Origin of the sequence: Alloalcanivorax profundimaris (genome assembly GCF_015265435.1) — a bacterium.
Taxonomy (GTDB): Bacteria; Pseudomonadota; Gammaproteobacteria; order Pseudomonadales; family Alcanivoracaceae; genus Alloalcanivorax; species Alloalcanivorax profundimaris.
On the sequence record NZ_JABJWH010000006.1, the window covers coordinates 278361 to 331187 of the forward strand.

The window sequence follows — 52827 nt, forward strand, 5'->3', positions numbered from 1 at the left end:
ATACCATGCCCGACCTGACCGCCCGCTACGAGAACACGTCGTCACGGTTCCAGTACGGTGGCAGTCTGGTATTGCGCCGCCTCACCGTGGACGACGGCACTAACTCCGACTCCACTTTCGCCTACGGTCTGGCCGGTGCCTGGCGTGTGACGATTACCGACCGCACCTCCATCCAGGGCGGTGTCAACTACGGTGATGGCCTCGGTGCCTATCTGTATCGCTCCGGCGCCCCCGGCGCGTACCTGGATGGGCTGGGTGACGTGAACAGTATCGCCGGTTACGGGGGCGCCGTTGGCCTGAGCCATCAGTTGACGCCGGAGGTGGCATTCAACGCGAGCCATGGTTTCGCCAAGGTGGACTACGACGATGCTCGGGACGATCTTGGCGCCGCCACCGTGGCGGACATGGACGAGTATCGCTCCACCACCTTCATCAACGTACTTTGGACGCCAGTGCCGCGGATAATGTTCGGCGCCGAACTGGGCGTGGTCTCCATCGAAAAGGTCGATGGTGACGACGCCACCGCGAATCGCCTGATGCTGGCGGCCCAATACTCCTTTTAACCCGAGGCGGGGTGGCGGGTGGCCCGGTCCCGGCCCCCGCTTTTTTTACTTCGATCGCCCGGCTAGCGGCGCGCCGCACCGGTTGCATGGATTGGCAATCAGATTGCACGAATCCTCAATTCGGCGGCCACCAGCTGCTGCTAGGCTTGATGGAGCTCCCCCTGCCGGGCAGAACGCAACAGAAAAAGGATGATGAGATGTCGACTAAACAACCGGATCCCGGCCCTCTCCATGAAGACATGTGGATCGATGGCACTTGGTGCCGCGCCGCAGGAGACCAGCGCTTCGCGGTGTTCAACCCGGCCACCGGTGAACCCATCGCGAATGTCAGCCGGGGTGGATCGGAGGATGTGGACCGGGCCGTGCGGGCCGCCCGTGCTGCCCTGGGAAAGGCGGACTGGCGGGGTCTGACGCCCTATCAGCGTGAACGTCTGCTCCATCGCCTGGCGGATCTGGTGGAGGCCGATGGCGAGCGCCTGGCGGCGCTGGAATCCCTCAACCAGGGCAAGTTGCTGAAGTGGTCCCGGGCCATTGAGGTGGGTGGTGGCGTGCAATGGCTGCGGTACATGGCCGGTTGGGCCACGCGCATCCAGGGCAGTACCTTCGACCTGTCGGTGCCTGCTCCGGCGGGCGTGCGGTTCCGGGGGACGACCCTCCGCGAGCCGGTGGGCGTGGTTGGCGCCATCGTACCCTGGAATTTTCCGCTCGCCATGGCGATCTGGAAAATCGCACCGGCATTGGCCTGCGGCTGCACGGTAGTGCTTAAGCCGGCGGAGGAGACACCACTGACCGCCCTGCGGCTCGCTCACCTTGCCCGCGAGGCGGGAATTCCCGACGGCGTGCTGAATGTGGTCACCGGGGACGGCGCCACCGGCGCGGCTCTGGTCCGGCATCCCGACGTGGATAAGATCACCTTTACCGGTTCCACCGAGGTAGGTCGGGAAATCGGAGCGCAATGCGGGCGGGACATTCGCCGCGTGGCGTTGGAGCTCGGTGGTAAAAGCCCGGTGGTGATCATGGAGGATATGGACGTGAACGCCGCCGTGGAGGCCGCCGCCGGCGCGATTTTCTTTAACCATGGACAGGTGTGCACGGCCGGTTCCCGGCTGTATGTAGCCCGTTCTCTGTACCAGCCAGTGGTGGAGGGCCTGGCGGCGCTCGCCGAGGGCCTGTCGCTGGGCGCGGGCCTGGACGACAGCGCCGATATGGGTCCGATGGTGTCCGCGGGCCACCGTGACCGGGTCCGCGAACTGATCGACACAGGCCGCGAGGAAGGCGGCGAGGTACTGGCCGGCGGGGAGCGTTATGACGGGAAAGGCTACTATGTGCGCCCGACGGTTGTGGCCAACCCGCACAACAAGCCGTTGACCCTGGTGGAAAAGGAGGTATTCGGCCCGGTGGTGGTGGCCATGCCGTTCGAGGACCTCGACCAGGCCATCGACCAGGCCAACGATTCGATCTACGGACTGGGCGCGAGCATCTGGACGCGGCGCCTGGATTACGCGCAGCGAGCCGTGGAAGGCTTTCGCGCCGGCACCGTATGGGTCAATGCCCACAATCTGGTGGATCCGGCCATGCCGTTCGGCGGTGTCAAGAGCTCGGGGATAGGGCGCGAACACGGCGAAGCCGCCATTGAGGCCTACACCGAACTGAAAAGCGTATGCATGGGCTTTTGAGCCGATTTGGAGGATGCAATCAATGTCCAAAGATGAGTATGACGCCGGGCTGGCGGTCCGCTATCGGATGTTCGGCCGCTCGGTGACCGATGAGCAGATTCAGGCGGCGGGCATGATCACACGGCCGATTCAGGACCTGGTCACCGAGCAGTGCTTCGGTGGTACCTGGAGCCGGCCGGGCCTGGATCTGAAAACGCGCAGTTTGCTGACGGTAGCGATTCTGATCGCCATGGGGCGCAGCCATGAATTGAAAATTCATCTTAAGGGCGCGGTCGCCAATGGCGCCGACGCCACGGAAATTCGCGAGTTGATTCGCCACGCGGCGATATATTGCGGCCTGCCGCCGGCGGCGGAAGCCGCCTACGTCAGCGAAGCGGTGCTGGCCGAGCTGGGCGTGGAGATGGAGGAGCCGAGCCATGACTGAATCAATCACGGTGGCCTTTATCGGCCTGGGCAATATGGGTGCTCCGATGGTGGCGAACTTGGCGCGGGCCGGCTTCGATTTGAAGCTTTTTGACGTGGATGGCGAACGTGCTCGCCGACTGGCCGAGGAACATGGTGCCGCCGTGGCCGAGGGTTGGGCGAACCTGGCTGATGGCGCGCGGGTAGTGATCACGATGTTGCCTACCGGCGCCCTGGTTCGGGAGGTTCTGCTGGACACCGACGGCGGCTTGGCGCGGCATCTGGCGCCGGGCACCCGGGTGGTGGACATGAGTTCCTCGGAACCTTTGGGTACCCGCGCGCTGGGTGAACAACTGGCGCACGCCGGCGTCGCGCTCGTCGATGCACCGGTGTCGGGCGGCGTGCCCGGCGCGCAAGCCGGCACCCTGTCGATCATGGCGGGCGGCGATGACAACGATATCGAGGCGGTAATGCCCGTGTTCGAGGCACTTGGCCAGCGGGTTTTCCGGGTTGGCCCGCGGGGCGCCGGGCACGCCTGCAAGGCGCTGAATAATTACGTGGCGGCGGCCGCCTACACCGCCACCGCCGAGGCGCTGGCCATCGGCACGGCCACCGGGCTGGACGACGCCACCCTGGTCGACGTGATCAATCACTCCACCGGTCGCAGCTTCAACAGCGAAGTGGTATTCGCCAAGCAAGTGGTGCCTGGTACCTACCAAACCGGCTTCGCCTTGGGGCTACTGGCCAAGGATGTGGGGATCGCCGCGGACCTGGGCCGGGCACTGGGCGTTGACGCGCCGGTGAGCACCTGTGTACAGACGCGTTGGCGTCAGGCGGTGGAGAGCCTTGGCGCCGACTGTGATCAGTCCCGGGCACTGATGGCCTGGCACGAAGAATAGGCGTACGCGCTTTCCTTTTTCCGATAATAAGAATGCTTAGGAGAACAACATGAAACCCTTCATCAAACCGCTTCTTATCTTGATGCTTTGTCTGGCCGGTACCCTGAGTAGGGCGAGTGAAACCCTGTTCGTCTCCCAATGGCTGCCAAAGAGTCACCCTCTCTACCAGGTCATGGAGCAATGGCAACGGGATGTCTCCGCGGCCACCGAGGGCGAGCTGTCGTTCAACGTGCTGCCTCAGGCCGTGGCCGCGCCGGCCGATCATTACAACGCGATTCGCGACGGCCTGGCCGACATTTCCATCGCGGTGCTGGGCTACACGCCGGGCCGCTTTCCGCTCACCAAGCTGGTGGAAATGCCGTTCATGACGCACACCGCCGAATCCAACTCGGTGGCGTTCTACCGCCTGGCGGCGCGCACGCCGGCGATGATGAAGGAGTTTCGGGACGTCAAGGTGCTGGCGCTGTTTACCCACGGTCCCGGCGTGGTGTTCAACACCCGCAAGCCGGTGCGCACGGTGGCTGACCTGAAGGGCCTGAAGTTCCGCGTTGGCGGTGGCGTGGTCAATCAGGTGGCTCAGGCGCTCGGCGCCAACGCCTCGCTAAAGCCCGCCACCGAGTCCTATGAGCTGCTCGCCAATGGTGTCATGGACGGGGTCTGGTTGCCCTTCGAGTCCCTGTACACCTATAACCTGCAGGGCCTGATCAAGCACGCCACCAGCTTCCCCGGCGGTCTCTATACCTCCACCTTCATCATCATGATGAACAAGAGTCGCTGGCGGGAGCTCAACGAGGCGCAACAGCAAGCGGTGCAGGAGCTCTCTGGTGAAACCTACTCCCGGGAGCTTGGTCAGGCTTTTGATCGCATGGACCGCGATGCACGGATCAAGGCGGAGAAAGCGGGGATCAAGATTATCGACGCCCCGGAGCCGCTGGTGAAGTCGGTGCGCGACGGCGTCAAGCCATTGTTGGACGAATGGAAGGAGGTGGCCGTCGATAAGGGCATTGAGGACCCGGACGCGGTGATTGAACGCTATCGCGAGGACATCGCGCAATGAAGCGATTGCGTCATCTGGTCGGTCAGCTGAATCGTCTGCTGTTGATGATTGGCGGGCTGGCGCTGTTCGCGCTGATGGTGCTGACCTTCGCGGACGTGACGGGGCGCAAGTTTTTTCATGCTATCCCCGGCGCTCTGGAGGTCAGCGAAATGCTGATGGTTTTGGTGCTGTTCTCCGGTCTCCCGGTGGTGTCCTGGCGAGGGGAACATGTTGGTCTGGACGTGATGAATCACTTCTACCGCGGCCGGCTGGATCGAATCAGCCGGTTTTTCGCCGACATCGTCTGCACGGCGGCGCTCGGCTTCCTAGGCGTGGCCTGCGCCGGCATGGCCGCGCGCACCTTGCAGGATGGGGACGTGAGCACGCACCTCCGGCTGCCGATCGGCTGGTTCATCTCCTTGATGGCGGTAATGCTGCTTATCGCGGCGCTGGTGTCGCTAATCCGTGGTGTATTGTCGCTTCTGGATGCCGCGCCGGGCCCTGGCGAGGAGGCCTCATGACCGCTTCCTTGCTGGGCTTTCTGGCGGTGTTCGCGATGATGGCGCTGCGTGTGCCCATCGCGATGGCCATGGGGGTGGTGGGCTTCGCCGGCCTGGCGCTGCTGAGAAACTGGGATGTATCGGTGGTCAGCACCTTGCTGGTGATCAAGAGCACGGGCTTTTCCTACACATTGTCGGTGATCCCGTTGTTCCTGTTGATGGGCAACATCGCTGCTCGCGCTGGCATGGCCACCGAATTGTTCGAGCTGGCGCGGGCGTTTCTAGGCCACCGTCGTGGTGGCATCGCCATGGCGACGGTGGGCGCAAGCGGTGGGTTTGGCGCGATTTGCGGTTCGTCAATCGCCACTACCGCCACCATCACCAAGGTGGCTTATCCGGAGATGCGCCGGCTGGACTATTCGCCGGCGCTGATCGCTGGCACCGTGGCGGCCGGCGGTACTCTGGGAATTTTGATTCCTCCATCCACGCTGTTGATCATCTACGGCATCCTGACCGAAACCAATATTGGCAAGTTGTTCGCCGCCGGCTTTCTGCCCGGTTTGCTCACGGTTTTCTGCCTGTGCCTGATGGTGGGCTGGCGGTGCCGTCGTGATCCGTCGGCGGCGCCGACTTCCGAGCGCTATGACTGGCGGCGTCGCTGGCGAGCCTTCGGCAAGGTGTGGGGCGTGGTGGCGCTCTTCGTACTGGTGATCGGTGGCATCTACGGGGGGCTGTTCACCGCTACCGAGGGGGCCGGCTTTGGCGCTTTCGGTACCCTGGTGCTGGCCTTGGCCCGGCGTCGCATTGGCTGGTCCGGGGTGAGTGGCGCGGTGGCGGACGCCACGCGCACAACCGCCATGCTGTTCGCGATCCTAATGGGCGCGCTGATATTCGGTAATTTCATCAATTTTACCGGCATGCCCGGCCAGTTGCAGAGCTTTGTTTCCGGTTTGGCTGTCAGTCCCACGGTGGTGGTCCTGGCCATCTGCGCGATCTATATCCTGCTGGGCAGCGTGATGGAGGAACTCTCCATGGTGATGCTGACCGTGCCCTTGTTCTTTCCGGTGATCGTTGGCCTGGGTCTGGATCCGTACTGGTTTGGCATCGTTATCGTGATGGTGGTGATGATCGGCATGATCAGTCCACCGGTGGGCATGAACCTGTTCGTGCTGAGTTCACTGGTGCCGGAATTGCCGGTATCCACCGTCTACCGGGGGGTGCTGCCGTTCATGGGCGCGCTGGTACTGGCCCTGCTGCTGGTGATTCTGTTTCCGGACATCGCCACTTTCCTGCCTCAATGGACAAAATGATAAGGAGTCTCCGTGTCTGAAAAAGCTGTATCCGAATCCAGCCGTATCGGCTTTGTCGGTTTGGGCGTGATGGGTGCGCCCATGGCCGCGGCACTGTCCCGGGCCGGTTTTCCGCTGGCGCTCTACGACGCCGATCCGAAGCGCGCGCCGTCGCTGTCCTTACAGGGCGCCCTGTGTTGCGACAGTCCCGCCGAGCTGGCGAGCGCCAGCGACATCGTGGTCACCATGTTGCCCAACGGCGGCGTGGTCAGCGAGGTGGTGACCATGGATCAGGGGTTGCTGGAGGGCCTGCGCCCCGGCAGCTTGCTGCTGGATACTTCCTCATCGGAACCCTGGCTGACTCAGCAAACCGCCGCCATCCTGACCGACGCCGGAGTCCGCATGGTGGATGCTCCGGTCTCCGGCGCGGAGTGGGGCGCCAAGGCGGCCGAACTGGTGTTCATGGTGGGCGGCGGTGACGCCGACGTGGCTCGCGTGCGGCCTTTGCTTGATGCCATGGGACGTCGTACTTTTCATCTCGGCGCGCTCGGTTGCGGCCATATCATGAAGTGCATCAACAACCTGATCACGGCGATGAATCTCACCGCCACCGCCGAGGGCCTGGTGATCGGAAAGCGATACGGGCTTGATCCGGCGGTCATGACTGATGTACTTAATGAAGCTACCGGGATGTCCTGGATCACCCGGACCCATATTCAGCAGCGGGTGGTGTCGCGTACTTTTGACGACCCTTTTAAACTGGCACTGATGTTCAAAGATGTAGGCATTGCCCTGAACATGGCCCGTGACAGCGGCGTCGAACTGCCGGCCGCTTCCCTGAACCATAAGCTCTGGCAGCGGGCCTGCGACGCCAACGAGGCCGGCGCCAGCGTCAGTCGTTTCGTGGCTTGGCTGGAGACCATGACCGACACGCCGCTGACGTCGGAACGCGACGATGACGCCCGCCCGGCTCGCTGAGGAGTCGGGCGCCACCGATCCCAGGACAGAATAATAAAATGCAATTGGAGGTCGGCAATGAACGAACTGACCGCACAGGTGAGTGTGGATGGACTGGACAGCTGGCGACGCACCATGCAGTCGCACTTCCTGCGGCTTGATTACGAGTCACCTAGGCCGCGGGAATTCCGAGCCCGGGGCGTGATCGGTCGTTTCGCCAATAGCGCGGTGGCTCGGTTGGACACCAATGCCAACCGGGTGGTGCGTCGGCCTCAGTACGTTAAGGATGCGCCGGCCGCCTATTACAAGATCTTCTGGCAGATGCGGGGGGTCAGCCGTATCCAGCAGGCCTATCGCAGCTCCACGCTGAAGGCGGGAATGTGGTCGGTCTACGACACCACCCGGGAATACAGCATTGAATCCACCGACGGCTCCAGTTTCATGGTGCTGATGGTGCCGCAACTGGAATGCGACGGCTGGATGAGCAGTGTCGACGCGGTTTGCGGCCGTGCCCTGGATGGCCGTGGCGCTCCCAATATCGTGTTGTCCTCGCTCACCGGCTTGCTGTGCGACGGCGGCCTGCAACCCTCGGCGCAGGGCGCCTTGCAGGACGCCACGGTAAAGCTGATTGAAAGCGCCCTGGATGGCGAGGCCGCTGGTGCCGGCAACAATCACAAGCCGGCGGTGGGTTCGCGTTTTCAGGAAGTGAAAGCCTTCATTATCCATCACCTGGCGGATCCACGGCTCAGCCCGGATACCGTTGCGGCGACGTTCTCCATGTCGCGACGCAGTCTTTATAACCTCTTCCTGCTGGGGCAAAGCACGCCCAGCGCCTTCATCCATCAGGAACGCATGAACCGCGCCCGGGTGCTGTTGCGCGATCCCGATCGCCGCGATCAACCAGTCTCGTCGATCGCGGTGGAGTGTGGTTTCTCGGACCCGGCGCATTTCAGCCGCGCGTTTCGCGCCCGTTTTGGTCTGCCCCCGGGCGGCTGGCGGGACCAGTTCGCCAAACTTCAAGCTCCATAGGAATCCGTATGCATAAATTTATGGTGTTGTACCCGAGGCCTGACGATGAAGCGCATTTCCGGCGCTATTACGCGGACAAGCATCTGCCGCTGGCCAGCACATTACCGGGCCTTAAACGCTACGAATGCGTCTACCCCGAAGCCATGGGGCCCCATCCGTCGCCGCATTTCTGCATTTTCGAGGGCTGGTTTGAATCCGAGCGGGCAATGCGGGATGCGCTGGATAGCGAAGTGGGCCGGGCGCTTGCCGAGGACGTATCCAATTACTCCCCCAAGGGCGCGCTATTGTTGTCCGCGCCGGTGGAGCCCGCGTCCGCCTAAGCCAACGACCATGAGGGGCATCGCCCTTCGGGAGGCTTCATGACCACGGTGACCAGAATATCGGAGTCCGCGGGCGGTGACCCGCTTTCCACCCTGGCGGCGTCCATGGGCAGTGATAATTTCAGCCAGGTATTCATGGACCGGCTTGGTCATTGGGTGCTATCGCAGCATTTCAGTCTGATGCGCATGGACCAGCCGCTGCCGAGCATGCTGATGGCCGGAAGTTGTTACCATGATCGCAATCTGGTGTGGCGTTGCTGGCGGGACTACAGCCACTTCGGCTATCAGAATCACGATCCCATCCTTACTTCCGTGCAGCGTGCCGGGCTGCGAGCCAACCGATTCTATATCGGTCGGGCTTGTGCCCGGGACATTCGTTTCCGCCCCTATCGGCAAGGCATTTATGAGAATACCGGGATCGAGGAAAAGCTTTCCGGCCTGCATAGGATCGATGGAGGTGCCACGGTCCTGTTCAATCTCTACCGCCACGGCAGCGAAGGGCCATTTTCCGACCGGGAGCTGACTGCCTTCGAGGCGCTCTGCCCGGCGCTGATGAAGATTCTGCAGGGCCACCTGGCGCTGCGGGAGGCCCGCGACGTGCTGCGGGGCGACGACCGTGAGAAGCTGCGCGCCCGCTTTCCCGAGCTCACAGGCCAGGAGCTTAATGTCTGTGTGCTGATCGCCCAGGGCATGACCTACGCGGGGGTCGCCGCCACCCTTGGAATCAAGGAATCCACGGTAAAGACCCTGCGTAATCGTGCCTTCGCCCGCATGGGTATCAATTTTCGCAATCAGATCCACGGCTTTCTACGGTGAGTCCGTCGTGCCGAGACCGGGCCGGCGAACGCCGCCACTCCGGCGGCTTCCACAGGTGCTTGAGGCGCTGGCCCGGCGGGCCGCGCCGGGCCATGTCGCGGAACATATCCCGGTACTCGTGGCACCAGTTGACGATCAGGCTGCGGCTGTACACCGGCCGGGTGATGCCGTACTCCACCGGCTGGTCGTCCCGCTCCTCGGTGAAGGTGCCGAACAGGCGGTCAAAGACGATGAAGACGCCGCCGTAGTTGCGGTCGATGTAGTCCGGGTTGCGGCCGTGGTGCACGCGGTGATGGCTGGGGGTGTTGAACAGCCACTCGACCCACGGATGCAGCCGGCCCACCAGGGTGGTGTGAATGAAGAACTGGTAGACCAGGGACAGGGCGTAGCAGACGCCGATCCATACCGGGTTGAAGCCGATCAGCGCCAGCGGCACGTAGACCAGCCAGCCGCCGTTGAAAATGTTGGTGGCGTTCTGGCGCATGGCGGTGGAGAAGTTCATGCGCTCGGAGGAGTGGTGGGTGACGTGGGCGGCCCACAGCCAGCGCACCCGGTGGGAGCCCCGATGGAACCAGTAGAAGCAGAAATCGGTGAGCACCCAGAGCAGGGCGGCGGTGGCCCAGTTCAGGGGGATGTCGAACAGCCGGTGATGGTAGGCCAGGGCGAACACCGGGAAGGAGATGATCCCGGCGAACAGCAATTCCGTGGTCTGGTAGCCGGCGCCGAGCAGGAAGTTGCGCAGCGACTCCCGGGCGTCGACGCGCACCGGATCATGGCGGATGCGCAGGTATTCCCACAGGAACACGCCAATGAACACCGGCGTGGCCACCACGAAGATCATCTGCCGCTCATCCAGCGCCAGCCACGGCGAGAGCGCCTGCCACAGGGCGTCCAGGCCGCTGTCGCGCCACACGTCCTGGAACATCTCGATCAGGGTCATAACCGGTGCCTCCGTATTGAGCGCCCATTATTGAGCCTCCATTGTGGGTCGCCCCGGCCTGGCTGTATTGACGGAAGACGCCGTATTTTTGACAATTCATGCCATCGTCGTCGGTTTCACCGTGAGGAGGCACGCGCCATGGCCACGCCCATGCGGGTCACCGGAGCCTGGGTTCAGCTGCTCAGTGACTGGCTGGACCAGGAGAACCTGCCGGCGCCGGAATTGCGCGCCCTTCTCGACAGCCGCGGGCCGGCGGACATCGTGGCGCTGCCGCTCTGGCGCGAGCTGCTGGAGCGGGCGGTGTCGCTGCGGCCCGGATCGCCGGCGCCGGGGCTGGCCATCGGCGCCCTGGTGCAGCCCCGCCATGTGGGCGTGCTCGGCTACCTGACCCTGACCTGCCAGACCCTGGGCGAGGTGATGCTGGCCTACCAGCGTTACGAGAGCCTGTTCTATGGGCGGGATCTGGTGGAAGTACGCGCCGAGCCGGAGCACATGATCCTGCGCTGGCCGGCGGCGGTGTCCATCGGCGAACTGGCGGACAGCGTTTCCATCGCCGCCATGGTGACCTTCATGCGGCGCCTGCTGGAACAGCGGCTGGCGCCGGCCCGGGTGAGTTTCGTGTTCCCGGCGCCGGACGTGGAGACGCGCCGGGCCCATGAGGCTTTCTTCGGCTGCCCGGTGGACTTCGGCGCGTCCCACACCAGCGTGAGTTTCCCGCTGTCGTTCCTGGGCCTGAGCCTGCCACGCAACGACGCCGGATCCCGGGCCCTGCTGGATCGCCAGGCCCGGGCCCTGCTGCGGGCGCTGCCGGAGTCCGACGGTTTCGACCGCGCCCTGCAGCGGACCCTGGTGGCGCTGCTGCCGGAGGGGCAGGTGAGCCTGGAGCGGGTGGCGGCGCGCCTGCATGTCTCGCCGCGCACGCTGCAACGCCGGCTGGCGCGGCGGCGGCTCACCGGCGGACCCTGCTGGAGCGCACCCGGGAGCAGCTGGCCGGGCACTATCTGGCCGATCCGTCCCTGACCCTGGGGGAGATCGCGCTGCTGCTGGGCTACTCCGAGCACAGCGCTTTCAGCCGGGCCTACCGCCAGTGGACCGGGCATACGCCGGCGCGGGCCCGGCGCTCCGTTCAGGGGCGGTGATTGGCGGCGGTTATCGCGACTGAAGTCGCTCCTACATACCGACCTTGTAGGAGCGACTTCAGTCGCGATGCGCTTTAGCCGCCGAGCAGCTGTTCCTCCGCCGCCTCCACCGCGTCCAGGGGACCGTAGAGAATCAGGATGTCGCCGTCGCGCAGCACGGTGTCGCCGTCCGGGTAATCCAGGGTGCGGTCCTCGCGGCGCAGGGACTGTACCTCCACCTTGTCTTCCTTGAGGTCGAGCTGGTCCAGGCGCTTGCCGATGCAGGCCGCCTGGCCGCTCACCGTCACCGCGTGCAGCAGACGGTAGGGGTTGCCGGCGCTGTCGGTGGTGGGCAGGGATTCGCCGTGGTAATAGCCGCGCAGCAGTTTGTAGCGCTCCCGGCGGCTCTGGCGCAGCATGGCCAGCACCTTGCCGAACGGCGTATCCAGCATCATCAGCGCGTGGGCCACCAGCATCAGGGAAGCTTCCAGCACCTCCGGCACCACCTCGGCGGCGCCGGCGCCGAGCAGGTCGTCCAGGTGGGTGTCGTCGCGGGTGCGCACCAGCACGCGCAGGTCCGGGCACAGCTGGTGGGCGGTGTGCAGGATGCGCTCCGCCTGGCGCGGATCGTCGAAGGTGACCACCAGCAGGCTGGCCCGGTGAATGCCGGCGCGCTCCAGGATTTCCTTGCGGGTGGCGTCGCCGAACAGGATCCGCTCGCCGGCCTGGCTGGCTTCCTGGATGCGCACCAGGTCGGTGTCGATGGCCACCCCCTGATGATGGAAGCGGTGCAGGTAGCGCATCAGGTTCTGGCCCACCCGGCCATAGCCGCACAGCAGCACATGGCCGCGGGTGTCCTCGTCCACGGAGGGGGTGTCCGGTTCCTGCTCCCACTGGCGCAGCAGGCGGCGGGTGAGGGCGCCGCTGTGCTCCAGCAGGGCCGGGGTGGCGGCCATGGTGAGCACGGTGATCGACACCAGCACGCCGGCCTGCTCGTTGGTGATCAGGTCGTGGGTCACCGCCAGGGCCACCAGCACGAAGCCGAACTCGCCGCCCTGGGCGAGCAGGATGCCGGTGCGCAGGGCGGTTTCCTTGCGCTCGCCGAGTACCCGCAGCAGCCCGGCGATCAGCACCAGCTTGCAGACCATCAGCAGCAACGCGCCGATCAGGATCCAGTGCCAGTACTGGGCGAACAGGGCCGGCGAGATCAGCATGCCCACGCCCATGAAGAACAGCCCCAGCAGCAGGTCCCGGAACGGCCGGATGTCCGCCTCGATCTGATGGCGGAAGTGGCTCTCGCCGAGCATCATGCCGGCCAGGAAGGCGCCCAGGGCCATGGACAGGCCCAGCGCGTGGGTTACCCAGGCGGCCAGCAGCGCCAGCAGCAGGGCGGTCATCACGAACACTTCGTCGGAGCGGGCGCGGCCGGTTTCCTCCAGGGCCCGGGGCAGCACCCACTTGCCGATCACGTAGATGCCGGCGAACAGCAGCACCGCCTTGCCCAGGGTGGCGCTGGCGGCGATCAGCGGGTCGCCGGCGCTGGGGTCGGCGAGCACCGGCAGCAGCACCAGCATGATCACCGCCGCCAGGTCCTGGAACAGCAGCACGCCGGTGGTGGCGCGGCCATAGCCGGTGTTCACCGCGCCCCGGGCGATCAGGTCGCGGATCACGATGGCGGTGGAGGACAACGCGAAGGCGCCGCCGCCGATCAACGCCACCGCCGGCGACAGCCCCACCAGCCACAGCACCGTCGCCACCGGCACGGCGGTGAGCAGCAGTTGCAGCGGGCCGGCGCCGAACACGATGCGGCGCAGGGCCAGCAGCCGGGGAATGGAGAATTCCAGGCCCAGGGAGAACAGCAGGAAGACGATGCCGAACTCCGCCAGGTGGCGCATGCCGGAGGTGTCGCCCACCCAGCCGAAGCCGCCCGGCCCGGCGAGCACGCCGGCGCCCAGGTAGGCGAGGATGGGGGGCAGATGCAGGCGGCGGAACACCACCACGGCGAACACCGCCGTGGCGAGCAGGATCACCACCAGGGTGAGGGTATCGGTCATGGTTGAACGTCGTCGGGCATGAAGATCGGATCCGTGGTCGCCGTTATCTTGATGGGCCTACTGTAATGTAATGCAACGGCATGCGGAAACGAACGCCGACCACGGGCGCAGCGGATAGCGACTCCGCACCATAAAAAAGGGCGCCTGGAGGCGCCCGTGAGGTGGGTCTTGGTTATTGTTCTTCTGCTGGGCCGGGATCGTCGGTCAGGGCAGCACGGTGTCGGCGCGGTCGGCCAGGTTCTGAATGCGGCCGTCCTGGTCGGTGTCGGTTTCCGCTTCGGCGTAGGGCGAGGCGGCGTCGAAGTGGGCGATCAGGTATTCCGCCAGGGCGTCCTGCTCGGTGCCGGGGGCGGCGAAGGTGGCCTGGTCGGGGCCGCTGACCGCCTCTTCTTCCAGGTCGAGGCGGTTTTCCACCGGGAAGTCGAACGGGTAGCCGTCGCCGCCCAGGCCGTTTTCCGCGTTCTCGGTGGCCAGGAAGCCCAGGGTCACCAGACGGAACACGCGGTTGGCGTCGCCTTGCAGCACGCCGTTCTGAACCACGGTGTCGATGATCGCGCCGCTGTCGTCCACCACCGCCAGGTTGCGCACCCGCTCACCGGCCTGGTCGATGTCGTCGCCGTTGGCCTGGCTGCGCAGGCCCGGGCGCGCCGGGTCGAAGCTGAAACGCAGGCCCGCCACCTGGGGGAACTGGCCGGCGACGCCTTCCACCTTGGCTACGGCGTGCTCCAGCAGGGCATACAGCTCCTGGGCGGTGACGTCGCCGATGGTCAGGCTGTTGTTGAAGCGCAGGGAGCCTTCCAGGTCGAACTGGGAGATGTCGCCTTCCTGTTTGCCGGCGGCGTCGTTGGCGGTGGGGGGATAGAAGGTCAGGTCGTCCTCGGAGGTGGAGCCCGGCGGAATCACGAAGTAGCCGATGTCGTCGCGGATGCCGCCGCCGTTCTTGATGGAGATTTGCACGTTGGCGTCGTACTGGCGAGCCAGCCACAGGTTGGCGTCGGCGGTCAGGTTGCCCAGGTTGGTTTCCTGGGTGCGCACCTGGCTCCGGCGGCCGTCCAGGTAGACGCTGGTGCGGCCGATGATGTTGCCGTCCCGTTCGGCGAGCACCTCTTCCAGGGCGGTGGCGAGGGTGTCCACGTCGCTGTTCACGGTGCCCTGCAGTTCACCGGCCATGGCGTCGTCGGCGGCGTAGGCGCCGTTGACGGTGTCGTCCAGGCGGTCGGTGAGGAGCACGCCGTTGTCGTCGAATTCCACCACCAGGCGGCCCACGTACTTGTAGTCGCCGTCGGTGTTGACCACCAGCACCGGTTCGTCGGCGGCGGAGGTGAAGCTCAGCGGGTAGCCGTCGGCGGCGCTGTCACCGTCCAGCAGGCGGTCGTTGTCGTCGGCGAGCAGGGTGTTGGAGCCGCCGGCGACGATGATGTCCACGCCCTCCAGCAGGGTGGCCAGTTCCTTCTCGATGCTGATGGTTTGCATGTGGGCGAGCAGGATGATCTTGTCGATGCCGTCGTCGGCGAGGGCGTCCACCGCCGGCTGCAGTTCCGCGGCCAGGGCCGGGATGCCGCCGCCGCCGGGCAGCACGGTGATGTCGCCGGTGCTGGTGATGTTGCCCAGGGACGGGGTGGAGGCGCCGATCACGCCGATGCGCTCGCCGGCCACTTCCAGGGTGCCGTAGCCGGCCAGGCCGTTGGCGATGCTGTTCAGGGCCACGCCGTTCTGTTGCACCAGGCCGGCCAGGTGGGCGTCCGGGGTGAAGTCCAGATTGGCGCTCAGGTAGGGGAAGTCGGCGCCCGGGTAGTTGCCCTCGGCGTTGAGGATGGCGGCGAATTCCTCGGTGCCGCCGTCCAGGTCGTGGTTGCCCACGGCGCTGGCCTGCAGGCCCATGGCGTTGAGCATGGCGATGTCGGCGCGACCGTTGGCCGGCGTCGCCACGCCGGGCACCGAGGCCATGGCGTCGTCGGCGGCGGCGAAGTAGCGCGGGCCGGGGATGTAGTTGTCGCCGGAGCTGAGCACCAGGGTGTGGTCCGGGCGCTCGGCGCGCAGTGCTTCGAGCACCGCGGAGAAGGGCCGCACGTTCCGCAGGGCGCCGGTGGCGCCGTCCATGTCGGCGAAATGCAGCAGTTGCAGTTGGAAGCCGGTGCTTTCCGCCGGCGGCGCCGGGTCATTGTTGTCGTCGTTGTCGTCACCGCCACAGGCGGTGAGCGCGAAGGCCGCCAGCAGGGCGGCGGTCAGCTTTCCGAGAGCGTGGCTGTTCATCGGCAAACCCTTCCATTGATGTTCGTTCGAATTGATCGGCGAACATCAGGTAAGCAGTGCCGGATGAATCACGGGTTACCGGAATCGGTCGGAATTGTGGCAGTCGTGGAAAACGTGACGCCGCTCGCGGCGCGGCGCCGGTGCGGTGATTCAAGGCTGGCAGCTTTGCCGGAATGTATCGTCCAGCAGCGGTGGCAACGTCAAAGTCCGGAAGCCGAGCGAGTCGGTGTACTGGCATAGCCGGGCGCGGCCCTCGGGGTCGCTGGCGTACAGGTAGTCGATGTGCAGCACCGGCTTACCGGCTTCGATGAAAGGAGTGAGCATGCCGCACTCGTTCCACTCATGGCAGGACTCGTTGACGGCGAAGTCAAAGTACGCCACCAGATCCTCGACCTGGCCGAGGTCGTTCTTGAGAGAAATCGCCAGGCCGCGCTGATGGGCCTGGCCGGCCAGCCAGGTGTTGTAGTCGAGTTGGTCGGCGGCGGTGAGCGACAGGCCGTTGCGGTTGGAGTAGCCGTCCACGTTGTCCGGGTCCACTCCGTCGCATCCTTTTTCCACGGCCAGATCGAGTCGGTCCGCCATGATCGCGCGCACATTATCCGAGCGTATGTCCAGCCAGCGCTCTCCAGGCCAGTCGCCCAGGCGACGGCCCTTGTCGGCGGCGGTGAATCGGTCGGCGTCTTCGCGCCAGTTCTCGAAGGTGCCGGCGGAAAAGTAGCAGATCATCCGGTGGCCCTGAGCATGCAGGTCGTCGATCACGGTCTGGTTGGTGTCGAACAGGTCGAGCACGTACAGATCAACGTCGTAGCCGGTGTTGGGTTCACCCTGCAATTGTACCTGCCAGTCCACGTCCACGGGAGGCTGGTACCAGTCAGCGGCACCGGCGACCGGCGGGGCGGGCAGGGCGGCGGTGCTCAGCAAGGCGGTGATCAAATTGGCGAGCGAGGTGGCCATTGGGTATCCCCGGGGCAGAATGGTCTCGGGGATGAATCTAGCACCACGGGGGCATTCCGGGCAGAAAAATCCGACGAGCGGCGCGCCGCTCGCCGGCGCGGGTCAGACCTTGCTGCTGAGCTCGCGGATTTCCTGGTTCAGGATGCGGTCGTTCATGCTGTAATCCACCGCCACGTCCACCACGTGCACGCCGCCGGTGGCGTAGCATTCCTCCACCTTGGGCACCAGGCCCTCGGTGCTTTCCACGCGGTGGCCCTGGGCGCCGTAGGCCTTGGCGTAGGCGACGAAGTCCGGGTTGTGGAAGTCCAGGCCGAAGTCGTGGAAGTCCATTTGCTTCTGCTTCCACTTGATCATGCCGTAGCCGTCGTCGCGCAGGATCAGGATCACCAGATCCAGATTCAGGCGCACCGCGGTTTCCAGCTCCTGGGAGTTCATCATGAAGCCGCCGTCGCCGCACACCGCCATTACCCGGCGGTCCGGATGCACCATCTTGGCGGCCATGGCCGAGGGCAGGCCGGCGCCCATGCTGGCCAGGGCGTTGTCCAGCAGCACGGTGTTGGGGTGGGTGGCCGGGTAGTTGCGCGCGAACCAGATTTTGTACATGCCGTTGTCCAGGGCGATGATGCCGTCGCTGGGCATGACCCGGCGAATCTCGCGCACCAGCCGCTGGGGCAGAATCGGGAAGCGGTCGTCCCGGGCGCCCTCGGCGATGTGTTTCTGCAGGGCGTCGCGCACCCGGTGGAAGTCGGCGAAGCTCCAGTGCTCCTGGGGCGCCAGGCGCTCCTTGAGCTGCCACAGGCTGTTGGCGATGTCGCCCACCACCTCGATCTGCGGGAAATAGACCGGATCCACCTGGGCGGAATTGAAGTTGATGTGCACCACCTCGGCGCCGCCGGGCTGCATGAAGAAGGGCGGCTTCTCCACCACGTCGTGGCCGACGTTGATGATCAGGTCGGCGGCATCGATGGCGCGGTGCACGAAGTCGCCGTCGGAGAGCGCCGTGTTGCCCAGGAAGTGGGCGCCGGTCTCGTCCACCACGCCCTTGCCCATCTGGGTGGTGATGGCGGGGATGCCGAGCTTCTCGATGAACTGGCGCAGCATCTTGCTGGTGAGCTTGCGGTTGGCGCCGGCGCCCACCACGATGAGCGGCTTGCGGGCGCCCTTGATGGCTTCCACGGCGCGGCAGATGGCCTTGTCCTCGGCGATCGGCCGGCGCGTCAGGCTCGGCTCCAGCACCGGCATGGTGGAATGCTCGCGGGCGATGTCCTCGGGCAGCTCCAGGTGGGTGGCGCCGGGGCGCTCCTCCTGGGCCAGCCGGAACGCCTCGCGTACCCGGGCGGGAATGGTGTCGCCGCTGACCACCTGCTTGGTGAACTTGGTCAGCGGACGCATCATGTCGACCACGTCGATGATCTGGAACTGACCCTGCTTGCTGGACTTGATCGGCTTCTGGCCGGTGATCATCACCATCGGCATGGCGCCCAGCTGGGCGTAGGCGGCGGCGGTCACGAAGTTGGTGGCGCCGGGGCCCAGGGTGGACAGGCAGGCGCAGGCCTTGCCGGTGAGCCGGCCGTAGGTGGCGGCCATGAAGCCGGCGGCCTGCTCGTGGCGGGTGATCACCAGCTGGATGGAGCGGGAACCGCGCAGGGCTTCCAGCAAATCGAGGTTTTCCTCGCCGGGAATGGCGAAGACGTATTCCACGCCTTCCGCTTCCAGGGCCCTGACGAACAGATCCGAAGCTTTCATTCAGGCTCTCCTTACCGGCGCGCGGCTCGCGCACCCTTCATTCTTCGATTGGCGGGGGTCGCCATGCTGGCGGTTACTATAACGCGACGACGGCGCGGGCGGGTATGGGGAATACTGATACGGGGTATTGGTCGGGACGATGCGGGGCGTGGTGTCGCGGCTCAGGCCGCCGGCGCGGCCCTTAATGCCAGGTGCCCTCGATGTTCTCGCACTGCTCCAGGAATTCCTCGGCGCTCATTTCCACGGTGTCCTCGTCGTCGCCGTCGAGGTGGCTGGTGACCTGCTCCTTGAGCTGGCCCACCACGGTGGTCATCATCGCCAGGGTTTCCTCCACCTGCTCAATGGCGGAGAGAAGATCGCGGGCTTCCTCCTGGAAATCGTCGTGGTCTTGATCGCTCATGCGGCCTCCGTGAATGGTCCCCGATATGGTGCCAAAGGACGGGGGCGGGGACAAACCCCGCCCCACGGAGCCGGGCTTAGTCCCAGGACAGGGCGCCGCCCACCTGATACTCGGTGACGCGGGTTTCGAAGAAGTTCTTCTCTTTCCGCAGGTCCATGATCTCGCTCATCCAGGGGAAGGGGTTGGTGACGCCCTTGAACTGCTCGGGCAGCCCCAGCTGGGTGAGACGGCGGTTGGCGATGAACTGCAGGTACTCCTCCATCATCGGCGCGTTCATGCCGAGCACGCCCCGCGGCATGGTGTCGCGGGCGTACTGGATCTCCAGCTCGGTGCCTTCCAGGATCATCTGGGTGGCCTTGTCGCGCATCTCCTGGTCCCACAGGTGCGGGTTTTCCAGTTTGATCTGGTTGATCACGTCGACGCCGAAGTTCACGTGCATGGACTCGTCGCGGAGGATGTACTGGAACTGCTCGGCGACGCCGGTCATCTTGTTGCGGCGGCCCATGGACAGGATCTGGGTGAAGCCGCAGTAGAAGAACACGCCTTCCAGCACGCAGTAGAACGCGATCAGGTTCTTGAGCAGCGCCTTGTCGGTCTCCACGGTGCCGGTGGTGAACGCCGGATCGGAGATCTCGCGGGTGTACTCAATACCCCATTGCGCCTTCTTGGCCACCGAGGGGATTTCCCGGTACATGTTGAAGATCTCGCCTTCGTCCATGCCCAGGGACTCGATGCAGTACTGGTAGGCGTGGGTGTGGATCGCTTCCTCGAACGCCTGACGCAGGATGTACTGGCGGCACTCCGGGTTGGTGATCAGCCGGTAGGTGGCGAGCACTAGGTTGTTGGCCACCAGGGAATCCGCGGTGGAGAAGAAGCCCAGGTTGCGCTTGACGATGCGACGCTCGTCGTCGGTGAGGCCGCCTTCCTTCTTCCACAGCGCCAGGTCGGCGTTCATGTTGATTTCCTGGGGCATCCAGTGGTTGGCGCAGCCGTCCAGGTATTTCTGCCAGGCCCAGTCGTACTTGAAGGGCACCAGCTGGTTGAGGTCGGCGCGGCAGTTGATCATGCGCTTGTCGTCCACCTCGACCCGGCCGGCGGCGCCTTCCAGTTCGGCGACGCCCTCGGCGTCGTCCATCTTGGCCACTGACTGTTGGGCGCGCAGCACGGCGTCGGTCATTGCCCTTTCTTTGGAGGTGTCGGGGGTTCGTCCTCGCAGCTCTTCGTGTCCGGGGTGCTGGTCTCCGCTTCCCGCATCTCCTGCATCCGCACCACTTCCCGCTGCCGGTGCTTGAGGTGCAGGTGCCGCTTTCTCAGATGCCGTCTCAGATTGCGGCGGCGCTGTCCCGGCCCCGCCGGGCTGCTTGGGGTTTGGCGTCTCTTGCGCATGAAAATCATCCCAGCTCAGCATGTCTCTCTCCATTCATTCTGTGCGTTCGGGCGCGGGCCAGCCAGGGTTACTGGCAGGCCTCGCAGTCCGGGTCGTCGATGGAACAGGCCTGCGGCACGTCCGCGGCCTGGCTGAAGTCGCCGCCGGAAGCCTCGGCGCCGTTCAGGGCGCCTTCACCGCCGCCCGAGGACACGCGGTTGAGCTTGCCGTCGTTGATGGTGGACTTCTCGGTCTGGGTGGCGCCGATGGCGCGCAGGTAATAGGTGGTCTTCAGACCCAGCAGCCAGGCCATCTTGTAGGTGACGTCCAGCTTCTTGCCGTTGGCCTCGGCGATGTACAGGTTCAGGGACTGCGCCTGGTCGATCCACTTCTGCCGACGGCTGGCCGCTTCCACCAACCACTTGGGTTCCACCTCGAAGGCGGTGCGGAAGCGTTCCTTCAGGTCCTCGGGCACGCGCTCGATGGGCAGCACGGAGCCGTCGTAGTACTTGAGGTCGTTGACCATCACGTTGTCCCACAGGCCGCGCTCCTTGAGCGCGTTGACCAGGAACGGATTGACCACGGTGAACTCGCCGGACAGGTTCGATTTCACGTACAGGTTCTGGTACGTGGGCTCGATGGACTGCGACACGCCGGTGATGTTGGCGATGGTGGCGGTGGGCGCGATCGCCATCACGTTGGAGTTGCGCATGCCTTTCTTGGCGGTCTCGCGCAGGCTGTCCCAGTCCAGGGTCTGGCCGCGGTCCACCTGGCAGTAGTCCTCGCCGCGCTGCTTGACCAGGATGTCGATGGAGTCGATCGGCAGCACGCCCTGGCTCCACAGGGACCCCTCGAAGGTCTGGTAGGCGCCGCGTTCCTCGGCCAGCTTGGCGGAGGCCTGGATGGCGTAGTAGCTCACCGCTTCCATGGACTGGTCGGCGAAGTCCACCGCTTCCCGGGAGGCGTAGCTGAAGCCCTGCTTATAGAGCGCGTCCTGGAAGCCCATGATGCCCAGGCCCACCGGCCGGTGCTTCATGTTGGAGCGTTCCGCCTGGGGCACGCTGTAGTAGTTGATGTCGATGACGTTGTCGAGCATGCGCACCGCGGTTTTCACCGTGCCCGCCAGCTTGTCGCGGTCCAGTTGGCCGTCGACGATGTGCTGGGCCAGGTTCACGGAACCCAGGTTGCACACCGCGATTTCGTCGTCGCTGGTGTTCAGGGTGATCTCGGTGCACAGGTTGGACGAGTGCACCACGCCCACGTGCTGCTGCGGGCTGCGCAGGTTGCACGGATCCTTGAAGGTGAACCAGGGGTGGCCGGTTTCGAACAGCATGGAGAGCATCTTGCGCCACAGGTTCACCGCCGGAATGCGCTTGTAGAGCTTCATGCGCCCGTCGCGGGTCATCGCCTCGTATTCTTCGTAGCGCTGCTCGAACTCGGTGCCGTACAGGTCGTGCAGGTCCGGCACGTCGTTGGGGCTGAACAGGGTCCAGTCCTGCTCGTTGATCACCCGCTTCATGAACAGGTCCGGAATCCAGTTGGCGGAGTTCATGTCGTGGGTGCGGCGGCGGTCGTCACCGGTGTTCTTGCGCAGCTCGATGAATTCCTCGATGTCCAGGTGCCAGGTTTCCAGGTAGGCACAGACCGCGCCCTTGCGCTTGCCGCCCTGGTTCACCGCCACGGCGGTGTCGTTGACCACCTTGAGGAACGGCACCACGCCCTGGGATTTGCCGTTGGTGCCCTTGATGTAGGCGCCCAGCGCGCGCACCGGGGTCCAGTCGTTGCCCAGGCCGCCGGCGAATTTGCTCAGCATGGCGTTGTCGTGGATGGCGCTGTAAATGCCGGACAGATCATCGGGCACCGTGGTCAGGTAGCAGCTGGACAGCTGCGGACGCAGGGTGCCGGCGTTGAACAGGGTCGGCGTGGAGCTCATGTAGTCGAAGCTGGAGAGCAGGTTGTAGAACTCGATGGCGCGTTCCTCGCGCTGCTCCTCGCGTACCGCCAGCCCCATGGCCACGCGCATGAAGAAGCACTGCGGCAGCTCGATGCGGGTCTCGTTGTGGTGGATGAAGTAGCGGTCGTAGAGGGTCTGCAGGCCCAGGTAGGAGAACTGCAGGTCGCGCTTGCCGTCGATGGCGGCGCCCAGCTTGTTGAGGTCGAACTCGGCCAGTTCCGGGCTCAGCAGCTCGAACTCGATGCCCTTCTCGATGTAGGCGGCCAGGGCCTTGGCGTAGAGATCCTCCATCTCTTCCTGGTTGGCGCGCTCCGCCACGCCCAGGTACTGCAGGGCCTCGGCGCGGATCTTGTCCATCAGCAGCCGGGCGGTGACCTGGGAGTAGTTGGGCTCCATTTCGATCATGGTGCGGGCGGTCATCACCATGGAGGTGTTGACGTCCTTGATGGAGACGCCGTCGTACAGGTTCTTGACGGTCTCGGCGATGATCTTGTCCGGGTAGACCTCTTCCAGGCCGCTGCAGGCCTCGCGGATCAGGTGTTCCAGGCGTGCCATGTCCAGCGGTGCCTTGCTACCGTCTTCCATGGTGACGGTCATGTCCACCTTGTGCTTGGGCTCGGGCAGCTCACGGTCGCGCTCGGCGCGCTTGCGGGCCTGCTCCTCGCGGTAGAGCACGTAGTCGCGGGCCACCTTGTGCTCGCCGTTGCGCATCAGCGCCAGTTCCACCTGGTCCTGGATTTCCTCGATGTGGATGGTGCCGCCGGAGGGCATGCGGCGCTTGAAGGTGGCGGACACCTGCTCGGTGAGGCGCTCCACGGTTTCGTGGATGCGCGAGCTGGCGGCGGCGGTGCCGCCTTCCACGGCCAGGAACGCCTTGGTGATGGCGACGGTGATCTTGTCGTCGTCGTAGGAAACCACCTTGCCGTTGCGCTTGATGACGCGCAGCTGGCCGGGCGCGGTGGCCGTGACGTCCTGCTGCGCGTCGCCGCCGGCGGGAACGCCGGAGCCGGCCTGATCACGATTCATATCCGTTTGCATGATGCCCTCTCCGTATCGATATCGGTGCGTTATGTGCTGTTCATCGGGTTCGCGTCGCCGGTCACCGGACAGGGTGGCGGGGGCCGGGGATGCGCTCCGGCGGCGCGAACACCATATATAGTGTTCCGTGTACTGCTGCGTGGATCGGGCGGAGCCTGTGTCGTTGTCCGTCGGGGGCCGTAAGCGGCTGATCCGGCGGCCTTTTTCCGGGGACTGCGAAGCGGGGTGCCGCCAGCCCGGGAAGTGCCATGAAAACCCAATATCTTGGGGTCGCTGCCCGATAGGACTACAATTTATAGGTGAGGCCGGGCTTTTGCAATCCTTCCCGCTGGGGAAATCCTGTGGATAATCTGTGGGGGGAATGTGGGTCTCTGTGGGCAACGGAGCGGGGTGCTTGGGCCGGCGGCGGAAACCCTATATATTGTGCCGCCGGCGCCGCCACGCGCCGGTTGCCCGCGCGCACGGGTGTGCGTATAAAAGAATGCGAACGGCTAACAACCAAGAAGGATAAGGACGGGATGACCACCGTGCAGGATAACCCGCCGACGATCATGATCGTCGAAGATGATGAGCGTCTCGCCGATCTCACCTGTGAATATCTGCGCTCCAACGGCCTCGAGGTCACCGTGGTGAGTGACGGCGAGGAGGCGATCCGCCGCATTCGTTCCGAGCAGCCCGACCTGGTGGTGCTGGATCTGATGCTGCCCGGCGCCGACGGCCTGACCGTCTGCCGCGAGGTGCGTGGCGCCTACAAGAATCCCATCCTCATGCTCACCGCCCGCACCGACGACATGGATCAGGTGCTGGGCCTGGAAATGGGCGCCGACGATTACGTCGCCAAGCCGGTCAAGCCGCGCGTGCTGCTGGCGCGCATCCGCGCCCTGTTGCGCCGGGTGGAAACCGACAGCGAGCGCGACAGTTCGCCGTCGCGGCTGGAATTCGGCGTTCTGGTGATCGACAACTCCGCCCGCGAGGTGACCCTGCGCGGCCAGTCCGTGGACCTGACCAGCGCCGAGTACGATCTGCTCTGGCTGCTGGCCTCCAACGCCGGCACCGTGCTGTCCCGCGAGACCATTTTCGAGAAGCTGCGCGGCATCCAGTACGACGGCCAGGACCGTTCCATCGACGTGCGCATTTCCCGCATCCGCCCCAAGGTGGGCGACGATCCGGAGAACCCCAAGCGTATCAAGACGGTGCGCTCCAAGGGCTATCTGTTCGTCAAGGAAATGAGCTCCGGCTAACCCCGGCGGGGGAATTCCTTGAACAGCATCTTCGTCCGCATCTACGGCGGTATCCTGGTGGCGCTGCTGATCATCGGCGCGCTCACCTACGCCGGCGTGGAGCTGGTCAACGATTACCGCTCCCTGCTTTACCGCGAACGCATGGCCAAGGGCACCTTCCACCTGATGGCGGAGAGCTACCGGGGCCTGGACGAGGCCGGCCGCCAGGCCCGTTCGCTGGCGCTGACCCGCCTGTTCGGCGCGCCGGTGGAGGCGCGCACCGGCGAGAGTCTGGAGCTCTCCTACCGGGAGGCCCTGCACCTGGGGGACCAGCGGGTGGTGCTGCGCGGCGAGCCGGACGGTAACACCGTCACCGTGCTCTACCGGCTGCCCACCGACGGTCTTTACCTGCGCGCGCGGCTGAGCCGCTTGTCCGAGCAGCAGGCCCGCGCCACCGCCCAGCTGGTGCTCGACCATCTGCGCGCCCGGCCCCGGGCCCGTTGGGACGAGGCGCTCGCCGAGCTGAACCGGGAATTCGGCTATCCGCTGGTGCTGCGGCGCCAGTCCAGCCTGGAGCTGGACGGCGAGCAGCGCAGCCGGCTGGGCCGCGACGAGGTGGTGCTGTCGCTGTCCGACAGTACCCGCCGCGACGCCGGCGTGCGGGTCCTGGTGCCGGTGGACGACGACGCCGGCGATCCCCGGGTGCTGGTCATGGGGCCGCTGCATCTGTTCGACCAGTTTCCCTGGCAGTTGCTGAGCATCGCCGGGGTGCTGGCGCTGCTGATGGTGGCGGTGTCCACCTACCTGCAGGTGCGCCCGCTGCAGACCCGGTTGCGGCGCCTGGACCGGGCGGTGAAGCGCCTGGGCAGTGGCGATCTGGGGGCCTACGCGGACATTCCCGGCAACGACCCCATCGGCCAGGTGGCGGAAACCTTCAACGGCATGACCGCCCACATCCGGCGTCTGATCGAGGCCCAGCGGGAGATGACCCGGGCGGTGTCCCACGAGTTGCGCACCCCGGTGGCGCGGTTGCGTTTCGGGCTGGAAATGCTGGCCGACTGCGAATCCGCCGAGGAGCGCCGGGACAAGCTCAACGCCCTGGACAAGGACATCGACCAGCTCGACCGCCTGATCGACGAGATTCTCACTTACGCGCGCCTGGAAGAGGGCACCCCCAACATTGAGTTCCAGCCGGTGTACGTGCGCGAAATCTGCGAGCAGCTGGCCGCCGAGCTGGACGGCATTCGCGGCGAGATCGCGGTGGAGGTGGCCGGCGCCGAGGACCTGACCCTGGACGGTGACCCGCGCTATCTGCACCGCATCCTGCAGAACCTGGTCACCAACGCCCTGCGCTACGCCAACAGCCGGGTGCGCATGACCCTGAGCGAGGAGGGCGACCGGGTGGTGCTGGACGTGGACGACGACGGCAAGGGCATTCCCGAGCACCAGCGCGAGCGGGTGTTCAAGCCCTTCGCCCGCCTCGACAAGAGCCGCCACCGGGCCAGCGGCGGCTACGGCCTGGGGCTGTCCATCGTCAAGCGGGTGGTCGATTGGCACGGCGGCGCGATTCAGATCTCCGAAAGCGAATGGGGCGGCGCGCGCTTTCGTGTCATCCTGCCCCGTCACCAGCAAAAACAGCACGTGCTGGGCCGCCGCCGGGGCCTTCAGCAAAGCGGTTGAAGCCGCTCCCACGAACGCTTATGCAAACGACAAAAAGGGAATGAGCATGGCTTCCTACCTTCTCGCCATCGACCAGGGCACCACCAGCTCCCGCGCCATCGTGTTCGACCGCCACGGGGAAGCCGTGGGCCAGGCGCAGAAGGAATTCCGTCAGCATTTCCCCCGCGACGGCTGGGTCGAGCACGACGCCATGGAGATCTGGAACGACGCTCTGACGCTGTGCCGCCAGGCGCTGCGCAACGCCGGCGTGGAAGCCGCCGACCTGGCCGGCATCGGCATCACCAACCAGCGCGAAACCACGGTGCTCTGGGACCGCCACACCGGCGAGCCCCTGGCCCGGGCCATCGTCTGGCAGGACCGGCGCACCGCCGACCGCTGCCAGGCCCTCAAGGACGGCGGCCACGAGGAACCGGTGCGCGCGCGCACCGGCCTGCTGCTGGACCCCTATTTCTCCGCCACCAAGCTGGGCTGGCTGCTGGACAACGTGGACGGCGCCCGGCGCCGCGCCGAGGCCGGCGAGCTGGCGTTCGGCACCATCGACTGCTGGTTGCTGTGGAAGCTCACCCACGGCCGGGTGCACGCCACCGACGCCACCAACGCCTCGCGGACCCTGCTGTTCAACATCCATGAACAACGCTGGGACCCGGAGTTGCTGGCGTTGTTCGACATTCCCGCCTCGCTGCTGCCGGAGGTGCGTGACAGCGCCGGCGAGTTCGGCCGCACCGACACCGGCCTGCTGGGCGCCCCGGTGCCGGTGGCGGGCATCGCCGGTGACCAGCAGGCGGCCCTGGTGGGGCAGGCCTGTTTCGAGCCGGGCATGGTGAAAAGCACCTACGGCACCGGTTGCTTCATGGTCATGAACACCGGCCAGGCGGTGCATTCGGACAACCGCCTGCTGACCACCGTGGGCTACCGCCTGAACGGACGCACCACCTATGCCCTGGAAGGCTCCATCTTCGTCGCCGGCGCCGCCATCCAGTGGCTGCGCGACGGCCTCAACCTGATTTCCCACGCCAGCGAGACCGAGGCCCTGGCGCGCCGGGTGGGCTCCGCCGGCGGCGTCTATCTGGTGCCGGCGTTCACCGGCCTGGGGGCGCCCTGGTGGGACCCCCACGCCCGCGGCGCCCTGCTCGGGCTGACCCGGGACACCGGCATCGCCGAGGTGGTCACCGCCGGTCTCGAGGCGGTCTGTTATCAGTCCCGGGACCTGCTGGAAGCGATGGCGGCGGATTGTGGGCGCCGGCCCACCGCCCTGCGCGTGGACGGTGGCATGGTGGTCAACAACTGGCTCAGCCAGACCCTGGCCGACGTGCTCGGCGTGCGCGTGGACCGGCCCCGGGTCACCGAAACCACCGCCCTGGGCGCCGCCTACCTGGCCGGCCTGGGCGTGGGCTGGTTCGATGATCTGCCGGCGGTGGCCGAGCACTGGCAGCGCGATCGGGCCTTCGAGCCGGCCCTGGACGAAGCGGAGCGCGAACGCCGTTATCAGGGTTGGTGTGAAGCGGTTCAGCGTGTGTGTTCGGATAGTCGGCGGTGAATTCCCGACCAAAAATGTGATTTGACGCACATTTTTAATTATCATCGGCGAAAGTTGCCGGTGTCCTGTCGATCCATCATTCCTAGCCCCCCGTGACGCCTGGCGTCACGGGCCGGGGACGTTTGCGTTGAGCGCCGGTTCGTTGTGCATCATGGCCTTGGGGGAAGGAGCGTATGCGCGGATGGCGCTGCACGGCGCCCGACCGGCGCCAGGAATTCTACCTGCGCCGGCTGGCGTTCGCTTTGCTGGTGGGCGGCGCGGCCCACACCCTGGTGTGCTGGCTGACGCTGCAATGGGGCTTCTTCCGTGGCGGCGAGAATGCTTTCTGGCGCCTGTTCGCGGTGATCTGGGGCGGCCACCTGGCCTTGCTTGCCTTCGCGCAGAGCGGCGCCAACCGGCGCCTGCGCGACCCGGCCATGACCGAACCCCTGATGATCTGGTCGACCCTGGTGCTGCTGCTCTCCGTGGTGTTCGTGGAGCAGGCCCAGCTGGCGGTGATGACCTTCTTCTTCGCGGTGCTGCACCAGGGCGTGTTCCGGGTGCGCCGGCGCGCGGTGGCGCGGGCCGCCGTGGTGGCCGTGGCCGGCTACGGGCTGGTGTTGCTGTCGCTGCGCCTGCAGGGGGATTTGACCCGGCCCGCCGCCGCCTGGAGTCAGTGGCTGCTGTTCGCCTTCACCACCCTGGCCATGGTGTTGCTGGCCAGCGAGATCTCCACCATCCGCCTGCGGCTGCGCCAGCGCAACGGCCAGCTCTCCGAACTGCTGGAACGGATTCAGGACCTGGCGGTGAAGGACGAGCTCACCGGCCTGTACTCCCGTCGCCATGCCATGGAACTGCTCGCCAAGAGCTGTGGCCAGGCGCGCCGGGGCGCCTTCTTGCTGGCGGTGGCGTTCGTCGACCTGGATCATTTCAAGCGCATCAACGACCGCCATGGCCACCTGTTCGGCGACCGGGTGCTGATGCGCTTCGCCGACCTGACCCGCCGTTACCTGGGTGAAAAGGATCTGGCCGCGCGGCTGGGCGGCGAGGAGTTCCTGCTGGTGCTGCCGGTGCTGGATCTGGCCCAGGCCCGCGCCACCGTGGAAGGCCTGATGACGGCGCTGCGCGCCCAGCGGTTCATGGCGGCGCCGGCCCTGGAAGTGACCGCTTCCGTGGGGCTCACCGTGGTGGGCGCCACGGAGAGCCCGGACCAGGTGCTGGCCCGGGCCGACCGGCTGCTCTATCAGGCCAAGACCGGCGGCCGGGACCGCATCGTGATCGAGGGGCCGCCATGAAGGACGGCGGGATCAAGGACGGTGAGTGGCGCCGGGTGCGCCGGCTGACCGTCAACGAGCAGCGTCTGCTGCGCCGCCATGGCCGCGCCCTGGTGTCGGTGTCCGGTTTGCACGCCCTGCTCACCATGCTGCTGTGGTGGATGGGCGCGCTGCATCTGCCGGCGCCGGTGTTGTGGGGGCTGCTGGCGGTGCTCGCCGGTAGCGCCATGCTCTACTTGCTGTTCCTGGAAAGCGGTGTCACCGCGGAGTGGCGCGAGCCGAGCCTGTCGTTTCCCATGGCGACGCTGTTGCTGTGCACCTTCCTGGTCACCGCCTACGGCCTGGACGAGGCGCGCATCAGCGCGCTGATGCTGTTCTTCCCGCTGCTGCTGCTGGTGTCGTTCCGGCTTGGCGCCGGCGCCCTGCTGGTGCTGGCGCTGCTCGCCAGCCTCGGCTACGCGGTCATGCTGACCCTGGCCTGGTCGCTCCACGGGGTGCGCGTGAGCCCGGTGCTGGAGGCCCTGATGTGGCTGGTGTTTTCCCTGGTGAGCCTGAGTTTCGCGGTCACCGGCAGCGGCGTGAACGGCCTGCGGCGGCGGTTGGCGGTGAAGAATCTGGCCCTGGCGGACGCCCTGGAGCAGGTGCGCGACCTGGCGATCCGCGATGACCTCACCGGCCTGTTCAACCGGCGCCACATCATGGAGGTGTTGGAGCGGCAGAAGGGGCTGGCGGACAGCGGCATCTATCCGTTCTCGGTGTGCTACGTGGACCTGGATTACTTCAAGGCGATCAACGACGCCTTCGGTCACGGCTGGGGCGACCGGGTGCTACGCGACTTCGCCGAGCACGCCCTGGCGGATCTGCGCGAGGGGGATTACCTGGCCCGGCTAGGCGGCGAGGAGTTCATTCTGGTGCTGCCGCAGAGCGATCTGGACGGCGCCGAGCTGGTGGCCGAGCGGTTGCGCCGGCGCTGGGGGGAACGGAGTTTCCGGGCCCTCAACGGGCCGCCCAAGGTGAGCCTGTCCGCCGGGGTGGCCAGCTATCGGGTGGGCGAGACCATCGACCAGCTGCTGGCCCGGGCCGACCACGCGCTCTATCTGGCCAAGAGCAGTGGCCGCGACCGGGTCCGCCGCGAGGTTCAGCCCTGACCGGCGACCAGGAACTCGAGCAGCGCCTTCTGCGCGTGCAGCCGGTTTTCCGCCTGATCCCAGACCACTGAACGGGGGTCGTCCAGCATGTCGTGGCTGATTTCCTCGCCACGGTGGGCGGGCAGGCAGTGCATGAACAGCGCCTCCGGGTCGGCGTGGTCCATCAGCGCCGGGCTCACCTGGTAGTCGGCGAAGCGCCGCGCCCGTTCCGCCTGTTCCTCTTCCTGGCCCATGGAGGCCCACACGTCGGTGGACACCAGATGGGCGCCGGCCACGGCCTTGGCCGGATCCGGTTCCAGGGTCACCCGGTGGGCGAACTCCGCCACCAGTTCCGGCGGCGGCTCGAAGCCCTCCGGGCAGGACACCACCAGCTCGAAGCCGAACTGCTCGGCGGCGTTGATGTAGCTGGCGCACATGTTGTTGCCGTCGCCGATCCAGGCCACCTTCTTGCCTTCGATGGCGCCGCGATGCTCCACGTAGGTCTGCATGTCGGCGAGCAGCTGGCAGGGATGGAACTGGTCGGTGAGGGCATTGATCACCGGCACCCGGGAGTAGCCGGCGAAGGTTTCCACGGTGGCGTGATCGAAGGTGCGGATCATCACCACGTCGACCATGCGCGAGAGCACCCGGGCGGAATCCTCCACCGGCTCGCCGCGGCCCAGCTGGGTATCGCGGGGCGACAGGAACACGCTGGCGCCGCCGAACTGGGTCATGGCCACCTCGAAGGACACCCGTGTGCGGGTGGAGGACTTCTCGAAGATCATGCCCAGGGTCTTGCCGCGCAGGGGTTCATGGAACTGGCCCGTGTGCAGCATGGTTTTCAGTTCCACGGCGCGCTGGATCAGGTAACCCAGCTCCTTGGGCGTCAGGTCCATCAGGGTAAGGAAATGACGGGTGCTCATGGGCCCTCCAGGTCGCGGGCGAAATCGTGGATCACCCGAATCAGGGTGTCGGCGAGGAAGGTCAGTTCCCGGTCGTCGATGATCAGCGGCGGCAGCAGGCGCACCACGGAACCGGCGGTGACGTTGATCAGCAGGCCCGCTTCCCGGGCCCGGCCCACCAGCTCCGCGCAGGGGCGGTCCAGCTGCAGGCCGATGATCAGGCCGCGTCCGCGTACCTCGGTGACCATGGGCAGGTCGGCGAGGCCGTCGCGCAGGGCGGCGCGCAGCCGCTCGCCCTTGGCGTCCACCTCCGGGATCACCGCTTCCAGCGCGTCCACCACCGCCAGGGCGGTGGCGCAGCCCAGCGGGTTGCCGCCGAAGGTGCTGCCGTGGCTGCCCGGGCCGAACAGTTCGGTGGCGGCGCCGGCCACCAGGCAGGCGCCGATCGGGAAGCCGTTGCCCAGGCCCTTGGCGGTGGTCAGCACGTCGGGCACCACGCCCTGGCGCTGGCAGGCGAAGTAGCTGCCGGTGCGGCCATTGCCGGTCTGGATTTCATCGAGCATGAGCAGCAGGCCGTGGCGGTCGCAGCGTTCGCGCAACCCGGCCAGGAAGCCGTCGTCGGGCAGGCGCACGCCGCCTTCGCCCTGGATCGGCTCGGCCAGCACCGCCACCACGTCGGGTTCGTCCAGGGCCCGGTCCAGGGCCGCCAGATCGCCGTAGGGCAGGGTACGGAAGCCCTCCACCAGCGGCTCGAAGCCTTCCTTCACCTTGGCGTTGCCGGTGGCGGACAGGGTCGCCAGGGTGCGGCCGTGGAAGCTGTTCTCCATCACCAGCACCACCGGCTTGTCGACGCCACGGCGGTGGCCGTGCAGGCGCGCCAGCTTGACCGCCGCCTCGTTGGCCTCGGCGCCGGAGTTGGAGAAGAACACCTTCTCCATGCCGCTCAGGCGGCACAGGCGCTCGGCCAGGGCCTCCTGCACCGGAATCCGGTACAGGTTTGACGTATGCACCAGGCGGCCGGCCTGGTCGGCCAGGGCGCGGGTCACCGCCGGATGGGCGTGGCCCAGGTTGCACACGGCGATGCCGGATACCGCGTCCAGATAACGCTCGCCGGCCTGGTCGTAAAGCCATACGCCCTCGCCGCGCTCGAAGGCGACCGGCTGGCGGGCGTAGGTGGGGATCAGAAACTGCTCGCTCATTTCTTTCTCACCAAACGAAAAACGGCAGCCTTGGCTGCCGGGTGGATTGTGGATAATACTGGCGCGCGGGATAGGACGCAATTGGCTGGATCGCGGCGGTCGCCGCGCCCGCCCGGTAGGAGCGGCTTGGGCCGCGATGGCGACGGAGGACCCCATGGACCCGATTCAATTGAGCATTTTCGCCAACCGCCTGGCCGGCATCTGCGACGAGATGGGGGCCCTGCTGCGCGCCAGTGCCCTGTCGCCGAACATCAAGGACCGCCTCGACTTCTCCTGCGCCATCTTCGACGCCGGCGGCGGCCTGTGCGCCCAGGCGGCGCACATTCCGGTGCACCTGGGTTCCATGGCCTACGCCATGGCCGATCTGGTGGAAGGCCGCGAATGGCGGCCCGGCGACCTGCTGGTGGTCAACGATCCCTACCTGGGCGGCACCCATCTGCCGGACGTCACCGTGGTGGCCCCGGTGTTCGTGGACGGCGCCCCGCGTGCCTTCACCGTTACCCGCGCCCACCACGCCAACATCGGCGCCAGCAGCCCCGGTTCCATGCCGGTATCGCGCACGCTGGAGGAGGAAGGGCTGGTGATCGCGCCGCAGTGGCTCAAGCGCGCCGGCGACTGGCAACTGCCCCTGTGCCGCCAGCTGGCCGGCCTGGAACCGGACCCGGCGGCCACCGGGGCGCCGCTGGATGTGCCCCGGTTCGCCGATTTCGCCGCCCAGGCCAGCGCCTGCCAGGCCGGCGCCCGGCGACTGGCGGCGCTGATCGCCGAGCGCGGTCCGGCGGCGCTGGAAACCGCTCTGGCCGCCCTCAACGACTACGGCGAGCGGCGCATGCGCCAGCGGCTCGCCCACCTGGCGGACGGCGCCTACCACTTCACCGACTGGATGGACGACGACGGCCAGGGCCAGCAGGACATCGCCATCGCGGTCACCCTCACCGTGGACGGCGACCGCGCCCACCTGGATTTCACCGGTACCGCCGACCAGGTGGCCGGCAACATCAACTGCCCGCTGTCGGTGGCCGCGGCGGCGGCCTGGTACGGCTTCCGCTGCCTGCTGCCCGACGACGCGCCGTCCTGCGCCGGCCTGTTCCGGCCGATCACCCTGGCGGCCCCGGAGGGCAGTCTGGTCAACGCCCGCCGGCCCGGCGCGGTGGCCGCCGGCAACGTGGAAACCAGCTCGCGCATCGTCGACGTGGTGCTCGGCGCCCTGGCGAACGCCCTGCCGGAGGCGATTCCGGCGGCCAGCCAGGGCACCATGAATAACCTGGCCATGGGCGAGGGCGGCGAGCACCCCTGGGACTATTACGAGACCATGGCCGGCGGCATGGGCGCCCACGCCGCCGGCGACGGCCTGTCGGCGGTGCACAGCCACATGACCAACACCCTCAACACGCCCATCGAGAGCGTGGAGGAGCACTATCCGCTGCGGGTGTGGCGCTACGCCCTGCGGCGCGGCAGCGGCGGCGCCGGTCATCACCGGGGCGGCGATGGTATTGAGCGGGAACTGGAGTTCCTGGGGCCGGCGCGCTTCACCCTGCTCACCGAGCGTCGCCGTCACCGGCCCTGGGGCCTGGCCGGCGGGGCGCCCGGCGCCGCCGGTGAGAACCGCCTTAACGGCCGGCCCCTGCCGCCCAAGTATTCCGGGTACGCCGCCGGCGGCGACCGGCTATGGCTGGCTTCCCCCGGCGGGGGCGGGTACGGCCGGGTCTGACATGGGCACGTGAAGCGTCAAGTAACTACCTGGTAACAAGAATCAGTTTCATTATCTTCCCCGGTGTTTGTGACAACCGTTTTACGAAACATGGACACCATGGGGAAAGGATAATGACGAAATCACAGCCCGTGTCGGGGCTTCTCCATTGGCTCGGTGGCGTGCCGGCCTTGATGTTCGCGGGCGCGGTGGCCGCCGAGCCCCATCGTCTGCCGGCGGTGGAGATCATCGGCCCCTCCAGCGACACCTTCAGCCTGGCCGGTTCCGCCTACGTGCTTTCCGAGGAAGATCTGGAACGCAAGGAATACACCGATGTGCATCGCATGTTGCGCGATGTGCCCGGCGTCTATGTGCGCGAGGAGGATGGCTTTGGCCTGCGTCCCAATATCGGCATTCGCGGTACCGGCACGTCCCGCTCGGACCGGGTCTCGATGATGGAAGACGGCATCCTGATGGCCCCGGCCCCCTACGCGGCGCCGGCGGCCTATTATTTCCCCAGCGCCGGGCGTTTCAGCGGCATCGAGGTGCTCAAGGGGCCGGACACCTTGCGCTATGGGCCTTTCACCGTGGGTGGCGCGATCAACTTCCTGTCCACGCCGATTCCCGCCGGGCGCGCCGGCCGGATCCAGCTGGAGGCCGGCGAGGACCGCCACCGGCGCGGCCATTTCTGGTACGGCGCCACCGAGGGGCAGTGGGGCTTTCTGCTGGAGACCCATCAGCAGGCCAGCGATGGGTTCAAGGACATTGATCGCTCCAATCGTGGCACCGGCTATGACAAGAGCGACTATGTGGCCAAGCTGAGGTGGACCGCCGCCGCCGACGCCGCCGTGAAGCAGGCCTTTGAGCTGAAGCTGTCCCATTCCAGCGAGGTCTCCGATGAGACTTATCTGGGGCTCACCGACCGGGACTTCGACGCCAACCCCAACCGGCGCTATGGGCTCAGCGAGCGGGATCAGATGGACAACGACCACGACGGCATCGTGCTGCGCCATGACCTGGTGCTTGGCGAACGCAGCCGTCTGGAGACCGCTCTCTACCGCAATAAATTCAATCGCAACTGGTACAAGGTGGCCTCCGCCGGAGGGCAGGGCATCGGCGATCTTCTCGATGACGCCAACAATGGCGGGGGCGGGGCCCAGGCGATCCTGGACGGCCGCCAGGACGTCACCGACGTAAGGGTGAAGAACAACAACCGGGAGTACACCGCCGAGGGGATTCAGACCGAGCTCTCCCACGGTTTTGACTGGGGCGGCGTGCGCCACGATATGGTCGCCGGGTTGCGCTTTCACCGTGATGAGGTGGACCGCTACCAACCGGTGGATACCTTTGATCAGATCGACGGCGCGCTGGTGCCCACCGGTGTGATCCTGCCCACCGGCGGTGACAATCGGGTGGAGACCGCGGATGCCTGGTCCGCCTGGCTGGTGGACAAGCTGTACCTGGGGGATGTGATCGTCACCGGTTCCCTGCGCTACGAGGACGTGGAAACCGAGGCCAAACGCTATGCGGACCCGGGCCGGGCGTCGGTGAGCAGCCGTGTCGACAACCGGGTGGACGAGGTCATGGCCGGCTTGGGCGCCACCTGGCTGGTGGGCGACCAGTGGTCCCTGCTCGCCGGCGTGCACCAGGGCTTCGCGCCCCCCGGCGCCTCCTCCCTGGACGGCACCGATCCGGAGAAAAGCCTCAATTATGAGATCGGAGCCCGTTACTGGGCCCCGGGCTTCAGCGCCGATGTGGTGGCGTTCCACAGCGATTACGAAAACACGGTGAACAACTGCTCGCTGGCGGCGCCGTGCCCCAACGGCAACACCAGCGGTTCGCAGAGTTTCGGTGAATCACGGGTGCACGGTCTGGAACTGGGCATCAACAGCCGCCTGTGGCGGGGCCGGGGCCTGGAGGCTCCGGTGCGCCTCGCCTATACCTATACCGACGGCGAGATCAGCGAGGATGCCGATGACGGCAGCGTCATGAGCGGTGATGTACTGCCCTATCTGCCGGAAAACCAGCTCAGCCTGACCCTGGGGCTGGAGCGTCCCGCCCGGTGGGGCGCCTACCTGACCACCGTCTACGTGGACGAGATGTGCATCAATAACGCCTGTGACCGGCCGGGCTCGGACCGCTTCGACCGCACCGACGACGTGGTGGTGGTGGATCTGGCCACCTCCTACTACCTGAACAGCGACGTGGAGGTCTACGCCAAGGTGGACAACCTGCTGGACGACCAGGAAATTGTCGCGCGAACCCCCGACGGCGCCCGCCCGAACGCACCGCGCACCGCCTACATGGGGGTGCGGGTCGCCTTCTGACCGGCGCGGCTTGAAAGTGGAGGGCGGCGCCCTCATCCTCTACGCATTCCGGCGCGGGTGTTATACTCGCGCCCACGATATTCCGTATACAGGTGGTTTATATGGACGATGTGATTCAGGTCATCAAGGACCAGATCGCGAAGAACCCGGTGCTGCTGTACATGAAAGGCACCCCCCAGTTTCCCCAGTGCGGTTTCTCCGCCCAGGTGGTGGAAGCCATGACCAGCGTGGGTAAGCCGTTCGCTTACGTGAACATTCTGGAAGCCCCGGAGATCCGCCAGTCCCTGAAGGACTTCGCCAACTGGCCCACCTATCCGCAGCTGTGGATCGGCGGCGAGCTGGTGGGCGGCTGCGACATCATCATGGAAATGTACCGCTCCGGTCAGCTCAAGGAGCTGGTGGACGACGCGGCGGTGGAAGGCGACGCCTGAACCCGTTTCCGCCCCCGTCCACGAAAAAGGCGCCGATCCGGCGCCTTTTTTATGGGCTTCAATCCAGGGCGTTGGCCAGGGTGGGGGGCATGTCGCCGGCCGGCGGCGGCGGCCAGCCGCCCAGGTCCCGGAAGCGGTTGACCATGGAGCAGAACAGCTCCGCGGTGCGGGTGGCGTCGTAGAGCGCCGAGTGGGCGTCGCGCTGGCTGAAGGCGATGCCCGCCGCCTCGCAGGCCTTGGCCAGCACGGTCTGGCCGTACACCAGGCCGGCCAGGGTGGCGGTGTCGAAGCTGGAGAACGGGTGGAAGGGGTTGCGCTTGACGTCGTTGCGCTCCGCCGCCGAGTTCAGGAAGCCCTGATCAAAGAAGCTGTTGTGCCCCACCAGCACCGCCCGGTTGCAGCCGTGCTGCTTGATCGCCTTGCGCACCGGCGCGAACACGCCCTTCAGGGCGGTGTCCTCGTCCACGGCGCCGCGCAGCGGGTTGTTCGGGTCGATGCCGGTGAAATCCAGCGCCGCCTGTTCGATGTTGGCGCCGGGGAAGGGGTCCACGTGAAAGTGCACCCGGGTGGACGGACGCAGGTAACCGCGGGCGTCCATGTCCAGCAACACCGCGGCGATTTCCAGCAGGGCGTCGTTGCGGGCATCGAAGCCGCCGGTTTCCACGTCCACCACCACGGGCAGGAATCCCCGGAACCGCAAGGCCAGGGAAGGGTGCTTGTCGCTCATGCCATCTCCCATCAAAGCGGCGCTCATGCTACCCCATTACCGGCCCCCGGGACAGGTGACGGCGGCGGACCCCGGCGGGTACAATACGCCGCTTTCGTAACAGCAGTTCGTGGAGTGTGGCATGTCGGATATCAAGAAGGTGGTGCTGGCCTATTCCGGAGGCCTGGATACTTCGGTGATCGTCAAGTGGTTGCAGGAAACCTATGACTGCGAGGTGGTTACCTTCACCGCCGATATCGGTCAGGGCGAGGAAGTGGAGCCCGCCCGCGCCAAGGCCCAGGCCATGGGCGTGAAGGAAATCTACATCGAGGACCTGCGCGAGGAGTTCGTGCGCGACTACGTGTACCCGATGTTTCGCGCCAATACCCTCTACGAGGGCGAGTACCTGTTGGGCACCTCCATCGCCCGGCCGCTGATCGCCAAGCGGCTGGTGGAGATCGCCGAGGAAACCGGCGCCGACGCCATTTCCCACGGCGCCACCGGCAAGGGCAACGACCAGGTGCGCTTCGAGCTGGGCGCCTACGCCCTGGCCCCGGGCATCCAGGTGATCGCGCCATGGCGGGAGTGGGACCTGAATTCCCGCGAGAAGCTGATGCAGTTCTGCGAGGACCACGAGATCCCCGTGGACTTCACCGGCAAGAAGAAAAAGTCCCCGTACTCCATGGACGCCAATCTGCTGCACATCTCCTACGAGGGCGGCAACCTGGAGGATCCCTGGTGGGAGCCGGAAGAGGAGATGTGGCGCTGGAGCGTGAGCCCGGAAACCGCGCCGGACGCGCCCACCTACATCACCCTGACCTATGAGAAGGGCGACATTGTCGCCATCGATGGCGAGCGCCTGAGCCCCGCCGACGTGCTCAGCAAGCTCAACAAGCTGGCCGGCGACAACGGCATCGGCCGCCTGGACATCGTCGAGAACCGCTACGTGGGCATGAAGTCCCGGGGCTGCTATGAAACCCCCGGCGGCACCATCATGCTGCCGGCGCACCGCGCCATCGAGTCGCTGACCCTGGACCGGGAATCCGCCCACCTGAAGGATTCCGTGATGCCCAAGTACGCCGAACTGATCTACAACGGCTACTGGTGGGCGCCGGAGCGCCTGGCCCTGCAGAAGCTGATCGACGCCACCCAGGAAAACGTCAACGGCGAAGTGCGCATGAAGTTGTATAAGGGCGCCGCCACCGTGGTGGGCCGTCGCTCCGAGAACGACAGCCTGTTCGACGCCTCCATCGCCACCTTCGAGGACGATGCCGGCGCCTACGACCAGAAGGACGCGGAGGGCTTCATCAAGCTCAACGCCCTGCGTCTGCGCATCGCCGCCAAGAACGGCCGCAAGCTGTCCTGACCGGCGATCGCGGGGATCGCGGCTGAAGCCGCGGTCCGCCAGCGCGCCCTGAAAAAACCCGTTTAACGCTCTGGTTCCCTCCGCCTGGCCTGTGTACGCTGCCTGTACATCAATGGCGGGGAACAGGAAGCCCGGATGAACACAACCACCGTGGGCTGGCGCGAATGGGCCTGCCTCCCGGAGCTGGGAATCAAGGCGATCAAATTGAAAGTGGACACCGGGGCGCGTACCTCGGCGCTGCACGCCTTCGAGGTGAGCAGCTTCGAGCGCGACGGCCGCGAATGGGTCCGCTTTCGCATCCACCCGTTTCAGGACTCCGACGAAGTCCGGGAATGCGAGGCGCCCCTGCTGGACCGGCGCGTCGTGTCCGATTCCGGCGGTCACCGCGAGGAACGGCCGGTGATCCGTACGCTGCTCGCCCTGGGCGGGCGGCGCTGGCCGGTGGAGGTCACTCTCACCGACCGGGAAACCATGAAATTCCGCATGCTGTTGGGGCGCACCGCCATGGATCAGCTGGTGGTGCATCCCCAGGCGTCCTTTTTACTCGGCGGCAACGAGCGTCAACCATGAAGATTGCGATTCTGTCCCGGAACAAACATCTCTATTCCACCCGCCGCATGGTGCAGGCGGGGCAGGATCTGGGCCACGAGATGCATGTGATCGACACCCTGCGCTGCTACATGAGCATGGTGTCGCACAAGCCCGAGATCCACTTCAAGGGCGAGGTGCTGGAAGGCTTCGACGCGGTGGTGCCGCGGATCGGGGCCTCCATCACCCAGTACGGCACCGCCGTGCTGCGCCAGTTCGAGATGATGGGCGTGTTCCCGGTCAACGAATCCGTGGCCATTTCCCGCTCCCGGGACAAGCTGCGCTCGCTGCAGCTGCTGTCGCGCAAGGGCGTGGGCCTGCCGGTGACCGGCTTCGCCCACTCCCCGGATGACATCCCCGACCTGATCAACATGGTTGGCGGCGCGCCCCTGGTGATCAAGATGCTGGAAGGCACCCAGGGCATCGGCGTGGTGCTGGCGGAAACCCGCAAGGCGGCGGAATCGGTGATCGAGGCGTTCATGGGCCTGAACGTGTCGGTGATGGTGCAGGAATACATCAAGGAAGCCGGCGGCGCCGACATCCGCTGCTTCGTGGTGGGCGGCAAGGTGATCGCCGCCATGAAGCGCCAGGCGTTGCCCGGCGAATTCCGTTCCAACCTGCACCGGGGCGGCAGCGCCAGCCTGATCCGCATCACCCCGGAGGAGCGCGCCACCGCGGTGCGCGCCGCCCGCATCATGGGGCTCAACGTGGCCGGCGTGGACATTCTGCGCTCCAACCACGGCCCGCTGGTGATGGAGGTGAACTCCTCGCCGGGGCTGGAAGGCATCGAGGCCGCCACCAACAAGGACGTGGCCGGCATGATGATCAAGTTCATCGAGACCAACGCCCGGCCCAACCGCACCCAGACCAAGGGAGCCAAGGGTTGAGTCGTAGCGACAAGGTGGCCCCGTTCGAGATCAACGGCGTCACCGTGCAACCGGGCACCCGCGCCAAGGTGGAGCTGCCGCTGGCGCAGCTTTACACCCAGACGCCCCTGAACGTGCCCATCCACGTGATCCACGGCCGCCGCCCCGGCCCGGTGCTGCTGGTCAGCGCCGCCATCCACGGCGACGAGCTCAACGGCGTGGAGATCATTCGCCGTCTGCTGCGTCACTCCGCCCTGCGGCGCCTGTCCGGCACGGTGCTGGCGGTGCCGGTGGTGAACGTGTTCGGCTTTATTCACAAGACCCGCTACCTGCCCGACCGCCGGGATCTGAACCGCTGCTTCCCCGGCTCCGAGACCGGCAGCCTGGGGGCCCGCATGGCCTGGCAGTTCAAGACCCAGGTGCTGGACCGGGCCACCCACGCCGTGGACCTGCACACCGGCGCCATTCACCGCGCCAACCTGCCGCAGATCCGCGCCGACCTGTCCAACGGCGACACCGCCGCCATGGCCGCCGCCTTCGGCGTGCCGGTGGTGATCAATTCGGTGCTCGGCGAGGGCACCCTGCGCGAGGTGGCGGAGGCCCAGGGCATTCCGGTGATCACCTACGAGGCCGGCGAGGCGCTGCGCTTCGACGAGAGCTGTATCCGCGCCGGGGTCAAGGGCGTGCTCAACGTCATGCAGTACCTGCGCATGACCGGATCGCGGCGCACCCGGGACCCTCTGGAACCCAACATCGCCCGCGCTTCAAGCTGGGTGCGCGCGGAGCGCGACGGCGTGTTCCTGCCGCTGGTGGCGCTGGGCGCCTGGTTGCGCAAGGGGCAGCTGATCGGCCGGATCTCCAGCCCGTTCGGCGGCGAGGACGTGGCCATCGAGGCACCCTGCGCCGGTATCCTGGTGGGCCGCAACAACCTGCCGCTGGTCAACGAGGGCGAGGCGCTCTACCACATCGCCCGCTTCGAGGAAGTGCGCGAGGTGGCCCAGGACCTGGAGGTGTTCACCTCCGACATCGAACGCGGCCCGGGCCTGGCCGGCGAACCCCCGATCGTATAGGTAACGATGAACCTGCCCACTCCACGGAAGCTGTACCGCGGCCTGCGCAAGATGCTGCGGTTCCTGGCGCGTCCGGCGCGCCGGGGCGGGCGGCGCGGCGGGCGGGTGATCCAGACCTACCGGGGCTATGGCTCGCGGCGTTCGGTGTTCCTGATCGGGCGGGTGTTCCGCCAGCCCGGCATCGGCCTGAACCTCAAGGAAGGCCCCCTCGACGACATCGTCAACATCGTCCGCCGCACGGTGCGCTGGGGCGTGCGCGATGCGCGCCTCACGGTGACCGTGGGCGCCGCCAGCGTGGATGTGATCACCGACCGCGACGGTTATTTCCACGTCACCCTGGACGTGGACGAGGACTGGCCGGACCGCGCCTTCTGGCAGCAGGCCCGGCTGCGTCTGCACCCGGGCCGGCGCGAGGGCGAGCGCGAGCCGGTGGAAGCCAGCGCCGACCTCTACATCCCGCCCCGGGATCTGGACCACGCGGTGATCAGCGACATCGACGACACCGTGATCTACACCGGCGTGGCCAGCAAGCTGACCATGATGTATCAGCTGTTCGTGCTCAAGGCCCGCCACCGCACCGCTTTTCCGGGGGTCTCCGCGTTCTACCGGGCGCTGTTCCACGGCGACACCGGCGAGCGCCGCCGGCCCATGCTGTACGTGTCCCGGGGGCCCTGGAGCATCTACGATGTGCTGGAGGAATTCTTCCACCTCAACCGCATTCCCCACGGCCCGATTCTGTTCCTGCGCGAGTGGGGCGTGACCCTGCAGCGGCCGCTGCCGATCCGCGCCAAGGACCACAAGGCCATGCTGATCCGCCGCATGCTGGCGCTCTACGACGGGCTGCCGTTCATCCTCATCGGCGACAGCGGCCAGCGCGATCCGGAGGTCTACGCCGAGCTGGTGGAGCAATACCCCGGCCGCGTTCGTGCCATCTACATCCGCCACGTGCACCGGGGCAGCGACCGGGACCAGTCCATTCAGGCCCTGGCCGAGCGCGTCGCCGCCCAGGGCTGCGACATGATTCTCGCCAAGGACAGCCTGGAGATGGCCCAGCATGCCTTCCGGCACGGCTACATCGCCCGCGACGGGCTGGAGGAGGTGCGCGCCGACTGCAGCCGGCGCAGTTGATAGTGGACAGTTAACTCTTCTTCTCGATCTTTCCGCCGGCACCGCGCCACCCCTCAAAGCCGCCCTCGATGTCGCACACCGGCCCGAAGCCCATGTCCTGGAGCTGCGCCGTGGCCAGCGCCGAGCGGTGGCCCAGGGCGCAGAACAGCACGAAGCGCTGGCCGCTGGCGAAGTCGGGTTTGTGGTAGGGGGAATCCGGATCCACCCAGAATTCCAGCATGCCGCGCGGCGCGTGCAGGGCGCCGGGCAGGGTGCCCTCGCGCTTGAGCTCGCGCACGTCGCGGATGTCCACGAAGCGCACGCCCGGGTCGTCCAGCAGATCCCGGGCCTGCTCGGCGCTGATCCGTTCGATCCGCGCCTCGGCGGCGGCCACCAGGGTGGCCACCCCTTGTTTCAAAGCCATGTCTTTCTCCCGTGTCAGGCCGGGCGGCCGGGCTTGTCCACCAGGCCGTCATTGATCAGGGTGGCGGCGATCTCGTCGAGGATCGCCGGGTCGTCGATGGTGGAGGGCAGGGGGAAATCCTGGCCGTTGACCATCTTGCGCAGGGCCGCCCGCAGGGTCTTGCCGGAGCGGGTCTTGGGCAGGCGCTTGACGACCAGCGCCCGGCGGAAGCGGGCCACCGCGCCGACCTGTTCGCGGATCAGTGCCACCAGCTCCCGTTCCAGCTGGTCCGGGGCGATGTCGGCGCCGTCCTTGAGCACCACCAGCCCCACCGGCACCTCGCCGCACAGTTCATCGTGCATGCCCACCACGGCGGACTCCGCCACCGCCGGATGGGTGGCGATGTGCTCCTCCATGACGCCGGTGGAAAGCCGGTGGCCGGACACGTTAATCACGTCGTCGGTGCGGCCCATGATGTGCACGAAGCCGTCCGCGTCCAGGTAGCCGCCGTCGCCGGTGTGGTAATAGCCCGGGTAGGTGTTCAGGTAGGCGGCCAGGTAGCGGTCGTGGTCGTTCCACAGGGTCTGGGCGCAGCCCGGCGGCAGCGGCAGGCGCAGGGCGATGGCGCCTTCCGTGTCCGCCGGCAGGGGCTCGCCGGTTTCCGGGTCGAGCACCATCACCTCGTAGCCGGGCACCGCCCGGTTGGTGGAGCCGGCGCGCACCTCCGCCTCGCCGTGGCGGGTCAGCGGCGCGGTCACCGGCCAGCCGGTTTCGGTCTGCCACCAGTGGTCGTAGACCGGGCGGCCGGTGAGGTCGCTGAGCCATTGGTAGGTGGGGCCGTCCAGCTTCTCGCCGGCGACGAACAGGTGCTTGAGGCTGGACACGTCGTGGCGGCGGAACAGATCGCCGTCCGGGTCTTCCTTGCGGATCGCCCGGAACGCGGTGGGCGCCGCGAACAGGCCGTTGACGCCGTGTTCGGCCACCACCCGCCAGTAGGCGCCGGCGTCCGGGGTGCGCACCGGCTTGCCCTCGTAGAGCACCGTGGTGCAGCCGCCGATCAGCGGCGCGTAGACGATGAACGAGTGGCCCACCACCCAGCCCACGTCGGAGCAGCCCCACCACACCTCGCCGGGCTGCATGCCGTAGATTTCGCGCAGGGCGTAGAGCTGGGCCACGGCGTGGCCGCCGTTGTCGCGGACGATGCCCTTGGGCTTACCGGTGGTACCGGAGGTGTACATGATGTAGAGCGGGTCGCTGGCGGCCAGGGGCACCGGGTCCGCCGGTTCGCTGCCGTCCACCACCGAGCGCCAGTCCTCGAACCCCAGGGCCTCCAGGTCCGCCGGGCCCTGTTCGCGCTGCAGAACCAGCACGTGTTCCACGGCATGGCTGGCCTTGTCCAGGGCACCGCGCACCAGGGCGGTGTAGTCGATCACCCGGTCGATCTCGATGCCGCAGGAGGCGGTGAGGATCACCTTGGGGCGGGCATCGTCGATGCGGATCGCCAGTTCATGGGCGGCGAAGCCGCCGAACACCACCGAATGCACCGCGCCGATGCGCGCGCAGGCGAGCATGGCGATGGCCGCTTCCGGCACCATCGGCAAATAGATCACCACGCCGTCGCCCCGGCCCACGCCCAGGCGGCGCAGGGCGCCGGCCAGCTCCGCCACCCGGTCGCGCAGTTGGCGAAAGGTGAAGCGCTGCGTGGCGCCGGTGACCGGGGAATCGTAAATCAGGGCGGTCTGGTCGCCGCGCCCCTGTTCGATCTGGTGGTCCAGGGCCAGGTAGCTGGTGTTCAGCTCGCCGTCGCCGAACCAGCGGTGGGTGCCGTCGTCGAGGGTTTCCAGAATCCGTTCCGGGGGCTGGTACCAGGCCAGTTCACGGGCCTGTTCGGCCCAGAAGGTATCCGGTTCCTGGCGGGCCTTCTCAAAGGCGTTCCGATAGCGCATTTCCCGCTCCTTGCATGGTTGTTGTTCTTGAGGGCGGCGCCCGGGGGCGCCGCCCTCTCATGCAAGCAGGGTGGGTAACGTCATGCCAGTAGACCATGGTCGCGAATCCGGCGACCGGGGGCGTTCAACCGTTACCGGGAAGGCGGGATCAGGAGGCGGTGTTGGCGGAGGGGCGACGACGCCGGCGGCGACGGGTGCCGTTGCCATTATTGTTGCCGTTGTTGCCGTTGTTGCCCGCGTTGCCGCCATTGGCACTGTTGCCGCCATTGCCATTGCCGCCCTGGGCGCGACCGCCGCCGTTGCCCCGGCCGCGACCATTACCGCCCCCGGCACCGCGACCCTGGCCGCCGCCACCGCCGCCACCGCCGCCACCGCCGCCACGGGCACGGTTGCCGCCGCCATTGTTGCGGCCCCGGCCGGCGCCCGCGGAGGAACGACCGCCGCCGGCGCCTTTCTCCGGCAGCTTCTCTTCCGGCTCGAAGCCTTCCTGGGGACGCCGCTCCAGGGGTCGGCTGATCACTTTTTCGATATCGAACAGCTGCTTGCTTTCGTCGGCGCTGACCAGGGACACCGCCTGGCCGGAGGCGCCGGCGCGGCCGGTGCGGCCGATGCGGTGCACATAGTCCTCGGGCACGTTGGGAAGGTCGAAGTTGACCACCTGGGGCAGCTGGTCGATGTCCAGGCCGCGGGCGGCGATGTCGGTGGCCACCAGGGCGCGCAGTTCGCCGCTCTTGAAGTCCGCCAGGGCCCGGGTGCGGGCGTTCTGGCTCTTGTTGCCGTGGATCGCCGCCGCCTGGATGCCCTGGGCGTTGAGCTGCTTGGCGAGCTTGTTGGCGCCGTGCTTGGTGCGGGTGAACACCAGCACCTGGAACCAGCCGCCGTCGCTGATCAGCTTGACCAGCAGCGGCGCTTTGCGGTTCTTGTCCACCGGCACGATCCACTGCAGCACCCGCTCGGCGGTGCTGTTGCGCGGGCTCACGTCCACTTCCACCGGGTCGCTGACCAGGGTCTTGGCCAGGGCGCGGATGTCGTTGGAGAAGGTGGCCGAGAACATCAGCGTCTGACGTTGCGCGGGCAGCAGCCGCAGCACCTTGCGGATGTCGTGGATGAAGCCCATGTCGAGCATCCGGTCGGCTTCGTCGAGAACCAGGATTTCCAGGTCGTCGAAGCGCACCGCGCCCTGCTGGTGCAGATCCAGCAGCCGGCCCGGGGTGGCCACCAGCACGTCCACGCCGCCCTTGAGCGCCTGGATCTGCGGGTTGATGCCGACCCCGCCGAACACCACCGTGGAGCGGCTGTTCAGGTGGCGGCCGTAGGTGGCGACGCTGTCGCCCACCTGGGCGGCCAGTTCCCGGGTGGGGGTGAGCACCAGGGCGCGGGCCTGGCGCGGCGCCCGCCGGCCGCCTTCCAGCCGCTGCAGCAGCGGCAGGGTGAAGCCGGCGGTCTTGCCGGTGCCGGTCTGGGCGGCGGCCATGACGTCGCGGCCCTCCAGCACGGCGGGGATCGCCTGGGCCTGAATCGGGGACGGCTGGTCATAACCCTGTTCGGCCACGGCACGCAGCAGGGGTTCGGATAAACCGAGGGAAGCAAAATCCATAGGGTGGGAAATTCCGAAAAACACGAGGGGGAGGAAAGGCGATGCAGCCTAACGGATTGTGGCGCGGACTTCGAGGGATTTTTGATGTCGCGGTGAGAGGAAAAAGGAGGGGATCGCGACTGAAGTCGCTCCTACGGGGGACGATCCCCGGTTGTAGGAGCGGCTTCAGCCGCGATTACCGGCTCAGCGGTTGATCAAAGCCAGCTCCGCGTCGCGTTGCATCACCACCCACCAGCGGCGGCCATGGTCCGCGTCGAAGCCCACCAGGGGCTGGTCGGCGCAGGTGGCCGGCCGGGTCGGAGCACTGTTCAGGTAGGCGCCGTCGAACGGCTGCTCGACCACGCACTCGGCCGGAGTGACGGCCCGCCAGCCGTCCTCGGTGCGCCAGCCCAGGGTCACGGCCGCCGGGTCGGTGCCTTCCGGCGCGTCGAAGGTCAGGCCGTAGGCGTCGGACACCGCGGTGGCCAGATCCCAGTCCTTGCTGGCGGTGGCCGGCAGGGTGTGCGGCTGCTTGGTGGTGCCGTCCGGCTGGCTGCCCGGCAGGCCGGCGTCGGCTTCCAGATCCTTGGCGGCGCCATAGGCGCTGGAGAAAGTGCCGGTCTGGTTCTGGGTGCCGCTGACGATCAGCACGTCGGAGGCGGTGTCGGCGCCGGCGTCCTGCCAGCTCATGGTGACGTCTTCCTTCAGGTCGATGGTGGTCTCCGGGATGTCGAGCACGGCGTCGTCACTGGCGTTGGGCACCACGCGGTTTTCCGCGTTCAGGTTCGGCGTCCAGGATTCGTTCAGCTGGAACAGGAACTGGTAGGCCAGGCGGGCCAGTTCGGTGACGGTGCCGGCGCGGCTGTAGCCCGGCATGACTTCCATGTCACGGGTGCGGCTTTCCACCCGGTTGAAGGTGTCATTGATGCCGCCGACCATGCGCGCCACGCTGCCGTCGTGGGCATAGCAATCGTTGCTGATGTACTGGCTGTCCAGGTACATCACCGGGCGGGTGTCCTCGGGGATGGAGGTCGGATAGACGATGCGTTCGCAGCGGTTTTTGGTGCGCGAGAAGCGGTCCAGCAGCTTCCACTGGGGATCGGCCAGTTCCTTTTCGCCGTCCTCGTTGGCGCCGATGGTGTGCTCGGTGTACCAGGACTGGTAGTCCACCCGGTCGCCGTCGAAGGTGAGCACGGAGGCGTTCACGTCGTAGGCGTTGGAGCCGTTGTTCAGGGTGTTCATCTTCTGGGAGACGATGCGCTGCACCAGTTCCCGCTCGCCGTAGCGGAACTCATAGCCCTTGTAGGAGGCGTTGCCGGACATGATCTGGGTGTACTGGGGCAGGCGGTAGTTGCCGTCTTCCCGGGTCCAGGAGGTGGGATCCACCCAGATCGGCGCCTGGATCACGGAGCGCTGGTACATGTGCTCGTGGCCCTGTACCCAGAGCACGTCGTGCTTGGAGAAGAAGGCGCGGATGTCGTCCCACTGGTTCATCAGGTGATTGTCGCCTTCCACCCCTTCCACGATCATCTCCCGGGTCTCGCCGTACTTGGCGCCGATCAGACCATCGTGGCTGGCGATCACCAGGTGATCGAACTCGCCTTCATGGGCGGTGACTTCCTGCTTGATCCAGTCGAAGGCCACCGGCAGGTTGTAGTACTTGAGCAGGAAGATCATCACGTTGCCGCGCATCACGTAGTAGTTCAGGTACTGCGCGCCGTTCATGTGCACCGCGTCCTCGGGGATGTAGTGCTTCATGTTCTCGATCCACTCCACGGAGTAGGCGTAGCTGTCCTCGTGGTTGCCCATCAGCGGCAGGAACTCGATGCCGGCGTCGCGGTAGCTTTCCGCCACCGAGGTCCACTGCTCGAATTCCCGGGTGGTGCCGTGGTCGGTGAGGTCGCCCACCGGGATCACGATGTCCACGCCCAGTTCCTGTTCCTTGTCGAGCACGGCCTTCATGGGATGCATGGACACGTTGTCGCCGCCGCCCTGGGTGTCGGGCAGCAGGCCGATGCGTACCGCGCCACGTTCGGCGGGCGGCGTGCCGCCGCCGTCGTTGCCACCGGCGTCGTTGTTGCCGGAATCGGATGAATCGCCGCCACAGGCGGTCAGGGCCAGCGCCATGGCCATGGCGGCGGCCCCGTTCAGAAACGGTTTCATAATTGTCCCCAGTTAGACCCAAAAAATATGGAGCCGCGCACGGCTCCATGACAAAGCGCTGACAGCATGGCCGGGGAAAACGTCAGTTGAATAAACGCCAAATGAATTTTATTTGAAGGTGGGGCCGTGCTATGAAGGGCTTCCTTGACTTGCCATGCGAGGAATGACAATGAAACTTCATGCAGCCGACCTGGTGGCCCGCAAGGGTCAGGACCCGATCGCCATGCTCACCGCCTACACCTGCCCGGTGGCCCGTGCCGTGGAGCGCGCCGGCGTGCCGGTGATTCTGGTGGGCGACACCGTGGGGATGGTGGAGATGGGCTTCGAGAGCACCCGGGACGTGACCCTGGAGCACCTGGAGTACCACCTGGGCGCGGTACGGCGCGGCGCGCCGGATACCCATGTGATCGGCGATCTGCCCTACGGCACCGACGCCGATCCGGACACCGCCCTGGCCAGCGCCCGGCGGCTGATCGCCGCCGGCGCCGACAGCGTCAAGCTGGAAGGGGACAAATACGCGGTGATCGAACACCTGGTGGCCAACGGTATCGACGTGGTGGGCCACACCGGCCTGTTGCCGCAGACCGCCGAGAGCTTCGCCAAGGTGGGGCGCGGCGAAGCGGAGGCGCGGCGCATCCGCGACGAGGCCCGGGGCATCCAGAACGCCGGCGCCTTCATGCTGGTGATCGAGCATGTGCCCTACGAGCTGGCCGGGCGGATCACCGCCGACCTGGCGATTCCCACCATCGGCATCGGCGCCGGGCCGGATTGCGACGGCCAGGTGCTGGTGATCAATGACGCCCTGGGGCTGGGGGATTACTGGCCGCCGTTCTCCAAACAGTACGCCCACGCCAGCGACACCATCCTCGACGTGGCCCGGGCGTTTTCCCGGGAAGTGGCGTCCCGGGAGTTTCCCAACAACATCATCAAGCTGACCGGCACCGGGCGCGGCTAACGGCGATCAAAGCCGTTAGGAATGGGCGAGGATGGCCCGCCGCACGCAGTGCAGTACCCCGGTGGGGTAATCATCGCTCAGGAACTCGCGCACCTGGCGGTAGCTGAAGGTGTCGTCGCCCAGGTTGGGCTGCGCCAGCAGGGCGTCCTGGATGATGCCCAGCTCCGCCGGGGGCAGGCCCAGGGCCTGCTCCAGATCCAGGCGGCCGTCCGCCACCAGGTCCGCCAGGGCCCGGTAGACTTCCGCCTCGCCCAGCCCCTGGCGGCGGGCGATGGCATCCGGGGCCATGCCGGCCCGGGCCAGGGCTTCCAGCTCGTCCTGGTCGCCGTCCGGGGCGCGGCGCGGATCGCGCACCTCCGGCATGTCGCCCTGGCCCTCGTTGAGCACCGCCAGGAAGGCGTCGCCGTAGGCGTCCAGCTTGCGGTCGCCGACGCCGCTGACGGCGGCCATCTCGTGGCGGTCCCGGGGGCGCAGGGCGAGCATGTCCATCAGGGTGGCGTCGTGGAAAATCACGTAGGGCGGCACCCCTTCCTCCTCGGCCAGCCGCTTGCGGCAGGCGCGCAGCGCTTCCCACAGGGTACGGTCGGCGTCGGCCACCTGGGGTTTGTCCCGGCGGGTGCGTTCGGCGGCCTTGGCGGCGTCCTTGCGCAGCTGCAGCACCCGCTCGCCGCGCAGGTAGGGGCGGCAGGTCTCGGTGAGTTTGAGGGCGCCGTAGCCTTCCGCGTCCACCGCCAGCAGGCCCCGCGCCACCAGCTGCCGGTAGATGGCGCGCCACTGGCCGGCGGAGAACTCACCGCCGATGTTCCAGGTGGAGACGTGATCGTGGCCGGCGGAAGCCACCTTGTCGCTGCGATTGCCGGTGAGCACATCCACCAGATGGTTGACACCGAAGCGCTGGCCGGTGCGGTACACGCAGCTCAGCGCCATCTGCGCCGCCTTGGTGGCGTCGAAGGTCTTGGGCGGATTCAGGCAGGTGTCGCAGTTGCCGCAGGGTTTTGCCAGTTCCTCGCCGAAGTAGTGCAGCAGTGCCTGGCGGCGACAGTGAGTCACCTCGCAGAGCCCGAGCATGGCTTCCAGGCGCTGGTTCTCGTGGCGCTTGAACTGCTCGCCGCCTTCCGACTGGGCCTGCATCTGCTTGTGGCGGATGGCGTCTTCCAGGCCATAGGCCATCCAGGCGGTGGCCGGTTCGCCGTCGCGGCCGGCGCGGCCGGTTTCCTGATAATAGGCCTCGATGCTCTTGGGCATGTCCAGGTGCGCCACGAAGCGCACGTCCGGCTTGTCGATGCCCATGCCGAAGGCCACCGTGGCCACCATCACCAGGCCCTCCTCGCGCAGGAAGCGCTGCTGGTGCTCGGCCCGGGTGCGGCCGTCCAGGCCGGCGTGGTAGGGCAGGGCGCGGATGCCCTGCTGGTTGAGCCATTCGGCGGTCTGGTCCACCTTGTTGCGGGACAGGCAGTAGACGATGCCGGCGTCGCCGTCGTGTTCGGTGCGCAACAGACGCAGCAACTGGCGGCGGGCGCCGTCCTTGCGTTCGATGCGGTACTGGATGTTGGGCCGGTCGAAGCTGGATACGAAATGGCGCGCTTCGCCCAGATCCAGCCGCTCGGCGATCTCCGCCCGGGTGCGCGGGTCGGCGGTGGCGGTGAGCGCGATGCGCGGCACCTTGGGGAATTCCCGGTGCAACAGCGACAGCTGCAGATAGTCACTGCGGAAATCGTGCCCCCACTGGCTCACGCAGTGGGCCTCGTCGATGGCGAACAGGGCCAGCGGTGACTGGTGCAGCAGCTCCAGGGTGCGCGGCTGGATCAGCCGCTCCGGGGCCACGTAGAGCAGATCCAGCTCGCCACGCCGCACCTGGTCCTGGAGCGCGAAGCTCTGCTCGCCGGTGAGCGTGGAATTGAGGAAGGCGGCGCGCACGCCGAGGGCGTTGAGCGCGCTCACCTGATCCTGCATCAGGGCGATCAACGGGCTCACCACCACGCCCACCCCCTCGCGCACCAGGGATGGAATCTGGTAGCACAGGGATTTGCCGCCGCCGGTGGGCATCAGCACCAGGGCGTCGCCGCCGCCGGCGACGGTGTCGATGATGGCGGCCTGCTCGCCGCGGAATTCGTGGTAGCCGAAGACGTGCTGTAAAACGGAAAGGGCGTCGCGTTGCATGGCGGCGAGTATACCCGCCCGCCGGCCCCCTGACATCCGGATGACACGACGTGGCGGTAATCTCTTACAACAACTTCAGAAATCGGGTACCCATGGCCATCTGGACCGTCTTTCGTGAATTCCTCTGGCTGGGTTGCGTCAGCTTCGGCGGGCCCGCCGCCCACGTGGGCTATTTCCATCGCCGCTTCGTCACCGGCCTGGGCTGGCTGGACGACGACACCTTCGCCCGGCTGATGGCGCTCACCCAGTTCCTGCCTGGCCCCGCCTCCAGCCAGCTGGGGTTCGCCATTGGCCGCCACCGAGCCGGCCTGCCCGGGGCCGTGGCCGCCTTCGTCGGCTTCACCCTGCCGTCCTTCCTGCTGATGCTGGCGCTGGCCCTGTACGCCGCCCACCTGCCGGAGACGGTGCTCGGCGGCCTGGTCCAGGGCCTCAAATGGCTGGCGGTGGTGGTGGTGGCCGACGCCGTGCTGAAGATGGGCGGCAAGTTCTGCCGGGACGGCACCACCCGGGCCCTGGCGGTGGTCACCGCCGCCCTGCTGTGGCTGTGGCCGGGCATCGGCACCCAGCTCCTGGCGCTGCTGGCGGCGGCCCTGATCGGCGTCGCCACCGGGCGGGGCGGCCAGGGTGTTCAGGGCGAGCCCGGCGGCGCCACCCCGCGCCGCTGGCCGCTGATCGCCTTCGCCCTGATCTGGGGCCTGCTATGGCTGCTTCCCGGCGACGGCCTGGCGCGGCTGGCCGGGGATTTCTACAGCGCCGGGGCCCTGGTGTTCGGCGGCGGCCATGTGGTGCTGCCGCTGCTGCAGGGGTTGGTGGGCGAGCGCCTTGCCGGCGACACTTTCCTCACCGGTTACGCCGCCGCCCAGGCGGTGCCCGGGCCAATGTTCTCGCTGGCCTCCTACCTGGGCGCCCTGCTGGCCCCCGGGGCCCCCTGGCTGGGAGCGCTCACCGCCACCCTGGCAATTTTCCTGCCCGGTTTCCTGCTGGTATTGGGCCTGGGCGACGCCTGGCAGCGCCTCGCCGCCCGCCCGGGCCTGGCCGGCGCCGTCGCCGGCATCAACGCCGCCGTGGTGGGCCTGCTGCTGGCCGCCCTCTACGACCCGGTGTTCCGCTCGGCGGTGCACGGGGGCGTGGATCTGGCCATGGTGGCGGTGGGGTTCTTGTTGCTGCGGTGGGGTCGAGTGCCGCTGGTCTGGCTGGTGGCCGGCATGGCTGTGGTCGGATTGGTCGTGGAGTTGGTCTGAGATT

Annotated in this window: 44 protein-coding genes (1 of these 44 cut by a window edge); 28 read left to right on the forward strand and 16 right to left on the reverse strand. The window is 66.8% G+C overall.

Annotated features, from left to right (window positions below; translation table 11 throughout):
- The 11 genes from HMJ39_RS04280 to HMJ39_RS04330 form a co-directional block, all read left to right on the forward strand.
- On the forward strand, positions 1-563 hold the 3' portion of the coding sequence (locus HMJ39_RS04280; protein ID WP_194296410.1) for a DcaP family trimeric outer membrane transporter. The gene continues 583 nt to the left of window position 1, outside the view; the window shows 563 of its 1146 coding nt (coding positions 584-1146); its start codon lies beyond the left edge, outside the window; its stop codon occupies positions 561-563.
- 197 nt (positions 564-760) lie between these two features.
- The gene (locus HMJ39_RS04285; protein ID WP_194296411.1) at positions 761-2239 is read left to right on the forward strand and encodes an aldehyde dehydrogenase family protein; all 1479 of its coding nucleotides are present in this window, start codon (positions 761-763) and stop codon (positions 2237-2239) included.
- A 22-nt stretch (positions 2240-2261) separates the two neighbouring features.
- Positions 2262-2663 (forward strand): carboxymuconolactone decarboxylase family protein, encoded by a 402-nt coding sequence (locus HMJ39_RS04290; protein ID WP_194296412.1) that lies wholly within the window; start codon positions 2262-2264, stop codon positions 2661-2663.
- Positions 2656-3540, forward strand: coding sequence for an NAD(P)-dependent oxidoreductase (locus HMJ39_RS04295; protein WP_194296413.1), 885 nt, complete (start codon positions 2656-2658; stop codon positions 3538-3540). Before HMJ39_RS04290 ends, HMJ39_RS04295 begins: the two co-directional genes overlap by 8 nt.
- 49 nt (positions 3541-3589) lie before the next feature.
- On the forward strand, positions 3590-4597 hold the full coding sequence (locus HMJ39_RS04300; RefSeq protein WP_194296414.1) for a TRAP transporter substrate-binding protein: 1008 nt from the start codon (positions 3590-3592) through the stop codon (positions 4595-4597).
- Positions 4594-5097 (forward strand): TRAP transporter small permease, encoded by a 504-nt coding sequence (locus HMJ39_RS04305; protein ID WP_194296415.1) that lies wholly within the window; start codon positions 4594-4596, stop codon positions 5095-5097. The genes HMJ39_RS04300 and HMJ39_RS04305 overlap by 4 nt, the downstream gene beginning before the upstream one ends.
- Entirely contained in the window at positions 5094-6386 is a 1293-nt protein-coding gene (locus HMJ39_RS04310; protein WP_194296416.1) for a TRAP transporter large permease, read from the forward strand. Before HMJ39_RS04305 ends, HMJ39_RS04310 begins: the two co-directional genes overlap by 4 nt.
- Positions 6387-6398: 12 nt before the next feature.
- Positions 6399-7343 carry an NAD(P)-dependent oxidoreductase gene (locus HMJ39_RS19140; protein WP_256245026.1) on the forward strand — a complete coding sequence of 315 codons (945 nt, stop codon included), beginning with the start codon at positions 6399-6401 and terminating at the stop codon, positions 7341-7343.
- 57 nt (positions 7344-7400) lie between these two features.
- Entirely contained in the window at positions 7401-8351 is a 951-nt protein-coding gene (locus HMJ39_RS04320; protein WP_194296417.1) for a helix-turn-helix domain-containing protein, read from the forward strand.
- An 8-nt stretch (positions 8352-8359) separates the two neighbouring features.
- Positions 8360-8671: an EthD family reductase gene (locus HMJ39_RS04325; RefSeq protein ID WP_194296418.1), complete on the forward strand. Its 312-nt coding sequence runs from the start codon at positions 8360-8362 to the stop codon at positions 8669-8671.
- A 39-nt stretch (positions 8672-8710) separates the two neighbouring features.
- On the forward strand, positions 8711-9487 hold the full coding sequence (locus HMJ39_RS04330) for a helix-turn-helix transcriptional regulator (RefSeq protein WP_194296419.1): 777 nt from the start codon (positions 8711-8713) through the stop codon (positions 9485-9487).
- On the opposite strand, the gene HMJ39_RS04335 is transcribed toward HMJ39_RS04330, so the two are convergent.
- Complete coding sequence (locus HMJ39_RS04335; RefSeq protein WP_194296420.1) at positions 9450-10427, reverse strand: sterol desaturase family protein; 978 nt, start codon at positions 10425-10427, stop codon at positions 9450-9452. The genes HMJ39_RS04330 and HMJ39_RS04335 overlap by 38 nt on opposite strands.
- Before the next feature lie 138 nt (positions 10428-10565).
- Here HMJ39_RS04335 and HMJ39_RS04340 point away from each other — a divergent pair, with 138 nt between their 5' ends.
- Both HMJ39_RS04340 and HMJ39_RS18825 read left to right on the forward strand, forming a co-directional pair.
- Entirely contained in the window at positions 10566-11447 is an 882-nt protein-coding gene (locus HMJ39_RS04340; RefSeq protein WP_228462143.1) for an AraC family transcriptional regulator ligand-binding domain-containing protein, read from the forward strand.
- On the forward strand, positions 11444-11566 hold the full coding sequence (locus HMJ39_RS18825; RefSeq protein WP_256245032.1) for a helix-turn-helix domain-containing protein: 123 nt from the start codon (positions 11444-11446) through the stop codon (positions 11564-11566). Before HMJ39_RS04340 ends, HMJ39_RS18825 begins: the two co-directional genes overlap by 4 nt.
- Positions 11567-11640: 74 nt before the next feature.
- On the opposite strand, the gene HMJ39_RS04345 is transcribed toward HMJ39_RS18825, so the two are convergent.
- From HMJ39_RS04345 to HMJ39_RS04375, 7 genes are all read right to left on the reverse strand, one after another.
- Positions 11641-13599, reverse strand: a complete 1959-nt coding sequence (locus tag HMJ39_RS04345) for a monovalent cation:proton antiporter family protein (RefSeq protein ID WP_194296421.1) — start codon at positions 13597-13599, stop codon at positions 11641-11643.
- Positions 13600-13803: 204 nt separating this feature from the next.
- Positions 13804-15852, reverse strand: a complete 2049-nt coding sequence (locus HMJ39_RS04350; RefSeq protein WP_194296422.1) for a 5'-nucleotidase C-terminal domain-containing protein — start codon at positions 15850-15852, stop codon at positions 13804-13806.
- A gap of 150 nt (positions 15853-16002) precedes the next feature.
- Positions 16003-16806 (reverse strand): endo alpha-1,4 polygalactosaminidase, encoded by an 804-nt coding sequence (locus tag HMJ39_RS04355; protein ID WP_194296423.1) that lies wholly within the window; start codon positions 16804-16806, stop codon positions 16003-16005.
- A gap of 102 nt (positions 16807-16908) precedes the next feature.
- Positions 16909-18552 carry an acetolactate synthase large subunit gene (locus HMJ39_RS04360; protein ID WP_161385496.1) on the reverse strand — a complete coding sequence of 548 codons (1644 nt, stop codon included), beginning with the start codon at positions 18550-18552 and terminating at the stop codon, positions 16909-16911.
- 181 nt (positions 18553-18733) lie between these two features.
- Positions 18734-18952 carry a hypothetical protein gene (locus tag HMJ39_RS04365; RefSeq protein ID WP_161385495.1) on the reverse strand — a complete coding sequence of 73 codons (219 nt, stop codon included), beginning with the start codon at positions 18950-18952 and terminating at the stop codon, positions 18734-18736.
- Between the two features lie 76 nt (positions 18953-19028).
- Positions 19029-20360 (reverse strand): ribonucleotide-diphosphate reductase subunit beta, encoded by a 1332-nt coding sequence (locus HMJ39_RS04370; protein ID WP_194296424.1) that lies wholly within the window; start codon positions 20358-20360, stop codon positions 19029-19031.
- 46 nt (positions 20361-20406) lie between these two features.
- A complete protein-coding gene (locus HMJ39_RS04375) occupies positions 20407-23310 on the reverse strand; it encodes a ribonucleoside-diphosphate reductase subunit alpha (protein WP_194296425.1) in 2904 nt (967 codons plus the stop codon).
- A gap of 518 nt (positions 23311-23828) precedes the next feature.
- Here HMJ39_RS04375 and HMJ39_RS04380 point away from each other — a divergent pair.
- The 5 genes from HMJ39_RS04380 to HMJ39_RS04400 all read left to right on the forward strand — a co-directional run bounded on the left by HMJ39_RS04380 (position 23829) and on the right by HMJ39_RS04400 (position 30148).
- Positions 23829-24551 carry a response regulator gene (locus tag HMJ39_RS04380; RefSeq protein WP_194296426.1) on the forward strand — a complete coding sequence of 241 codons (723 nt, stop codon included), beginning with the start codon at positions 23829-23831 and terminating at the stop codon, positions 24549-24551.
- Positions 24552-24569: 18 nt separating this feature from the next.
- Positions 24570-26210 (forward strand): ATP-binding protein, encoded by a 1641-nt coding sequence (locus tag HMJ39_RS04385; protein WP_194296427.1) that lies wholly within the window; start codon positions 24570-24572, stop codon positions 26208-26210.
- 46 nt (positions 26211-26256) lie between these two features.
- Positions 26257-27747 (forward strand): glycerol kinase GlpK, encoded by a 1491-nt coding sequence (gene glpK, locus HMJ39_RS04390; RefSeq protein WP_161385490.1) that lies wholly within the window; start codon positions 26257-26259, stop codon positions 27745-27747.
- 173 nt (positions 27748-27920) lie between these two features.
- A complete protein-coding gene (locus HMJ39_RS04395; protein ID WP_161385489.1) occupies positions 27921-29021 on the forward strand; it encodes a GGDEF domain-containing protein in 1101 nt (366 codons plus the stop codon).
- Positions 29018-30148 carry a GGDEF domain-containing protein gene (locus HMJ39_RS04400; RefSeq protein ID WP_194296428.1) on the forward strand — a complete coding sequence of 377 codons (1131 nt, stop codon included), beginning with the start codon at positions 29018-29020 and terminating at the stop codon, positions 30146-30148. Before HMJ39_RS04395 ends, HMJ39_RS04400 begins: the two co-directional genes overlap by 4 nt.
- Here HMJ39_RS04400 and argF read toward each other — a convergent pair.
- A complete protein-coding gene (argF, locus tag HMJ39_RS04405; RefSeq protein ID WP_194296429.1) occupies positions 30139-31050 on the reverse strand; it encodes an ornithine carbamoyltransferase in 912 nt (303 codons plus the stop codon). The genes HMJ39_RS04400 and argF overlap by 10 nt on opposite strands.
- On the reverse strand, positions 31047-32228 hold the full coding sequence (locus HMJ39_RS04410) for an aspartate aminotransferase family protein (protein WP_194296430.1): 1182 nt from the start codon (positions 32226-32228) through the stop codon (positions 31047-31049). The genes argF and HMJ39_RS04410 overlap by 4 nt, the downstream gene beginning before the upstream one ends.
- A gap of 154 nt (positions 32229-32382) precedes the next feature.
- On the opposite strand from HMJ39_RS04410, the gene HMJ39_RS04415 reads away from it, so the two are divergent.
- The 3 genes from HMJ39_RS04415 (at position 32383) to grxD (ending at position 36676) form a co-directional block, all read left to right on the forward strand.
- Positions 32383-33939 carry a hydantoinase B/oxoprolinase family protein gene (locus HMJ39_RS04415; RefSeq protein ID WP_194296431.1) on the forward strand — a complete coding sequence of 519 codons (1557 nt, stop codon included), beginning with the start codon at positions 32383-32385 and terminating at the stop codon, positions 33937-33939.
- A gap of 113 nt (positions 33940-34052) precedes the next feature.
- The gene (locus HMJ39_RS04420) at positions 34053-36245 is read left to right on the forward strand and encodes a TonB-dependent receptor family protein (protein ID WP_228462144.1); all 2193 of its coding nucleotides are present in this window, start codon (positions 34053-34055) and stop codon (positions 36243-36245) included.
- 101 nt (positions 36246-36346) lie between these two features.
- Complete coding sequence (grxD, locus tag HMJ39_RS04425; protein ID WP_161385484.1) at positions 36347-36676, forward strand: Grx4 family monothiol glutaredoxin; 330 nt, start codon at positions 36347-36349, stop codon at positions 36674-36676.
- A gap of 58 nt (positions 36677-36734) precedes the next feature.
- Here grxD and rnt read toward each other — a convergent pair whose 3' ends face one another.
- Positions 36735-37415, reverse strand: a complete 681-nt coding sequence (gene rnt, locus HMJ39_RS04430; RefSeq protein ID WP_407645792.1) for a ribonuclease T — start codon at positions 37413-37415, stop codon at positions 36735-36737.
- A 109-nt stretch (positions 37416-37524) separates the two neighbouring features.
- Between rnt and HMJ39_RS04435 the strand changes: the two genes are divergently transcribed.
- The 5 genes from HMJ39_RS04435 to HMJ39_RS04455 all read left to right on the forward strand — a co-directional run bounded on the left by HMJ39_RS04435 (position 37525) and on the right by HMJ39_RS04455 (position 42400).
- Positions 37525-38748, forward strand: a complete 1224-nt coding sequence (locus HMJ39_RS04435) for an argininosuccinate synthase (RefSeq protein WP_194296432.1) — start codon at positions 37525-37527, stop codon at positions 38746-38748.
- A gap of 135 nt (positions 38749-38883) precedes the next feature.
- Complete coding sequence (locus tag HMJ39_RS04440; protein WP_194296433.1) at positions 38884-39318, forward strand: ATP-dependent zinc protease family protein; 435 nt, start codon at positions 38884-38886, stop codon at positions 39316-39318.
- Positions 39315-40223: a 30S ribosomal protein S6--L-glutamate ligase gene (gene rimK, locus HMJ39_RS04445; protein ID WP_161384548.1), complete on the forward strand. Its 909-nt coding sequence runs from the start codon at positions 39315-39317 to the stop codon at positions 40221-40223. Before HMJ39_RS04440 ends, rimK begins: the two co-directional genes overlap by 4 nt.
- Positions 40220-41272: a succinylglutamate desuccinylase/aspartoacylase family protein gene (locus HMJ39_RS04450; protein ID WP_161384547.1), complete on the forward strand. Its 1053-nt coding sequence runs from the start codon at positions 40220-40222 to the stop codon at positions 41270-41272. Before rimK ends, HMJ39_RS04450 begins: the two co-directional genes overlap by 4 nt.
- 6 nt (positions 41273-41278) lie before the next feature.
- Positions 41279-42400, forward strand: a complete 1122-nt coding sequence (locus HMJ39_RS04455) for an App1 family protein (protein WP_194296434.1) — start codon at positions 41279-41281, stop codon at positions 42398-42400.
- 10 nt (positions 42401-42410) lie between these two features.
- Here HMJ39_RS04455 and HMJ39_RS04460 read toward each other — a convergent pair whose 3' ends face one another.
- The 4 genes from HMJ39_RS04460 to HMJ39_RS04475 form a co-directional block, all read right to left on the reverse strand.
- Positions 42411-42803: a rhodanese-like domain-containing protein gene (locus HMJ39_RS04460; RefSeq protein WP_194296435.1), complete on the reverse strand. Its 393-nt coding sequence runs from the start codon at positions 42801-42803 to the stop codon at positions 42411-42413.
- A gap of 14 nt (positions 42804-42817) precedes the next feature.
- Positions 42818-44728: an AMP-binding protein gene (locus HMJ39_RS04465; protein ID WP_194296436.1), complete on the reverse strand. Its 1911-nt coding sequence runs from the start codon at positions 44726-44728 to the stop codon at positions 42818-42820.
- A gap of 148 nt (positions 44729-44876) precedes the next feature.
- A complete protein-coding gene (locus tag HMJ39_RS04470) occupies positions 44877-46325 on the reverse strand; it encodes a DEAD/DEAH box helicase (RefSeq protein ID WP_194296437.1) in 1449 nt (482 codons plus the stop codon).
- A gap of 183 nt (positions 46326-46508) precedes the next feature.
- Complete coding sequence (locus HMJ39_RS04475; RefSeq protein WP_194296438.1) at positions 46509-48467, reverse strand: metallophosphoesterase family protein; 1959 nt, start codon at positions 48465-48467, stop codon at positions 46509-46511.
- A 169-nt stretch (positions 48468-48636) separates the two neighbouring features.
- Here HMJ39_RS04475 and panB point away from each other — a divergent pair, with 169 nt between their 5' ends.
- Positions 48637-49422, forward strand: a complete 786-nt coding sequence (panB, locus tag HMJ39_RS04480; protein ID WP_228462145.1) for a 3-methyl-2-oxobutanoate hydroxymethyltransferase — start codon at positions 48637-48639, stop codon at positions 49420-49422.
- A gap of 15 nt (positions 49423-49437) precedes the next feature.
- Here panB and recQ read toward each other — a convergent pair whose 3' ends face one another.
- On the reverse strand, positions 49438-51582 hold the full coding sequence (gene recQ / locus HMJ39_RS04485; protein WP_194296440.1) for a DNA helicase RecQ: 2145 nt from the start codon (positions 51580-51582) through the stop codon (positions 49438-49440).
- Between the two features lie 92 nt (positions 51583-51674).
- Between recQ and chrA the strand changes: the two genes are divergently transcribed.
- A complete protein-coding gene (gene chrA, locus HMJ39_RS04490) occupies positions 51675-52823 on the forward strand; it encodes a chromate efflux transporter (RefSeq protein ID WP_194296441.1) in 1149 nt (382 codons plus the stop codon).
- Positions 52824-52827: the final 4 nt, after the last annotated feature.

Excerpts from the sequence above, each read along its gene's own strand:
- HMJ39_RS04370 (WP_194296424.1), bottom strand. The coding sequence starts at position 20,360 with ATGCTGAGCTGGGATGATTTTCATGCGCAAGAGACGCCAAACCCCAAG.
- HMJ39_RS04285 (WP_194296411.1), top strand. The coding sequence starts at position 761 with ATGTCGACTAAACAACCGGATCCCGGCCCTCTCCATGAAGACATGTGG.
- grxD (WP_161385484.1), top strand. The coding sequence starts at position 36,347 with ATGGACGATGTGATTCAGGTCATCAAGGACCAGATCGCGAAGAACCCG.
- HMJ39_RS04470 (WP_194296437.1), bottom strand. The coding sequence starts at position 46,325 with ATGGATTTTGCTTCCCTCGGTTTATCCGAACCCCTGCTGCGTGCCGTG.
- HMJ39_RS04295 (WP_194296413.1), top strand. The coding sequence starts at position 2,656 with ATGACTGAATCAATCACGGTGGCCTTTATCGGCCTGGGCAATATGGGT.
- glpK (WP_161385490.1), top strand. The coding sequence starts at position 26,257 with ATGGCTTCCTACCTTCTCGCCATCGACCAGGGCACCACCAGCTCCCGC.
- rnt (WP_407645792.1), bottom strand. The coding sequence starts at position 37,415 with ATGGGAGATGGCATGAGCGACAAGCACCCTTCCCTGGCCTTGCGGTTC.
- HMJ39_RS04455 (WP_194296434.1), top strand. The coding sequence starts at position 41,279 with ATGAACCTGCCCACTCCACGGAAGCTGTACCGCGGCCTGCGCAAGATG.
- HMJ39_RS04415 (WP_194296431.1), top strand. The coding sequence starts at position 32,383 with ATGGACCCGATTCAATTGAGCATTTTCGCCAACCGCCTGGCCGGCATC.
- HMJ39_RS04290 (WP_194296412.1), top strand. The coding sequence starts at position 2,262 with ATGTCCAAAGATGAGTATGACGCCGGGCTGGCGGTCCGCTATCGGATG.
- HMJ39_RS04410 (WP_194296430.1), bottom strand. The coding sequence starts at position 32,228 with ATGAGCGAGCAGTTTCTGATCCCCACCTACGCCCGCCAGCCGGTCGCC.
- HMJ39_RS04305 (WP_194296415.1), top strand. The coding sequence starts at position 4,594 with ATGAAGCGATTGCGTCATCTGGTCGGTCAGCTGAATCGTCTGCTGTTG.
- panB (WP_228462145.1), top strand. The coding sequence starts at position 48,637 with ATGAAACTTCATGCAGCCGACCTGGTGGCCCGCAAGGGTCAGGACCCG.
- HMJ39_RS04310 (WP_194296416.1), top strand. The coding sequence starts at position 5,094 with ATGACCGCTTCCTTGCTGGGCTTTCTGGCGGTGTTCGCGATGATGGCG.
- HMJ39_RS04375 (WP_194296425.1), bottom strand. The coding sequence starts at position 23,310 with ATGCAAACGGATATGAATCGTGATCAGGCCGGCTCCGGCGTTCCCGCC.
- HMJ39_RS04355 (WP_194296423.1), bottom strand. The coding sequence starts at position 16,806 with ATGGCCACCTCGCTCGCCAATTTGATCACCGCCTTGCTGAGCACCGCC.
- HMJ39_RS04350 (WP_194296422.1), bottom strand. The coding sequence starts at position 15,852 with ATGAACAGCCACGCTCTCGGAAAGCTGACCGCCGCCCTGCTGGCGGCC.
- HMJ39_RS04435 (WP_194296432.1), top strand. The coding sequence starts at position 37,525 with ATGTCGGATATCAAGAAGGTGGTGCTGGCCTATTCCGGAGGCCTGGAT.
- HMJ39_RS04335 (WP_194296420.1), bottom strand. The coding sequence starts at position 10,427 with ATGACCCTGATCGAGATGTTCCAGGACGTGTGGCGCGACAGCGGCCTG.
- HMJ39_RS04420 (WP_228462144.1), top strand. The coding sequence starts at position 34,053 with ATGACGAAATCACAGCCCGTGTCGGGGCTTCTCCATTGGCTCGGTGGC.
- HMJ39_RS04395 (WP_161385489.1), top strand. The coding sequence starts at position 27,921 with ATGCGCGGATGGCGCTGCACGGCGCCCGACCGGCGCCAGGAATTCTAC.
- HMJ39_RS04400 (WP_194296428.1), top strand. The coding sequence starts at position 29,018 with ATGAAGGACGGCGGGATCAAGGACGGTGAGTGGCGCCGGGTGCGCCGG.
- HMJ39_RS04330 (WP_194296419.1), top strand. The coding sequence starts at position 8,711 with ATGACCACGGTGACCAGAATATCGGAGTCCGCGGGCGGTGACCCGCTT.
- HMJ39_RS04300 (WP_194296414.1), top strand. The coding sequence starts at position 3,590 with ATGAAACCCTTCATCAAACCGCTTCTTATCTTGATGCTTTGTCTGGCC.
- chrA (WP_194296441.1), top strand. The coding sequence starts at position 51,675 with ATGGCCATCTGGACCGTCTTTCGTGAATTCCTCTGGCTGGGTTGCGTC.
- rimK (WP_161384548.1), top strand. The coding sequence starts at position 39,315 with ATGAAGATTGCGATTCTGTCCCGGAACAAACATCTCTATTCCACCCGC.
- HMJ39_RS04320 (WP_194296417.1), top strand. The coding sequence starts at position 7,401 with ATGAACGAACTGACCGCACAGGTGAGTGTGGATGGACTGGACAGCTGG.
- recQ (WP_194296440.1), bottom strand. The coding sequence starts at position 51,582 with ATGCAACGCGACGCCCTTTCCGTTTTACAGCACGTCTTCGGCTACCAC.
- HMJ39_RS04475 (WP_194296438.1), bottom strand. The coding sequence starts at position 48,467 with ATGAAACCGTTTCTGAACGGGGCCGCCGCCATGGCCATGGCGCTGGCC.
- argF (WP_194296429.1), bottom strand. The coding sequence starts at position 31,050 with ATGAGCACCCGTCATTTCCTTACCCTGATGGACCTGACGCCCAAGGAG.
- HMJ39_RS04345 (WP_194296421.1), bottom strand. The coding sequence starts at position 13,599 with ATGACCGATACCCTCACCCTGGTGGTGATCCTGCTCGCCACGGCGGTG.
- HMJ39_RS04440 (WP_194296433.1), top strand. The coding sequence starts at position 38,884 with ATGAACACAACCACCGTGGGCTGGCGCGAATGGGCCTGCCTCCCGGAG.
- HMJ39_RS04340 (WP_228462143.1), top strand. The coding sequence starts at position 10,566 with ATGGCCACGCCCATGCGGGTCACCGGAGCCTGGGTTCAGCTGCTCAGT.
- HMJ39_RS04325 (WP_194296418.1), top strand. The coding sequence starts at position 8,360 with ATGCATAAATTTATGGTGTTGTACCCGAGGCCTGACGATGAAGCGCAT.
- HMJ39_RS04360 (WP_161385496.1), bottom strand. The coding sequence starts at position 18,552 with ATGAAAGCTTCGGATCTGTTCGTCAGGGCCCTGGAAGCGGAAGGCGTG.
- HMJ39_RS04365 (WP_161385495.1), bottom strand. The coding sequence starts at position 18,952 with ATGAGCGATCAAGACCACGACGATTTCCAGGAGGAAGCCCGCGATCTT.
- HMJ39_RS04460 (WP_194296435.1), bottom strand. The coding sequence starts at position 42,803 with ATGGCTTTGAAACAAGGGGTGGCCACCCTGGTGGCCGCCGCCGAGGCG.
- HMJ39_RS04380 (WP_194296426.1), top strand. The coding sequence starts at position 23,829 with ATGACCACCGTGCAGGATAACCCGCCGACGATCATGATCGTCGAAGAT.
- HMJ39_RS04465 (WP_194296436.1), bottom strand. The coding sequence starts at position 44,728 with ATGCGCTATCGGAACGCCTTTGAGAAGGCCCGCCAGGAACCGGATACC.